The sequence below is a fragment of the Bacillus sp. MAG717A genome (assembly GCF_036884855.1).
In the GTDB taxonomy this organism is placed as follows: Bacteria; Bacillota; Bacilli; order Bacillales; family Bacillaceae; genus Bacillus; species Bacillus safensis.
Genome location: NZ_CP145733.1, coordinates 1033178 through 1090848, shown reverse-complemented (window position 1 = coordinate 1090848; position 57671 = coordinate 1033178). Strand labels below are relative to the sequence as shown.

Annotated in this window: 22 protein-coding genes and 1 riboswitch (1 of these 23 cut by a window edge); of the genes, 16 read left to right on the top strand and 6 right to left on the bottom strand. The window is 44.6% G+C overall.

The window, feature by feature from the left end; translation table 11 throughout:
- Window positions 1-70: 70 nt before the first annotated feature.
- Entirely contained in the window at window positions 71-1303 is a 1233-nt protein-coding gene (locus V6Z54_RS05525) for a helix-turn-helix domain-containing protein (protein ID WP_058837294.1), read from the top strand.
- A 131-nt stretch (window positions 1304-1434) separates the two neighbouring features.
- Window positions 1435-2733 (top strand): arsenic transporter, encoded by a 1299-nt coding sequence (locus tag V6Z54_RS05520; RefSeq protein ID WP_039176390.1) that lies wholly within the window; start codon window positions 1435-1437, stop codon window positions 2731-2733.
- 117 nt (window positions 2734-2850) lie between these two features.
- Here V6Z54_RS05520 and V6Z54_RS05515 read toward each other — a convergent pair whose 3' ends face one another.
- Window positions 2851-3528 (bottom strand): amino acid ABC transporter permease, encoded by a 678-nt coding sequence (locus V6Z54_RS05515; protein ID WP_041088991.1) that lies wholly within the window; start codon window positions 3526-3528, stop codon window positions 2851-2853.
- A gap of 12 nt (window positions 3529-3540) precedes the next feature.
- Complete coding sequence (locus tag V6Z54_RS05510) at window positions 3541-4413, bottom strand: transporter substrate-binding domain-containing protein (protein WP_268473175.1); 873 nt, start codon at window positions 4411-4413, stop codon at window positions 3541-3543.
- A 181-nt stretch (window positions 4414-4594) separates the two neighbouring features.
- Here V6Z54_RS05510 and V6Z54_RS05505 point away from each other — a divergent pair, with 181 nt between their 5' ends.
- Window positions 4595-4924, top strand: coding sequence for a YckD family protein (locus V6Z54_RS05505; protein WP_338527961.1), 330 nt, complete (start codon window positions 4595-4597; stop codon window positions 4922-4924).
- A 42-nt stretch (window positions 4925-4966) separates the two neighbouring features.
- Here the strand turns inward: V6Z54_RS05505 and V6Z54_RS05500 are convergent, their stop codons facing one another.
- Window positions 4967-5731, bottom strand: a complete 765-nt coding sequence (locus V6Z54_RS05500; protein ID WP_338527794.1) for an MBL fold metallo-hydrolase — start codon at window positions 5729-5731, stop codon at window positions 4967-4969.
- 115 nt (window positions 5732-5846) lie between these two features.
- Here V6Z54_RS05500 and V6Z54_RS05495 point away from each other — a divergent pair, with 115 nt between their 5' ends.
- Both V6Z54_RS05495 and V6Z54_RS05490 read left to right on the top strand, forming a co-directional pair.
- Window positions 5847-6263: an Lrp/AsnC family transcriptional regulator gene (locus tag V6Z54_RS05495; RefSeq protein WP_039176401.1), complete on the top strand. Its 417-nt coding sequence runs from the start codon at window positions 5847-5849 to the stop codon at window positions 6261-6263.
- Window positions 6264-6291: 28 nt separating this feature from the next.
- Window positions 6292-7098, top strand: coding sequence for an AAC(3) family N-acetyltransferase (locus V6Z54_RS05490; RefSeq protein ID WP_041088997.1), 807 nt, complete (start codon window positions 6292-6294; stop codon window positions 7096-7098).
- A 1-nt stretch (window position 7099) separates the two neighbouring features.
- Here the strand turns inward: V6Z54_RS05490 and V6Z54_RS05485 are convergent, their stop codons facing one another.
- The 3 genes from V6Z54_RS05485 to V6Z54_RS05475 form a co-directional block, all read right to left on the bottom strand.
- Entirely contained in the window at window positions 7100-7486 is a 387-nt protein-coding gene (locus tag V6Z54_RS05485) for a competence protein ComJ (protein ID WP_075612349.1), read from the bottom strand.
- A gap of 120 nt (window positions 7487-7606) precedes the next feature.
- Window positions 7607-9304, bottom strand: coding sequence for a methyl-accepting chemotaxis protein (locus V6Z54_RS05480; RefSeq protein WP_041089002.1), 1698 nt, complete (start codon window positions 9302-9304; stop codon window positions 7607-7609).
- A 128-nt stretch (window positions 9305-9432) separates the two neighbouring features.
- Entirely contained in the window at window positions 9433-9861 is a 429-nt protein-coding gene (locus tag V6Z54_RS05475) for a NucA/NucB deoxyribonuclease domain-containing protein (protein ID WP_041089004.1), read from the bottom strand.
- 366 nt (window positions 9862-10227) lie between these two features.
- On the opposite strand from V6Z54_RS05475, the gene V6Z54_RS05470 reads away from it, so the two are divergent.
- The 11 genes from V6Z54_RS05470 to V6Z54_RS05420 form a co-directional block, all read left to right on the top strand.
- Window positions 10228-12297 carry a hydantoinase/oxoprolinase family protein gene (locus V6Z54_RS05470; protein WP_269103838.1) on the top strand — a complete coding sequence of 690 codons (2070 nt, stop codon included), beginning with the start codon at window positions 10228-10230 and terminating at the stop codon, window positions 12295-12297.
- Window positions 12287-14275 (top strand): hydantoinase B/oxoprolinase family protein, encoded by a 1989-nt coding sequence (locus V6Z54_RS05465; RefSeq protein ID WP_269103837.1) that lies wholly within the window; start codon window positions 12287-12289, stop codon window positions 14273-14275. Before V6Z54_RS05470 ends, V6Z54_RS05465 begins: the two co-directional genes overlap by 11 nt.
- Window positions 14272-15357 carry an ABC transporter substrate-binding protein gene (locus tag V6Z54_RS05460; RefSeq protein ID WP_041089010.1) on the top strand — a complete coding sequence of 362 codons (1086 nt, stop codon included), beginning with the start codon at window positions 14272-14274 and terminating at the stop codon, window positions 15355-15357. The genes V6Z54_RS05465 and V6Z54_RS05460 overlap by 4 nt, the downstream gene beginning before the upstream one ends.
- An 8-nt stretch (window positions 15358-15365) precedes the next feature.
- Window positions 15366-16457, top strand: coding sequence for an ABC transporter ATP-binding protein (locus V6Z54_RS05455; protein WP_073979739.1), 1092 nt, complete (start codon window positions 15366-15368; stop codon window positions 16455-16457).
- Window positions 16457-17326, top strand: a complete 870-nt coding sequence (locus tag V6Z54_RS05450; protein ID WP_041089014.1) for an ABC transporter permease — start codon at window positions 16457-16459, stop codon at window positions 17324-17326. Before V6Z54_RS05455 ends, V6Z54_RS05450 begins: the two co-directional genes overlap by 1 nt.
- The gene (locus tag V6Z54_RS05445) at window positions 17319-18122 is read left to right on the top strand and encodes an ABC transporter permease (protein WP_041089016.1); all 804 of its coding nucleotides are present in this window, start codon (window positions 17319-17321) and stop codon (window positions 18120-18122) included. The genes V6Z54_RS05450 and V6Z54_RS05445 overlap by 8 nt, the downstream gene beginning before the upstream one ends.
- Window positions 18123-18489: 367 nt before the next feature.
- Window positions 18490-18583: riboswitch (cyclic di-GMP riboswitch) on the top strand.
- Window positions 18584-18727: 144 nt separating this feature from the next.
- The gene (locus V6Z54_RS05440) at window positions 18728-29434 is read left to right on the top strand and encodes an amino acid adenylation domain-containing protein (protein WP_338527793.1); all 10707 of its coding nucleotides are present in this window, start codon (window positions 18728-18730) and stop codon (window positions 29432-29434) included.
- A 21-nt stretch (window positions 29435-29455) separates the two neighbouring features.
- Window positions 29456-40156 carry an amino acid adenylation domain-containing protein gene (locus V6Z54_RS05435; RefSeq protein ID WP_338527792.1) on the top strand — a complete coding sequence of 3567 codons (10701 nt, stop codon included), beginning with the start codon at window positions 29456-29458 and terminating at the stop codon, window positions 40154-40156.
- Window positions 40157-40202: 46 nt separating this feature from the next.
- Window positions 40203-44036, top strand: a complete 3834-nt coding sequence (locus tag V6Z54_RS05430; protein WP_338527791.1) for an amino acid adenylation domain-containing protein — start codon at window positions 40203-40205, stop codon at window positions 44034-44036.
- A gap of 63 nt (window positions 44037-44099) precedes the next feature.
- On the top strand, window positions 44100-54233 hold the full coding sequence (locus tag V6Z54_RS05425) for an amino acid adenylation domain-containing protein (protein WP_338527790.1): 10134 nt from the start codon (window positions 44100-44102) through the stop codon (window positions 54231-54233).
- Window positions 54234-54246: 13 nt separating this feature from the next.
- Window positions 54247-57671, top strand: partial view of an amino acid adenylation domain-containing protein gene (locus V6Z54_RS05420; protein ID WP_338527789.1) — the 5' end (the start) only. Its footprint extends 4771 nt past the window's final position; the window shows 3425 of its 8196 coding nt (coding positions 1-3425); its start codon is at window positions 54247-54249; its stop codon lies beyond the right edge, outside the window.

Below are 57671 nucleotides of genomic sequence, written 5' to 3'. Positions count from 1 at the left end.
ACTTGTTTCTATACAAATCTGACTGGAAAGAAGTATGATAAATGTATCACTTAATCAGGGAGCAATCGGGATGGAAGAGATATTAGAAAAGCTTCATACATTTTTTGATGTCGATAAATTAATTGCATTTATTAGCGGCTATTTAAAAAAACCAGTCATTTTAGAAAGCACAGAGTGTCAGCTCCTTGCTTATAATTCTTACAGCATTCAGCAGTTTGACCCAGTCAATCAGCAAACGATTTTCTCCAAGGAATGTCCGGGGTCTGTGGTCGATTGGTTAAAGAAAACAGGGGTAATTGAGCGGCTTTTCGCGGAATCAAAGCCTTTTTATGTGAGCGGTCATGACGAGCTCGGATTTAATCGGCGGGTGGCTGTGAGCGCCAAGCATAAACAAGAGGTAGTAGGCTTTATTTGGGTGCAGGACATTGAGGACTCCCTCACTCAGGAGGAGCTGCAATTTTTACACGAAGCTTCCTTTCAGGTTGGAAAAGTGATTTATAAGAATAAGAAACAGCTTGAGAAAAAGGAAGGCAAGATTGAAGAGTTTTTCAAAAAGGTCATGGATGATCATTTTTATACAGAAGAAGAGCTGAAATGGGAGGCTGAGAACTTAAGCATTCCACTGCCAGCCGTATTTACCGTTATGGTCGTGCACGCTGCCGATAACAAAAGTGAGACGGCAGAAGATGTGAAGGATGTCATTCGAACGTATTTGCAGCTAGAGGATAAAGTAAATCACGTCTACTCGGTTCAAGCAGATATCGTTGTCATATTAGGCAGCCTGTCAGACCGGCACTCACCGAAAGCGACTGCCGCTGATGTCATCGCACATCTGCAATCGAAAACGCATGCACATCCTTCCCCTTTGTATATCGGAATGGGAAGAGAGTATCGTGATGTCATGAAAATGAGTACAAGTCGATTTGAAGCGATAGAGGTCGTCAAGGCAGTAAAAATTGTTGGAGGACAAGAACTGATTCCATATGATTATGAGAATTTAGGGGTCTTCCGGTTTTTAGACTCCATTTACAGCCATCAAAAAAAGAAAAACGACTTCAATCCAGATTTGTTACGTTTGAAGGAAAAAGACCGCGAAAGTCAAACTTCGTTTTTAAAAACGCTTGAAGTCTACTTATTAAATAACTGCAAGCTAAAGCCAGCGGCGGAGCAGTTGTTTATTCATCAAAATACATTAAACTATCGAATGAAACAAATTTTTGACATGACTTCGATCGACTTAAGTCATTTTAGCCAGCGATGTGAGTTATTTATTGAATTGATGCTGATGAAAAAAGATCAATAATAATGATGGAATCCGCAGGTGCACGGATCACCTGCGGATTTTCATGTGAAATGCGAAAATGGCATACAACTGATGTATTTCGTTGTATGATAGATAAAGATTTTATGAGAAAAATGAAAGGGGGGCCACCTTTGGGTTCAGTCACCTTAGCCATTTTGATATTCATCATGACCCTCGTCCTTGTCATTTGGCAGCCAGGACGTGTCACCATAGGATGGTCAGCATGTGGGGGCGCCATTCTTGCGCTTGCGTTTGGCGTCGTTCATCTGGGCGATGTGTGGGAAGTCACGCAAATTGTATGGAACGCCACCTTTGCTTTTATTGGTATTATTATCATTTCGTTAATTTTAGATGAGATCGGTTTTTTTGAGTGGGCTGCACTGCATATGGCAAAAGCCGCAAGAGGCAACGGTGTCCGCATGTTTATTTATTTAACATTGCTCGGCGCTGTTGTGGCTGCTTTTTTTGCCAACGATGGAGCGGCACTGATTTTGACCCCAATCGTCTTATCTGTGGTGAGAGCGTTGAAGCTGGATGAGCGCATGGTGCTACCTTTTGTGATGGCAAGCGGCTTTATTGCAGATACAACCTCCTTGCCATTTGTCATTAGTAACCTGGTCAATATCGTATCAGCCGACTATTTTCATATTGGTTTTCTAGAATATACAGCGAATATGTTCGTGCCAAACCTTGTGTCGCTTGGGGCGAGCATGCTGGTTCTGTATGTGTTTTACCGAAAGCTTATCCCAAAAACCTACGATCTGTCACAGGCGAAAGAGCCGGCATCAGCTATTCGAGATATCCGTATGTTCCGTTTGTCTTGGTATGTGCTCGGCTGTCTGCTTGTTGGTTATTTTGCGGGCGAGCTGATCGGTGTTCCAGTGTCCATTATTGTAGGCGGGATTGCCCTTGCTTTCTTGTGGCTGGCGAGAAGAAGTCCGCAAGTGGCGACAAAGCGAGTGATCAAAGAAGCACCGTGGTCCATTGTGTTTTTCTCGATCGGCATGTATGTCGTCGTATATGGACTGAAAAATGTTGGCCTTACTGAAATATTGGCGGCATGGATCGAGCAAGGGGCATCACATGGTTTGCTTGCAGGAACGATGTTTATGGGTGTACTTGCCGCAGTGCTGTCCTCTGTGATGAACAATCTGCCGACCGTTTTAATTGATGCGATTGCCATTGGACATACAGATACAGCAGGTGTCATGAGAGACGGGCTGATTTATGCCAATGTCATCGGCTCCAACCTTGGACCGAAAATGACCCCAATCGGTTCATTGGCGACATTGCTGTGGCTTCATGTCTTAAAGAAAAAAGGCGTCCACATCTCTTGGGGGGCTTACATGAAAGCCGGAATCATCCTGACCATCCCAACCTTGATCCTCACTTTACTCGGATTATATGTGTGGTTATGGCTTATTCATTAATCATCGTGTAGACAAACCCTCGCATTCGCCCGCAGGTCTGCGCTCCGGTGCTTAGGGCTGCAAAGGTTTTCTATCATGCTGAAAAAGAGCAGATCCATGAGATCTGCTCTTTTTTTGCTACAGATATTTCGCATAGCGTTTTTCTAAAAAGTCCTGAAGCAATGAGACGACACTGCAAATGCCCCAGTAAATGAGTGCGACCAAAATATACATGGTCATATAATCAAATTCTCGTCCGCCTACAATTTTTGCTTGCTGGAAGAGCTCTGGTACAGTAATCATCGCTGCCAGTGAGGAAGCTTTGATTAAATCAAGCATGACATTGGTCAATGGCGGCAAGGCGATGCGGACGGATTGAGGCAAAATGACACCGCGCATCGTTTGCCAATAGCTGAGACCTAATGATTTAGCGGCTTCCACCTGTCCATTTGGAACAGAGGAGAGGGCCGCCCGATTAATTTCTGCAATATAGGCAGCACTATTGAAGCTGAACCCAATAATGGCGGCAGTGACTGCTGTAAACTCAATGCCGATATAAGGGAACCCAAAATAAAGAATAAACAAAATCACCAGAATGGGCACGCCTCGCATGAATGAGATATACAGCCGTGCAGGCAGCTTAAGAATCCATGAATTCGCCATCCTGGCAAGAGCGATAAAAAAACCAAGAATGGTACCAAAAAACATGCTCACAAAGGAAATGAGCAGCGTCAGCCAGATGCCTTTCATGACAAACGGAAATGACGCCTTTGCCAGTGCAGGATTAAATATATATTCTAAATGAATATCTCCCACGGTTGCGGCTCCTTATTTGGAAATGTCGACATCTTCGACATCAGCATCAATTTTCTTTGAGACGTCTGCATGATTAAAGAATTTCTCAGAAATCTTTTTCATTGTTCCGTCTTTTTTCATGTCGCTTAATACACGATTCAATTCTTTTTGAAGCTCTTTGTTGTCTTTCTTCATGACAAAACCTTGTTCATTCGGCATGTATTTCAAGTCAGGATGAATCGTAATATTTAATTTAGGAAATGCAGCAAGAGCTAGTGTCTGCAAGTAATAATCATTTAAAATGACATCTGTTCGGCCGTTTGCAACATCCTTTAAGTATTGCTCGTTTGTCGCATTATCATAAATGACTTCCTTTGCACCGTACTTACGAGCGACATCCATGTAAATCGTCGTGGCAGCACCTGCTGCTTTCTTTCCTTTTAGGTCTTTTAAAGTTTTAATGCCAGATAAATCATCTTTCCGTACGATAGCCGTTCCGTAGGAATATTTATAAGGGGTTGAAAAGGCAAACTTGTCTTTTCTATCATCTGTGATGTCGATATCATTTGCAGCGGCATCAACTTGACCAGAATTAATGGCGCTCAGCATCCCGTCATAACCCATTTCTTTAAATTCTACTTTCACATCAAGACGTTTAAACGCTTCTTTGACAACTTCTACTTCATAGCCAGTTAATCGATCCTTGCCATTAGAAGTATCATGATAAGAAGTTGGATAAAGGGTGCCTGAAGTTGCAACCACGATTTTTCCCTTCTTTTTAATCTCATCCCACTTTGTGTCTCCAGATTGAGATGAGCCTGATTGACTGCAAGCAGACATGATAAGGATGCAAGCAGATACAACTAGCATGATCCATATAGGTTTTTTATGATAAAAACGACTCATTTAAGAATCCTCCTCTATTTTTGATACAAAACAAAACATAGCATGCTTTTTCTGTAAGGACAACGTTTTCAGAAGAAAAGTGAAAAAGTAAGAATATTATAAGCAATTCGCGTGTTGAAATAATGTATAAAAAAGGAAAGTGAGCGCAAAATAAAGGCGAATAAAGGAGGGAACAACAATGATGAAAAAAATAAGTGGTTTGATCATCTTGTCGATGTTGCTGTTATTTGGTTTTCAGATAGAAACGGCTCATGGAGAAACACCTCAAATGGAAAAGCGCCCGGTGACACATCAAGTGAAATTAACAGCAGAACAACAAAAACAAATTGAAATGCTTGAGCAGCAAATTCTTTCTAAGCGAAAAGAAGTCATTGAGAAATATGTACAGTATGGCGTGTTAACAAAGGAACAAGGCACACACATCACGAAACGAATGGATGAGCATTACACTCATTTGAAAAAGAACGGATTTGTTCCATTGCTGAAAAAACCACAGCACCATCGCCCATAATAATGATAAAACCGGCAGCGAGGTGCCGGTTTTTTATTGTGATCAGAAGGTGAGACTTTCCCCATCTTGAGGGACAAAAATGGCTTGATCTGCATGATGCTCTTGAATGTAAGCTTCTAAAGCAGCTCTTGTTAACAAGCAATGATTCACAGCTTCAAGATGACAGGCGACTATTTGAGCTTTTGGCTGAGAACGGTGAATGTCTAAAATTTCTTCCTTAGTCATGGTAATCGGATCGCCTTTTAAAAATTGAGCAGCTCCGCTATTGACCACAATGACGTCTGGCTTGCATGTATTCACAACCTCTTTCGGTTCATCACACCAAATGGTATCACCTGCAATATAAAGGGTAGGTTCATCAGGGTGAGAGAAAACAAAACCGCTCACCTGCCCCATCCGCTTCGCCGTGTCTCCCGTTCCGTGCTGTCCACCTGTACGTTTAATATGAACGCCGCAAATGTCCATTTCATCTTCAATGCATGTGACATGCTGAAATCCAGCTTCTTCAACTTCTTTTCGATCCTTCTCCGATTGAGTATAAATTGGCCCATCTTGAGCTAATTTCCTTTTGGCCTCATCGTCAAAATGGTCCACATGTAAATGAGTGAGTAAGACAGCATCTGGATGTAATAGACTGTCTAAATCAATGTTTACAGGTAGCTCCACAATAGGGTTGTTCAAATGTTGATTTGCTGTATGAGGGAACGGTGGATATGTTCCTTTTGCTGCCAAAAAGGGATCGATTAAAAAAGTTGAATGACCATAGTGAAGGTATAAAGTAGCATTGCGAATGAGCGTAATTTTCATAAAAAGGCCTCCTTTTTTTCTGATTAAGTTTACAGTATATTAAAAGAGTTCTATGTGACAGAGGATCATGAAAGTCTTTTATCGGAAGGGCTTGATTTTTGAAAGAGGTGAGCCAATGCTAGACCAAACAGATATGAATATTTTAAAAGAACTATCAAAGAATAGCCGATTAACGATGAAAGCTCTAGGTGAAAAAGTTCATTTAACCGGCCAAGCTGTTGCAAATCGGGTGTTAAAGCTAGAAGAAGAAGGCGTGATCGAAGCATATACCATTTCAATTGATTGGCAGACGCAAAAGACGATTCAAACATTTTTGCAGCTCTATACCCGTAGTCATCATCATGAACCACTTCTGTCGTTTCTCTATGAAAAGGAAGAAATCAAGAATTTGTTCAAAATAAGTGGTGAGGGCTGTTATATGGCTGAAGGACATTTCTCGAGTCATGATGAGCTTGATCAGTTTTTAACGGAGCTGACAAATTACGCAAATTACAAACTGTCTATTGCGGTTAAACGTCTCATTCATCAATAATCGAAGAGACGCAGGAGGAAAAAGAACGATGCAAAAATTAATAGAAAATCAAGCTGAACCGATGACAAAGGAAAGAATCAAAGCAGACTTGGAACAACTTGGTGTGAAAAAGGGCATGATTTTATGTGTTCACTCATCTTTATCATCCATCGGCTGGGTAAACGGAGGTGCTGTAGCCGTCATACAAGCATTGATGGAAACCTTAACAGAAGAGGGGACACTGATTATGCCGGCACAAACGTTAGAGCTTTCTGATCCTGCCGATTGGATTGATCCGCCTGTTCCTTATTCATGGTGGAAATCGATCAAAGAAACAATGCCTGCATTTGATCCAGCTTACACGACGCCAACAGCAATGGGAAAGGTAGCGGAAACATTTTGGAAATACCCAGGCGTGGCGAGAAGCAATCATCCTCATTTTTCATTCACAGCCTGGGGGAAAAGAAAACATGAAATTCTGAAACACCATGCACTTTCCTTCGGATTAGGAGAGCATTCACCTCTTGGCCGTATGTATGATCTTCATGCTCAAGTGCTGCTGCTTGGTACAACATTTGAGAGCATGACAGCTTTTCATCTAGCTGAATACCGAATCCCTCAGCAGGACCTCATGACAAGAGGAGCCCCTATTTTAGAAAATGGGTGGAGGGTATGGAAAGAGTACCAAGATATCATCACAAGAGAAGAACTATTTGAACAGATTGGCCGTGATTTTCTGCAATCAGGAGGCCTCCATCAGCACAATCAAATCGGACTTGCCAGTTCATATTTATTGCCAGTGAGAGAATCGGTAGACTATGCGGAAAAGTGGCTTGATTTATACGATCAGTCGTAATCTACACTGTTTGGAAATTTACATAATAAACGTCTTGATCAGGCTGCTGTGAGGTATAGCAGGTAAGCTGATAGTCTCCTTTTGGAATGGAGAAAGACAGTACATGAGCCATGACGCTTGTGATATAAACTTGATCACTTGTATGCGTAAAGGGCACTGTTATGGCTCTATCAATAGAGACTTGGGGCTCATCGCTATTTAATGTCACAATAATAGACGCCTTTCCATTATTGATTCCTTCAAAGGAAACTCCTTGATCTCCAGTTGCAAATCCTTGAAGAATGTCCTCATCTGTCCAATCAATGACAGGTGGTGTTTCGCTTCCGGTGTATACCGTGATTTGGTGGTAGGAGATAGATAGAGAATAGGCTTGATTTAAGTGATTCATATAAAAAACTCCTTTATTCATGGATTTTCGATGAAACGTAAATGGTTGAAAGAGTCATTCTTGAGGAGAAAGTTAGGCAGCAAGACGATTGTCGCCGTCTTGCGCTATTTGTTGTGGGATCTAGATGTGAAATTGTGAGACCATTGCTTTTAAATCTCCTGCTAAATGGGCAAGCGCTTCTGATGAAGCTGTTACTTCTTCCATTGCAGCAAATTGTTCTTCTGTTAAACCGGCTACTTGCTGTGAATGTTCACTCGTTCGTTTAACGTCTTCTGTAATAGACGCAAAAGATTGTTTCGCATCGTTTGTATAAGCTGCGATTTTTTGTGATGCACTCGATAAATGCTTAATGCCATCTGCCATTTCTCTCATGGACTGCTGGATATCATGAAATGATTCCTCTGTATGAGAGATAAGGACAGCCCCTTGAGCCGCTTCTTCTCTTACTCGTTTGATGGCATTCGTCGAATGAGTCATCTCTTTTTGTATTTCAGAAATGAGATGGGAAATCATGTTTGATGATGCTTGAGATTCTTCAGCGAGCTTTCTCACTTCGTCTGCGACAACAGCAAAGCCTTTTCCATGCTCACCTGCCCGTGCTGCTTCGATTGCTGCATTAAGAGCAAGCAGGTTTGTCTGGTTGGCGATATCAGTAATGACTTTGGAAATATGATCAATTTCAGCTGAACGTGTTTCCAATGCTTGAATTGCTGTACCGTTTTCTTCAATTGATTTTGCAATAGACGTCATTTGTGAATGAACTTCACCGATATCGTGTACACCTTTTTGGGCCATTTCTTGTGCGGAGTGACTTCTTGAAGCCATTTGTCCTGCATTTTCAGTAATGTTTGCCAGCTCGTTTGATACTTGAATCATCGTGTGTTCACTAGTTGTCATTTGAGCTGACTGTTCTTCTGAAGATTGTGCTACTTCTTGGATCGTGTGGGTGATTTTTTCTGATGCTGCACTCGTTTCTTCTGCGCTAGCTGACAGCTGCTCAGAGGATGTGGCCACTGCTTCAGACGTGTTCATGACATTTAGAATGGTTTGATTTAGTTTTTCACGCATCTTATTGAAATGACCAGCAAGGTCAGACAATTCATCACCGGCAGTATCTGTCACATTGATGGTTAAATGACCTTCGCCTGCACTCTTAATGGCAGAAGCGATATGCTTGAGACGTGCCTGAATCCGTTTAGTGAAAATAGAAATAATGATGGCCGAAACGATCAGACTTAACAAAAGGACGATGACAAATTGTATATAGAATGACTGAAGCATTTGTGAAATCATGCTTTGATTGGCGCCAGTATAAAAAATACCAATTGTTTCGCCTGCTTCATTTTTGATCGGCATATAAGCCGTTTGATAATCTTTCCCGGCAACATTTGCTGTGCCGTAATAGTGTTCTCCTTTATCTAAAACAGTGGTTTTCACTTCAGGAGAGACTTCTGTACCTACAGCTCGTTTCCCGTTTAACATGACATTCGTAGCAACACGGGTATTTCCTTGAAAAATCGTGATGGTATCACCGGTATATTCAGCTAATTGGTCAACCAATGTGTCATCATCATTGATTTGCGTATTTCCTTTGAACAGCTTGTCCTCTTTAATCTGCCACGAGCCTTCTACTTTTTCATTCAGGTAGGCGTAGCCTAGTTTTAAATCACCTTTTGCTTTTTCAGTTGCCATTTGCTTGATGTTTTCCGTCATTTCGCGATTCACCACATAACCAACAACTGCGGAAAAGATGATGAGGACACTTAAAAAGATCAGCAAAATTTTGGCACCAAGCCTCAGTTTTCCCTTTTTCTTCATGCTTTTTGACTCCTTTAGGTATAAGGTAGGATATCCCTCCTTAAGGATTATCGGCATGAAAAAAGTGTTTAAAATACTTGCAAGCAGTCATGTGAAAATTTTTTTAATATAGAAAAGGGAAAGGCGGGCTAATCGATGATAAATTGAATTCTTGTGCCGTCAGGATCATCCGATAATTGATGACTTACCCACGAGCCTGCGCCTCTATTATCAGAAGGGCGTACATATTTGACAGAAGCTCCACTGCCTCCTTCTTTGCACATCGCCATTGGCCATTCGTCTCGGTCATACCCGTGCTTTGTTGGAATGCCATGTAGTGATCGATCTCTCTGCTCATCACTATGTTTACGGTCAATTGTACAAATGGAAGAATGACCTTCATCAATGGCTTCTTCTATGTGCTTGGCTGTTTCGGGATAGCGGTCTGATGGAAAATGAATCGTTTTGTCATAAGATGAATTCGCTGTCTCTTGTTTCCCTTGCTCCAGCTGGATATAGCCTGTTGCTACACCAATAACAATCAATAAAAGCAAGAGAATCATTTTAAGAAGTTTCATAGATGCTGGCTCTCTTTCTTGTTTGTGTATTTTGTAAACAGAAGTATAGCAGAATTACTTACCAATTTCTCCTGGTTTTGAAAAAACGTCTTTTAAAATTCAAAAAACGGATTTTACTTAATTTCTTGCTTTTCACTTTTGTAGAAAATCATAAAATTTTAATTTTGTGAGTCAGAAAACGAATATGCTCATTCAAAATGGCTTTATCAGTGCTTTTTTGGCTAATTTCAAGAATTTAACACACAGAAATTTCAAAAAAATAAAATTGACTAGACCGATATGCTTTAATAATATGGAGTCAAATATCAAAAAATGTCGTAATTTATCAAAATATGATTCTAATTACATTGTAGGAGGGGAGTACAAATGGCGGATGTCTCATACCGGCTCGGAATAGACATAGGCGGAACATTTACTGATTTATCGCTGATAAATGAAGCAACAGGGGAGCTGACTGAACTCAAGACACCCACAGTGACTGATGACCCTGCTCAAGGAATTATCAATGGGTTAAATCTTCTAAAAAAAAGAGGTGTTGATTTATCCAACATCCAATACCTCGTTCACGGAATGACAATCGGTCTTAATACATTATTGCAGCGAAAAGGAGCAGATTTAGCCCTTTTTGTGACAGAAGGATTTCAAGATATATTGTCACTTCAACGTTTACGACTACCCATTCCTTATGACTTCAATTCTCGTTTGCCAGAACCATTGATACCACGGAAGCATGTTTATCCAATCTCTGAAAGGTTGATACACGATGGTACGATCAAAAAACCTCTCCATCTGCAGCAATTAGATGATGCAGTCCAGCATGTTATATCTAAAAAGCTAGCAGGTATCGTCATTTCTTTTTTACATAGCTATCAAAACCCAGTTCATGAATTACAGGCAAAAGCTTATATCAATCATCATTATCCACAGTTAGAAGTCCTTCCCTCATCTGAATTATGGCCTCAAATGAGGGAATACGAGCGTACAGTGATGTCTGTTGTTAATTTGTACATTCAACCTAAGGTGAAACAGTATTTGCAAACATTGAAAAGCCGTTTAAAGGAAGAAGGCGTACCAATTTCTCCATACATTACACAATCAAATGGTGGTTTAATGGATGCAGAAAGTGCGGCAACCTCGCCTGTTAAGACTCTCTTTTCTGGTCCGGCAGCTGGTGTCATCGGTGCGGCAAGAATTGCAGCATCAGCGAGTGAACCTAACCTGATCACTTTTGATGTCGGGGGGACGAGTGCAGATATATCGATTATTCAAAATGGACAGCCTACAATGGCTCAATCGAATCAGCTTTCAGGTTTCCCAATTATTCTTCCATCTGTTGCGATGTATTCAATAGGAGCAGGAGGAGGTTCGGTAGCATGGATTGATCAAGGCGGACTTCTAAAAGCAGGACCAGAATCAGTTGGGTCAAACCCGGGACCAGCTTCGTATGGAAAGGGAGAAAAAGCAGCTTTAACTGATGCGTTTCTCATATGCGGTTATCTCAATCAAGAACGTTTTGCCGGAGGACATTTACAATTACAACTGTCTGCGGCGAAAAAGGCCTTTCAGCCAATTGCTGATCAGCTCAACAAAACGGTTGAAGAGGCGGCTGATCAGCTCATTCAAGTAGCCGTAGCCAATATGTACACAGAATTAAGCAATGTGATGGAGCAGCAAGGATTTGACCCTAGAGATTTTAGTTTGTTGGCATTTGGCGGAGCAGGGCCGGTTGTGGCGAATTTCCTTGCGAGAGAAATTCATGCGAAAAATGTAGTTGTTCCTCCAAGTCCTGGAACATTATGTGCGTTAGGTGCTTTAACAGCTGATTTTATCCATGATGCGGTGCTGTCGAAGAAAATATGTTTACAAGACTATTCGATCAACCAACTAAAACAAGATTATGAGAAGCTGTCACGAAAAGCGACTGATTGGGTCAGCCAGCAGAACATTCAGCATATCAATCAGACATCCATTCTCTTATTAGCAGATGCACGTTATCAAGGGCAGGCATTTGAGATTGAATTGCCATTATCGATTAATTGGCTAAAGCAAGAACAAGACATCCACCAACTCATTGAAGCCTTTCACAAATTGCATCAGCGTCAATATGGTCATAGGGATGATCAGGCAAGAATCGAGTTTACTCATTTACGCGTTCGAGTCATAGGCGAGACGCCTACGCTGCCTTTTTCACCTGTTCATGAAAGCAGCGGACAGTCTTTGAAACCAAATGAATATAGACGAATTTTTATAGAAGAAAAAGAATACAAAGCATCGGTTTATAATCGGGATACGCTGTCAGTAGGCTCTATTATCAATGGGCCTGCCGTTATTGAGCAGGATGATACAACAACATTGATTTTGCCAAACTGGACAGGCAGCATTGATCCATCAGGTAACTTAGTGATTTCAAAGGAGGCGGCTTTACATGAGAACTGACCCAGCAAAGCTTGAGATGATGCGCAGTTATTTTAATGCGATTGCATCAGGTATGGGGCATGTCATTGAACGGACGTCATTTACGACCTTCGTCAAAGAATCTGCTGACTTTGCGACAGCATTAGCCACGCCTTCTGGAGATTTCTTTGTTTATCCGAAGACAGTGGGTGTGACGATCTTTTTAGGGCTGAGTCTAAAAAAAGCGATTGAAGAAATTGGGCCGATGCAGCAGGGAGACATTATCATCACTAATGATCCTTATACGACAGATGGTTTGGCGACTCACCTGCCAGATGTCCATATCATTAAGCCGATTTTTGTAGATGGTGAAATCGTAAGCTATGCTTGGTCTTTTGTTCATGTCAGTGATGTGGGTGGCCTTGTGCCTTCGAGTATTTCACCGACAGCAACGGATGTTCATCAAGAAGGATTAAGAATTCCGCCAGTAAAAATTTATGAGGGCGGGAAAGAGAATCAGGTCGTACGTACTTTTTTGAGAGCTAACAGCCGCGCTAGTCATCTAAACGATGGTGATATCAATGCGATGATTGCTGCAGTGAATACAGCAGATATTCGGTTAAAAGAAATGATTGAGAAATTTGGAAAAAACGAAGTGAAACAAGGAATGATAGACTTGCTGAAGCAAGCCGAGGATCGTGCTGGAAAGGTCATTGAAGCTATACCGGATGGAACGAGTGAATTTGCTGATTATTTAGATGATGATATGATTTCAGACGTCCCTATTCGGTTGAAAATCAAGCTAACGATCAAAGGCAAACGGCTGACGCTCGATTTTTCTGAGTGTGACCCGCAAGTAAAAACAGCCTTTAACCTTGTTACCAATGGTCAGAAGCATTCCTTTCTTTATCAAGGGTTGATTAATTACATCATTAGTAAGGATCCTTTTATACCGATTAATGGTGGAATAACGTATCCAATCGATGTGATCTCTCCTAAAGGAACGCTGGTGCATCCAGAATATCCAGCCTCTGTCGGGATTCGTCATTCGATTACGATGAGGCTGTACAATGTCGTGCTAGGTGCGATTGGTAAGCTGCTGCCTGAAGCAGTACCGGCAGCAGGTGCAGGTCAATCTGCCATTGTGGTTCTCTCTGTACCTGATGATCAAACGGGTGGCAGGAAAATGTCCGTTGTCGAACCATTAGGCGGAGGCGGCGGTGCTCAAAATGGTACTGATGGAGTGGACGGTATTGATCATTCGTCAGGCTTTTTGAAGAATACCCCAATTGAGAGTTTGGAACAGCATATTGATATTCATGTTCACCGATATGAGCTTCTGCCGAATACAGGTGGAGCTGGTGAAAATCGAGGCGGACATGCGATTGGTTTGGAATTTGAAATGATGAAGCCTGAATCGATGGTGACAGCACGAGGAATGGAACGGATGAAGTTTCAGCCTTGGGGTTTAATGGGCGGCCGAGCAGGAGCGGTTGGTGAGGTCAAGCTGATCACAGCTAATGGTGAGAAACAAGACCAGCCCAAAATAGATGTTCTGCGACTTGAAAAAGGCGATATCGTTCAATTGATTTCACCAAGTGGAGGCGGCTGGGGGGATCCATTTGCCAGAAAGAAAGAAAAAGTCCTTCAGGAAGTGGAAGCAGGTCTATTAAGTGAAGAAAGAGCGCTGCAGCAATATGGTGTTCAAGTGTATTTAGACGAAAATGAATGGAAGATTGATGAGGAGCAGACGAGCAGGGTGCGTGAAAAGGCTGATGATCCTGCATCTACTGATGTGTGGGATTTCGGAGAGCAAAGAGCAGCTTATGAGAAAGTATGGACGGACGAAGCCAGCAGTGAGCTAGCCGTTCAGCTGCGTTCCTATCCGGCTAATGAACGTACGCACTATAAACATGCAGTTCATCAACATTTCAGTCATAGAAACGAGCCGTTAACAAAGGAAGATATTACTCTAGCTCTTCGTCAAATGAATGGACAAAAAGGGGGAAATGGATCATGAAAAGAAAATTAACCGCTATTTTTGCAGGCATCCTATCCATCGTTGTACTGCTGACCGCTTGTGGTGGAAATGGAAAGGATCAAGGCAAACAGCAGCAGACTGTGATTGTTGGCGTATATGGAGGCGATTGGGAAAAGAATATCAAACCAATCCTTGAAAAGTTTGAAAAAGATACCGGAATTAAAGTGCAGACCGTCTCTGGAGCGGATTCTGAATGGTTTACAAAATTAAAAGCGTCAAATGGGAAAAATCCACCATATGACTTACTTATCTTGCAGCCTGATACGATTCAAAGAGGAATTGCAGCAAACGTTCTTGCGCCAATCGATGAAGATCAAGCGCCGAATGTCAAAAAGCTTTACCGTTCTGTCCAAAAGAAGCTGACTGTGAATGGAAAACAATATGCAGCAGGCTTTAGTATGGGGCAGCTTGGAATTGCTTATAGAAAAGACCTCGTCAAGCAGGAACCAAACAGCTGGACTGATCTATGGAGCAGTCAGCTGAAAGGGAAGGTAGCCATTTCATCTCCGACTTATTCAGCTGGTTTGCAATTTTTCTCTGCACTTGTTCATGCACAAGGGGGAACAGAATCAAATCCTAAGGATATTGATAAAGCATTTAAAAGTCTCGCGCAACTAAAAGGTCATGTCGCTGCTTTTCCGGATAACCCAGGATCGATTCAAACCTTGTTAGAACGTGGGGATGTCGCAGCTGTTCCGTATTGGGACGGGCGAGTATTTGCACTTGAAGAAGAAGGAATGGATATTGGTTTCTCATATCCGAAAGAAGGCGCTGTTGCAGCTGTAGCGAGCTGGGCTTTAACGAAAGGAAGTCAGCACGAAGAAGCGGCATACAAACTATTAAACTACTTGAGTGGAAAAGAAGCTCAGGAGGCTTTCTCGGAAAAATCTTATTATGGCATGTCGAATTCTGATGTGAAATACGATGACAAGATTAAGGGGAAAGTGAAAGTTGGAGAAAATTATTACAGCAAGCTGACTTGGGTAGATTATGAAACAGCAACCTCTGAGCTTGGCAATTGGACAAATCGATGGAACGAAGTATTAGGCGGAGGAAAATAGGTGATCGCATGAGTGGAATTCATTTAGAACACATCAGTCAGCACTTCGGTGAGCAGATTGCTCTCAACGATGTCAGTCTTACTGTGAATGAGGGAGAGTTTTTCTCCCTTCTTGGTCCTAGCGGCTGCGGGAAATCAACGTTATTAAACATCATTGGCGGTTTTTTAGAACCAACAAAAGGCGTCGTCTATATTGGTGATCAGGATGTGACAGCTTTGCCGCCTTACCAAAGAAAAACAGGTATGGTCTTTCAAAGCTATGCACTCTTTCCGCATCTGACTGTATTTGATAATGTGGCGTACGGGCTTAAGGTTCAAAAGAAAAAGAAGGCGGAAATCAAAGAGAAAGTGATGGAAAGCTTGTCTCTTGTTCAATTAGAGGCATTTGCGAAACGGATGCCCCACCAATTAAGCGGTGGTCAGCAGCAGCGGGTAGCGATAGCAAGAGCGCTGGCGATTCAGCCGTCTGTTCTCCTTCTTGATGAACCGCTCAGCAACCTAGATGCCAAACTAAGAAAAAACATGCAGACAGAGCTGCGAAATATTCAAAGAAATGTCGGGATTACAACCATTCTTGTGACACATGATCAAGAGGAGGCCTTAAGCCTTTCTGATCGAGTTGGAATTTTAGGAGAGGGTAGAATTCAGCAGATTGGGACGCCTTTAGAGGTGTACCGCCAGCCAAACAATCGATTTGTAGCTGAATTTATCGGACAGGTGAATATCTTTGAGGCCGTGTACAATGAAGCTGATGCTGCATTTACGGTTCCGCATGTAACCCATTCAAACGGTCAGCATCTTCAGCTGCAGGCTGCGGCACATCAAGAGAAAAGGGAAAAGCAACTGCTTATGCTGCGTCCTGAAAGAATCAGCATCTCTTCTGAGAAAGAGAAAGTTCAGCCAAACCATGTATCAGGCGCGCTGTCAGATGTGAGTTATATTGGACATTCATTACGTTTGGTTGTGGGGCTTGATAATGGTGAAATCATTGTCCATGCTTCTGATGCTGCATTTCCCGAGCTGCCTGAAGTTGGAGAAACCGTCCATATCCATTGGCAGCCTGAAGATATTGTTTTCTTAGATTCGAAGGTGCATACGTGATGCGAATCAAGAAAATGAATCAACGATTTCATTGGTTTATGCTGCTGCCAGCCTGTTTGTTTCTTGTTGTATTTTTACTAGCTCCGCTTGTGATGATGCTCGTTCTCAGTTTTCGCGATGTCGATTCGATGATGAATACATTACAAACGTATAGCTTTTCTCAATATATTCATGTGTTCACGACAGATGCTTATGTAAAGGCGATTGGAAGTACTGTGTGGGTGGCTTTACAGACAACGGTGATTTGTTTATTGATGGCATACCCAGCAGCATATGTGCTCGTTAAGGCACCTAATCCGCGTCTTCGGGCATTTTTCTATATCTTACTTGTGTCGCCGCTTTTGACAAGTGTTGTGATTCGGACGTTTGCATGGATTGTTCTTCTTTCGCAAAATGGTCTGATCAATGGTATGTTACTAGATTTACATGTGATTGAGAAGCCGCTCTCGATGCTGTGGAATATGAATGCGGTCATTATTGCCTATGTCCAGGTCATGCTGCCATTTGCAGTACTGCCGATCGCAACAAGCTTAACCGATATGGATCGTCACTTAAAACCGGCTTCTATGAGTCTTGGAGCTGGCCGGATTCGAACCTTTTTTCATGTCACCTTACCACTGACCATTCCAGGTATGGTGACTGGCGCGATTATTGTCTTCTCACTGGCAGCAGGAAGTTATATCACTCCGCTGTTAGTCGGCGGACGGATGCAGCCGCTGCTGCCGCTGTCAATTTATCAGCAGGTGATGCAGGTGTATAACCTGCCTCTTGCTGCAGCTATGTCCTTTACATTATTGGTTTGTGTGCTTGTGGTGGTCAGTCTATTAAGCTATTTATTGAAGCGTTGGGAGGCGAGGATGCATGCGTAAAAAGTCAATAGGTGATCGCTTGATTTCTATTCTGATTTGGACTGCTGGGTCATTGGTTTATCTTTTTTTAACCATTCCTGTTCTTGTGATCGTTCTATCTGCTTTTAGTCCAAATGCCTTTCCTGAATTTCCACCGACTTCGTTCTCTGTTCGTTGGTTTCATGAGGTCGTGTCAAATCCAGAATGGATGGAATCGCTTCGGATCAGTGTGATTCTGTTATTCATCGTGACGCCTCTCACGGTTCTTTTAGGGACAATGGCTTCGTATGCTTTAGCAAGGCTTTCCTTTAAGGGAAAGGAGGCTGTCCAAGCTTTCATTCTGTCACCTCTCATGATTCCTCAGGTGGTATTAGGGATTGCGATGCTTTACTTGTTTACGGCTATGGGCTTTACAGGGTCTTTGTGGGCGCTCGTCATTGGTCATGTCATCATTGGTTTTCCCTATGTGGTTCGTACGGTAGGCGTGAGTGTTTCGAATTTAGATCCGCGGCTTGAGCTAGCTTCAATGAATCTTGGTGCAGGACCCATTCGCACGTTTTTTCGAGTCACATTGCCTTTGATTAAGCCGGGAATCATTGCAGGCGGGGTGTTTTCAGCTGTGACGTCATTTGGAGAAATATCGATCAGTTTGTTCGTTTCCTCTCCTCAAACCATCACAATTCCCGTCAGGACCTTTAATTACATTGAGCAGACCTTTGATCCAAGTGTCAATGCGATATCTGTCATATTTATTATCATTTCTATCATTGCGCTGCTCATTATTGAAAAAACGATTGGTCTGTCTAAGGTGATGTAAATATAATGAAGAAACAAGGAGTTGTCATTTGAAATGACAGCTCTTTTTTTGTTGTTTTTACAGTAAAAAAATTCATTTTTTTAGGGAATGTAGTTCTTAAGATTTAAGAATTTGCGGGGAACGAAAGGAGACCTCTATCCTACATTTTCGGTCATATTTTCAAAATTTAAGGGAAAATATGAAATTTTTGCGGTATTTAGTCGATTATTTTCGGTTGAACGCAACTATTATTAGTTATTTTCGGTAAATATCGTCAATTATCATGGCGTCCCTTCGGTATAACGCATGAATCTTTACACCCATTTTTCGGTGAAAAAAACAATATTTTCATATAAAGTGGACGTAAATAGAAAATATCTAAAAGAAAAGAAGAAAAAGGCAAATCTATGGAAACATAGAGACGCAAAGCCATGTCCTAAGGTAAATGTTTCTTTTTTTGCTAAGGTCGGCAGGCTACCGAATGAAAATGGGAGTCCCTCCGTTTTATTCGGGGTGGGCTCCTTTTCTGTAAAGCGTCTATTTTAATGAAATAGACTTGGTTCTTTTGATATAGAGGGTGCAGGGTGAAATTGGTGGAGAAATCATAGAAGAGGCGGAGGATGAGAATGAATACAGTTTATTACCCCTTAACACATGCGCAAAAGCGAGTATTCTACACGGAAAGATTTTATCCAGGTACAAGTATTTCTAATTTGGGTGGATTCGCCAGGTTGAGATCAGCTTCAGGTCTCGATCCTTCTTTGGTCGTCGATGTGCTTCAAGCGTATATTCGACAAACTGACTCTCTTAGGCTTAGGCTCGTGTATCGAGATGAACAGGAGGAGCCTGTTCAATATATCAAATCATATGAAAAACAGCCGATTCGCATGGAGAAGGGCTGGAGTGAAGAGGAAGTAAGGGCTTGGGCAAACGAGCAAATTCGTGAGCCGATGCCGTTGATTGACAGCCCCTTGATTGAATTTACGGTATTTCAAATCAGTGATCAAGAGTGCTGGCTGTTCTGTAAAGCACATCATATTGTCGCGGATGGGATTTCTATCATTTTAATGGGAAATCGCATTATTGATTTATATCATGACATGCTACAAGGAGTAGACATCTCGCCAGTTGAGGAGATTTCCTTCGTTGATCACATTATGAGTGAGCAGACCTATGAATCTTCTAAACGTTTTCAAAAAGACCAGGCTTTTTGGAATGAGCAATTTGCTCATATTCCAGACTTCGCATCTTTAAAACCGCATAAGGGATATGAGATGAGTTTACATGCGGAGCGATTTTCAGGAGATGTTCCAGATTCTTTAAAAGAAAAGCTTCGTGTCTTTTGTGAAGAACAGAAAGTCAGTATGCTTTCGATGTTTATGTCCACTGTCTATATTTACTTACATCGTTTTAGCGGTATGGAGGATGTCGTTCTTGGAACCTTTATGGGCAACCGGACGAATGCCAAAGAAAAAAAGATGATTGGGATGTTTGTATCCACGATTCCAATGCGTGCATCTGTTCAAGGGTCGCAATCGTTTCTTGATTTCGTAAAGCAGGTCATGGCGGATCAAATGAAGATATTGCGACACCAAAAATACCCTTACAATCTGCTCATGAATGATTTGCGGGAAAGAGAAGGGTTTACAGGACGCCTTTTTGATATTTCTTTAGAATATCAGGTCATGCAGTGGCAGAAAAAAGAGAACCTGTCGTTCATTACTGAACCGATTTTTAGCGGGAGCGGAATGAATGATATTTCAATACATGTGAAAGACCGCTGGGATACTGATACATTGACCATTGATTTGGATTACCGTACAGATGTATTCACAGAAGAAGAAATGAGTAAGATGTTTGATCGATTCTTGATTTTACTAGAAGCGGCGGTCACTCAGCCTGATCAACTGATCGGGACACTGCCTTTACTTTCAGCAGGTGAACAAAAGGAACTGCTGCAATTATCTGAGGGAGAATCTTTTGAAAAACCGGCAGCAAAACCGGTCCATCACATGTTTGATGAGACAGCCAACAAATATGCAGATCGGACAGCCGTTGTAGCAGAAAATGGAACAATCACTTATGGAGAGCTGCAACAACAGGCAGAAAAGCTGGCATGTTTTTTACAAATGAAAGGTATCTCACGTGATGTGCCTGTTGCTGTTTTGATGGAGCGGAAGGTAGATGCCATGGTAGCAGTCTTCGGCATACTAAAGGCTGGCGGGGCATATGTACCAATTGATCCGGCATTACCTGAGGAGCGCATTCAATTTATTGTGGAGGATTCAGGTGCTTCTATTGTGTTAACAGAGGAATCGTTCATTCAAGAGTACCCAGCCCTCTCGGAAAAATTGATCGTTCAGCAGCAAATATTACTAGATGATGGATGGCTGCCTGAGCTTGTCGATCAGACGGCGCCCGAAGATTTAGCCTACATGATTTATACATCGGGTACGACTGGAAAGCCGAAGGGCGTCATGATTGAGCATCTTCAGCTTCATCATTTGGTCCATGCTTTGCATCATGAGATGTATCAAGGGGCGAATGAGCTTCAAATGGCGCTTCTAGCCCCATTCCATTTCGATGCATCGGTGAAACAAATCTTTGCTGCCCTTTTATTTGGACATACGCTTCATATCATCCCGCGAGAAACGACGAGAAATGGCATGCAGCTAGCGGCTTATTACAGAAAACATCACATTGAAGCGGCAGATGGAACTCCGGCGCATGTGCAGCTTTTACTTGCAGCGGATTTGGACGGTCTGTCATTGACGCACATGCTGATTGGGGGAGAAGCGCTGCCTGCGAAAGCAGCACGTTCACTTATCGAAGCGGTTCGTATGAGTCAGCCTGATTTTACTCTATGGAATGTGTATGGTCCAACTGAGACGTGTGTGGATGCGGCGGTTCATCGTCTGAATCTCAGTGAGCTGAGCGAATCAACTGAACAGCGCTATGTATCAATTGGAAAACCACTTGGTCATCATCGTATTTATATTTTAAATGAACATGATCAATTACAAGTGCCTGGGGCTGCAGGAGAACTTTGCATTGCCGGTATAGGTGTTGGGCGAGGCTATGTGAATCAGCCTGAATTGACGAAGAAGGTATTCACGGCAGATCCGTTTTCTCCGCATGAGCGGATGTATCGAACAGGGGATCTAGTCAGATGGCTTCCAGATGGCACGATTGATTATCTTGGCAGAATGGACGATCAAGTGAAAATAAGGGGTTACCGCATAGAAACAGGCGAGATTGAAGCGGTGATGGAGCAGGTAGATGGAGTTGATAAGGCTGTCGTGCTAGTAGTTGATGAAGCGGATGGGGAAAAGGCGTTAAGTGCTTACTATCAAGCTCGTCATGATGGTGTGTCTGTTGACATGCTGCAAGCGGCTATCAAACATCAGCTCCCAGCTTACATGATGCCTCTTTATTTCAAAGAGCTCGATGCTTTTCCACTCACAGTCAGCGGCAAAGTCGACCGTCGTGCACTTGCTGCCTTAAAAGGTGATAGAGCGGTTCATGCTGTTTATACGGCACCTAGAAACGATATAGAAACGAAGCTTGTTCATTTGTGGGAAGACATTCTTGATCAAGAGCAAATCGGTGTATATGATTCTTTCTTCGATCGAGGCGGGCATTCGCTCAAAGCGATGACCGTACTTACAAAGGTTCAGCGAGACTTTCAAGTGGAGGTGCCACTCTCTGTTTTATTTGAACAGCAGACGATTGCTGCTCTTGCTGCTTATATTGAGCAAGCAGAAAAGTCTTCTGAAACGGAGATACCAAAAGCGCCGGCTGCAGATCATTATCCGTTATCGCCTCCACAGCAGCGCGTCTATATGGTGAGTCAATTGGAGCAAAGCACTGCCTATCATATGCCTGCTGTTGTGAGGTTAAAAGGAGCTCTGCAGCTTGAGAAGCTGACTGAAGCCTTTGACAGACTGATCTCACGTCATGATATGCTGCGTACTTCTTTTCATACGATAAAAGGTGTCCCTCGTCAGCGGATCGCTTCATCCGTTTTCTTTGAAATAGAACAACTGACAGGCGGTACGATGGAAGAAAACATGCAGCACTTTGTCAGACCTTTTGATCTTGAGTGTGCGCCACTTCTTCGAATTGGATTGAAGTCATTGCATGATCAGGAGCATTTGCTCTTTTTCGATATGCATCATCTGATTTCAGATGGTCTTTCGATCGATTTAATACTGCGTGAGCTGTCAGATGCTTACGAGGGATCGGTGAAAGAACCATTGAAGCTTCAATATCAAGATTATGCTGTTTGGCAACAGCACCAAGACTTTCAAAAAGAAGAGGCATTCTGGCTGCAAGAATTTTCGGGGGATATCCCTGCTTTACAGCTGCTGACCGATTATCAGCGTCCAGCTGTCCAGTCTTTCGCAGGTGATCGTGTCATCAAAGAAATCGATGAGACGTTAAAGAATCAATTACAGGAGCTTGCAGCAAACCATCACACGACACTGTATACGGTGCTGCTTTCTGCTTACTACACATTGCTTGCGAAATATACGGGTCAAAAGGAATTTGTGGTCGGAACACCGGCAGCAGGGCGTGTGCATACAGATTTGAATGACATGATCGGTATGTTTGTCCAGACACTTGCTTTGCGGTCAGAGGTAGATCCGAATGGAACCATGTCTCAGTTGATTGAGCAAGTAAAGGAAAAGACGATGCAGGCATTTGAGCATCAGCAATATCCATTTGAGCGGCTGCTTGAAAAGCTGAATGTGCCAAGAGATTTTAGCCGTCATCCATTGTTTGATACCGTCTTTACACTCGCACCGGATCATTCAACAGCACAGCATATTGGAGACATGCTGGTCGAAGTCGAAGAAACCAATTTCCATATTGCAAAGTTTGATTTAACACTGCAAGCGATGGAGTCAGATCAAGGTTTATCCTTTGTACTCGATTACAGTACGGCGCTATTTAAACGAAGTACAGCAGAGCAGATGCTCAAACATTATGTTTATCTGCTGGAACAGATGGTTCAAACGCCGCAGGAAGCTATCCAATCCTATCGATTATTGTCTGAACAAGAAGCAGAAGCTCAGCTAAATAGGTGGAATCCGTTACCTGCGCCTTATCCAGCAGAAGAAACCATTGTGACGCAGTTTGAAGCACAGGTGCAGCAGCATGGTCATCAGCCTGCATTGCAATGTGAAGATGTGGTTCTTTCTTATCAAGAGCTGAATGACCGAGTGAATCAGCTGGCACATTATTTGCGTGAAAATGGTTTTGAAAAAGGAATGAAAGCAGCCTTATTCTTTGAACGATCCAATGAAATGGTGCTCTCTGTTCTAGCTGTGCTTAAGGCGGGGGGCGTCTATGTACCAATTGACCCCGATTTCCCTGATGAGCGCGTGAAGCACTTTTTAACAGACAGCGGTGCACAATTCTTATTGACACATCAAGTGCTGCGCCATCGCTCGGTGCTCACTGCATTTGAGGGAATCATCATAGAAACAGAAAATCAAGCGATTGCTCAGCAGTCAGACAGCCCAATAGATGCTCATATTTTACCTGAGGACTTGGCGAATTTGACCTATACATCTGGTACAACCGGTAAACCTAAAGGAAATATGGTGACACACCGGAACATTTTGAGAACGGTGAAGCAATCGAATTATCTCACCATTCATCATGAAGATACGGTGATGAGCATCTCAAACTATGTATTTGATGCCTTTATGTTTGATGTGTTTGGTGCTTTATTGAACGGAGCAAAACTCATTGTTCTGCCAAAGGACCATATTTTAAACATGAATGAGCTTTCTGGAGCGATTGAGAAGGAAAAAGTCAGTATTTTAATGATCACGACAGCTCTTTTTCACTTACTCATCGATATGAAAAAAGACAGTCTGAAGAACGTAAGAAAAGTGCTGTTTGGCGGAGAACGTGCTTCCGTGCCTCATGTGGTGACTGCACTTGAGACAGTGGGGAAAGACAAGCTTGTTCATATGTACGGCCCTTCTGAGAGCACAATTTTCACCACATATTATCCTGTGAACCACATTGAGAAGCAGGCGTTATCCATCCCAATCGGAAAGCCAGTGAGTCAAACGGCTGTTTATATTGTAGATGAGTTTGGACATGTACAGCCGCCGGGCGTTGCAGGAGAGCTTTGTGTCGCTGGTGATGGACTGGTGAAAGGATATTATAAGAAGCCAGAACTAACGAGCGAAAAGTTTGTCAAAAATCCTTTCCGCCCTGGAGAGACCATGTATAAAACGGGCGATCTTGCACGCTGGCTGTCAAATGGAGATATCGAATTCATTGGACGGATCGATCATCAAGTGAAGATTCGCGGACAGCGTATCGAGCTTGGGGAAATTGAACATCAGCTGCTGCGGCATCCTCAGGTGAAGGAAGCTGTCGTGATTGCTGCTCCAAATGACACGTTATGTGCGTATTTCACAGCAGAAGGATCTGTCTCATTAACTGATTTGCGCGAGCAAGCAGGACGTGAACTGCCTGTATATATGATGCCGGCATTTTTCATGCAATTAGACGAGCTTCCTTTGACGAATAATGGCAAGGTCGATAGGCGGGCGCTGCCGGCACCTGATCTCAGTGAGCAATGGGCAAATGAATACACCTCTCCTCAAACAGAAACAGAGCGTCTTCTGGCGAACATTTGGGAGGAAGTTCTTGAAGTGCCGCGAATCGGCAGGCACGATCATTTCTTTGAATGCGGGGGCCATTCGCTGCGCGGCATGAAAATGCTGAACAGGCTATATGAAGAGATGCAGGTGGAGCTCACTTTGAAGTCTTTATTTGAATCCGCAACATTAGAAGCGTTCGCGCTTGCGGTAGATCAAGCGGATCAAACGGAGATCAAGCGAGTGGAAGTTGCCAAAGAGGCGGCCTATTATCCAGTGACATCTGCTCAGAAAAGACTGTTTGTTTTGGAGAAAATGACTGATGCGGAGCAAAGCTACCATATGCCGGCTGCCTTAAAGCTAGAAGGCGTCTTTGATGAAAGACGATTTGAAAAGGCAATTGATCAGCTAGTCCAACGTCATGAAGCTTTCCGAACAAGCTTTGATTTTATTCAGAATGAACCTGTTCAACGGATTGAAACAAATGTCTCAATAGACATTGAAAAAATTGAACAGAACGGCCGAGACATACAGCAATTGATGAATGACTTTATCAGGCCATTTGATGTAGAAAAAGCGCCTTTGCTCAGAATAGGTCTAGTTTCCGTCTCCGTAAATGTCCATTATTTACTGATTGATATGCATCATATCATTTCAGATGGGGCGTCTGTTGGCATTTTAATTGAGGAGCTTTCAGCCCTGTATCGAGGAGACAAACTAGAGGAATTGCCTGTTCAATATAAGGATTATGCAGTTTGGTCAAAAAGTGAGGCATCTGCTGCGCAAAAAGCAGCTGAAGAGGCATTCTGGCTGGATCAATTACAAGGAGAGCTGCCTGTACTGGCACTGCCGGAAGACCTGCCAAGGCCAAAAGTTCAAACATTCGCTGGAGATCGTGTCTCATTTACAATTGGAGGTTCGCTTAAAGCGAAATTGGACGAACTCGTTAGAGCGCTGAACAGTACGACCTATACAGTCCTGCTTGCTGGCTACAGTATTCTTCTAAGCAAGCTTTCAAGACAAGAGGATATCATCATTGGTTCTCCGGTTGTGGGTAGAACCCATCCTGATATTCAATCTGTGATCGGCATGTTTGTGAACACGCTGGCACTTAGAACAAGACCAGCAGGACATCAGACAGCTGCTGAATTTGCGTCAATTGTCCATCAGCTTGTGTTAGAGGCAAACGAGCATCAGCTGTACCCATTTGAAGAATTGGTAGATCAGGTGCAAACGGTTCGAGACACAAGCCGTCATCCAATTTTTGATGTGGTCTTCTCAATGGAAAATGCGGATATTCGTGATTTATCAATGGATGGGCTTCACATTGTTCCACAGCCATTCGAGGAGAATATCGCCAAATTTGATTTGATCTTAACTGGAAACGAATCCGCAGATCAAATTGAGCTCGTGTTTGATTTTAATTGTTCTATCTTTCAAAAGACGTCAATTGAAAAATGGAAAGAATATTTCCTTCATTTGCTGGAACAAATGGTGTCAGCACCAGATCAATCGTTAGATCAAATGAAATTATTGTCACCGCAGCAGCAGCAAAAACAGCTGAACGAATGGTCAGGACCTATCCTAGACGTCCCGTCAAATCAAACCGTTCATGCCCTGATTGAGGCGAAGGCACAAGAAGCACCGCATCAAAAAGCGGCGACCTTCTGCGGAACGAGCTGGACGTATAAAGAGTTGAACAGCCGGGCGAATGTAGTCGCTTCAAGACTCATCGCCAGCGGCACAAAACCAGGAGACCGCGTCGGCATTCTCACCCGCCCATCTCTTGACATGACAGCCGCTGTCCTCGGCGTTCTCAAGGCAGGTGCGGCATTCGTTCCCATTGATGCAGATTATCCAGCGCAGCGTATCGCGTACATGCTGGAAGACTGCGGGGCAGAGGTGCTTCTGATGCAGAAAGGACTCACTGTACCACCTTCATTCACAGGTCATGTCCTGTTCATAGAAGATGCGGTAGAGGGAGAAGCTCACGAGATTCAGAGTCAGATCAAACCAACGGATCTTGCCTACATGATTTACACGTCTGGGACGACGGGACAGCCGAAGGGTGTCATGGTCGAGCACCAGTCCCTTGTGAATCTTGCATTCTGGCACAATGATGCGTTCCAAGTGACGAACAAGGATCGAACTGCGAAATATGCCGGCTTTGGCTTTGATGCCTCCATTTGGGAGATGTTCCCGACGTGGATCGCCGGCGCAGAGCTGCACATTATTGACGAAGCAATTCGCCTCGATATGATCAAGCTTAATGCGTATTTCAATGAAGAAGGGATCACCATTGCCTTCCTGCCAACGCAGCTATGTGAGCAGTTTATGTCAATGGACAACCATTCTCTGCGTTATTTACTAACAGGTGGAGACAAGCTGAAACAGGTGAAGCCAGTTCCATATCAACTCGTCAATAACTACGGTCCAACAGAAAATACGGTTGTAGCGACAAGTGGAGTCATCGACCCAGAACAAAGCACGCTTCCGATTGGAACAGCGATTGCCAATACTCGTTTTTACATTATGGGTTCGTTATATGACCTATCGCCGGCAGGCGTACCGGGCGAGCTCGTAATTGCAGGAAAAGGACTGGCAAGAGGCTACTGGAATCTTCCAGAGGAAACAGATAAACGATTTGTCCCAGATCCATTTTATCCAGGCGAGCGCATGTACCGCACAGGCGATTTAGTGAAATGGACAGAGGATGGCGAGCTGATCTATCTCGGCAGAATAGACCATCAGGTCAACATTCGTGGCTTCCGTATTGAGCTGTCAGAAATTGAAGCCCAGCTTCTGACGCTGGATTCGGTGAAAGAAGCCGTCGTGACAACAGTCAAAGATGCGAGTGATCAAGATGCACTTATCGCTTATGTCATCACGGCTGAAGAAACAACAGCCCTGAAAGAAAGCCTAAAACGAACGCTGCCTGAATACATGGTGCCATCATGGATCATCAAGCTAGACCAATTTCCAATGACGGCAAATGGAAAAGTTGATCTGAAAGCATTGCCAGCTCCTGATATCGAAGCGAACCAAACGGTATACGAAGCACCAAGAGATGAAGTTGAAACGCTGCTTTGCGGCATTTGGGAAGATGTCCTTGGCGTCAGCCAAGTCGGTATTCACGATCACTTCTTCTTCCTTGGAGGAGATTCGATTAAAGGCATCCAAATGGCAAGCAGACTCACGCAAGCAGGCTGGAAGCTCGATATGAAACTTCTATTCCAGTACCCAACGATTGCGGAGCTCCGCCCATATATCGAGGAAGCCGATCTTCTCACAGCCGACCAATCACCTGTCGAAGGAGAAGTCATTTTAACACCGATTCAACGCTGGTTCTTTGAACGAAACTTTACGAATCAGCATCATTGGAACCAATCGGTTATGCTCCAAGCACCAAATGGTTTGGATGAGGAAGTCGTTCAGCAAGTACTGGAACAGCTCATGATTCATCATGATGCCTTGCGAATGGTGTATCCGCTCGAAGAAGGGCGCGTCATCCAGCGTCATCGAGGAATCGAGGAAAACAATATGGCAATTGACGTGGTGGAAGTAAAAGGAGAGCTGTCGCAGCAAATCAGGCAGGTAGAAAAGCTGGCAAATGAAGTGCAGGCGAGTATATCGCTAGCAGACGGGCCATTAGTGAGATCTGCTATTTTCCGAACGGATCAAGGGGATCATTTATTGCTTGCTATACACCATCTTGTCATTGATGGGGTGTCATGGCGCATTTTCCTTGAAGATTTCATGGCTCTTTATGAACAGTCGAAGCGCGGGGAAACTCTTACCCTCCCTGAAAAAACACACTCCTTCCAAGAATATGCCCAGAAGCTGACTGAATACGCTGTGTCAGATGAGCTGCTATCGGAAAGAGAGTATTGGAAAAAGGTACTTGCGCATTCCGTTCCTCCGCTTCAAAAGGATCATGTCACGGAGGATCAACGAATGCTTCATACAGAAACCATTCGTTTTACATTGTCTGAAGAGGAAACGCACAGGCTGCTGACGGATGTACATGAAGCCTACCAAACAGAAATCAATGATATTTTGCTGACTGCATTAGGATTGTCCATGAAAGAGTGGACAGGTGAAGACAGGCACTTTATTCATCTTGAAGGGCACGGGAGAGAGGACATCCTCCCTGAGGTTAATGTATCACGGACCATCGGCTGGTTTACTAGCATGTATCCTGTGTTACTGGATATGTCGCATGCAGACGATCTTTCTTATCAAATCAAGCATTTAAAAGAGGAACTCAGACACATTCCGAACAAGGGGATCGGCTATGGCGTTTTAAAATACTTAACGCCTGACAAGATGAAGGACGATATTGATTTTCAAGTCACACCAGATATCAGCTTTAACTATCTTGGCCAGTTTGATGAACAGATCGGCGGCGGTGAAATGAGACGCTCTGCATGGCATGCAGGACAATCGCTGAGCCCTGAATCCGAGAAACCTCATGCGCTAGATATTGTTGGTTTCGTAGAACAAGCAATGCTCCATGTGACGATTTCCTATCATCACCTTGAATTGGAAGAACGTACGATGGAACAGTTCAAGGAGCTCTTAGAAAAGAATGTGAAGACACTGATCTCACATTGTCTATCACAGGATGAGAGTCAAATCACACCTAGTGATGTGGGGGATGAGGATCTTACCATGGATGAACTTGAAAAGCTAATGGATCTATTTTAAGCAAAATGAAGAGGTGGACTTATGAGCAAGCAGAAAATTCAAAAGGTATATCCTTTAACACCAATGCAAGAGGGCATGCTGTATCATGCCATGCTAGACCCTGATTCCTCCTCTTATTTCACACAGCTTGAGCTTGGAATAAGCGGAGATTTTGATCTCGATCTTTTTGAAAAGAGCCTCAATGAACTCGTACGGACATATGACATTCTGCGTACAGCCTTTGTCTATCAGCAATTACAAAAGCCTCGTCAGGTTGTACTGGCTGAACGTCATTTAGATGTGTATAGAGAGGATCTATCTCATCTGAATGATCAAGAGCAGAAAAAGGTATTGGATCAATATAAAAAGCAAGTGAGAAAGCAAGGGTTTCACTTAACGAATGATCTGTTGTTGAAAGTCGCTGTTTTTCAATTAAATGAAACAAACTGGCACCTGATTTGGAGCAACCATCACATCATCATGGATGGTTGGTCCATGGGTGTTTTGATGAAAAAACTGTTTCATTACTATGAATCTTATCGGAACGGCCGAACCCCGGATCGCTCACAAGGTAAGCCTTATGCGGACTATATCCAGTGGCTTGGAAAGCAAAACAAACAAGAAGCGGAAGACTATTGGAAGGAGCGGCTGGATGGTGCCGTTCAGCACCAAGGGCTGCTGCAGCAAAAAGAGGCGAACGGACAATATGACCATCAGGAATGGACGTTTACATGGGATGCACAAACGGTACAAGCCATTCAAGATGCGGCAAGACAATGCCAAGTGACAGCACCGAACCTTTTTCAGGCTGTCTGGTCCGTTCTTTTAAGCACCTATCATGCAGCAGATGATGTCACATTCGGAACAGTCGTATCGGGCAGACCTCCAAGTGTGTCTGGAATTGAGCGAATGGCAGGGCTGTTTATCAATACGATACCTGTTCGGGTGACATTGGATCAGGAACAGACCTTCAAACAGCTGTTTCAAAAGGTTCAACAGCATGCACTGGAAGCGGAAAACTATGATTTTATGCCGCTTTATGACATTCAGCAGAAAACAGCTGCTGGAGGAAAGCTCTTTGATCATTTGGTTGGGTTTGAAAACTATCCTTTAGATCAGGAGCTGTCTGGTGACACCATGTCTGCACGTCTCGGTTTTGCCATTGATGTAAAGGACGGATTTGAACAAACGAATTTCGATCTGAATCTTCTTGTCTATCCGGGTGAAACGTGGACATTGAAAATCAAATACAATGCGGTGGCGTTTGAAGAAAAAGTCATTGAAAATATATCGAAACATCTGACCAATCTCATAAAGCAAATCATTCAAAATCCTGACATGTATCTTCATGAAGTGACATGTATCACAGAAGAAGAAAAGCAGCAGATTGCAGCGTGGAATCAGACGGAGCGAGATTATCCGAAGCACCTGTCCATTCCCGAGCTGCTCAATGAACGTATCAAAGCGCAGCCAAACCACCTGGCATTAGTCGAAGGCGAGCGAACATTCACATACGAAGAGCTTGGACAAGAAATCCGTCGTTTAGCCAGCAGCCTTGTAGAAAACGGCGTTCAGCCGGGGGATGCAGTCGCGGTGTATATGAACCGATCAGCGGATGCGGTGATCGCCATTTTAGCCATTTTACACGCAGGGGCTGCCTATGTGCCGATTGATCCAGCTCAGCCTGAGGAGAGAATCCGTTGGATGCTTGAAGACAGCGGCGTAGCCATTTTGCTCTATGCTGACAGCCAGCCGCCGGTTGATGAAAGCATCAAAGCAATACATGTGACCGGCATGACTCATCACTCACAAGCGGAGTTATCAGTCGAGACGTCTCCATCTCAATTGGCATATATCATGTTCACATCGGGATCAACTGGACGGCCTAAAGGAGTGCAAATTGAGCATCAGCATATTGTGAGGTTAGCATGCTCTCAGGAGAAATTGGGCTTGAACACGTCGGATCGTATGGCGCATACAGGAGCTGTCAGCTTTGATGCGATTACTCTTGAAATCTTCACTACGCTTCTGAATGGGGCGACGCTTTATCCTGTTGACCGTGATACTTTATTGGATATAAACCGATTCGATCAATTTATCCAAACAAATCAGATCACAGCGCTCTTTTTAACGACTGGTTTATTTAATCAGCTCGCTCAGCAGCGGCCCCAAATGTTCAAAGGGTTAAAAACATTATTCACCGGCGGTGATGTGATCAATGAGAAAAGTGCAGAGCTTGTGAAAAAGCATCATCCATCACTTACCTTGCTGAATGTCTATGGCCCAACAGAAAATACAACCATCTCGACCATTTACGAAGTAAGAGGAGATGAAACGGGTCCGATCCCAATTGGTCAGCCGATCAATCATACGTCAGCTTATATTTTAGATGACTATCAAAGACTTCAGCCAATTGGAGCGCCAGGAGAGCTGTATGTAGGCGGGGACGGTGTTTCAAGAGGGTACATCAAACGTCCAGATTTGACTGATCAAGTATTCATGGCAGATCCTTTTAAGCCATCAGGACGGATGTATCGAACAGGTGACTTGGCTAGATATGGTGCGGATGGTCAGATCGAATTCCTTGGCCGTGCAGATGATCAGGTGAAAATTCGAGGCTTCCGTATTGAGCTTGGTGAAATTGAAACGGTGCTTCGCCAAGAAACGGGTATCGATGATGCGGTTGTACTTGTTCAGCAGCTTTCTTCAGAAGAAAAGGAAATCATCGCCTACTTCACAGGGAGACTCACAGAAGAAGAGGTGCGAGATGTATTCAATCAAAAGCTGCCAGCTTATATGGTGCCGCACTATGTGATGAAGCTGGATACCTTTGCACTGACAACGAACGGGAAGGTAGATCGAAAAGCTTTACCAAAGCCGAACGAAGTGCATCGCGAAGAGATCAAAATCATGCCGCCTGAGACCGAGACAGAAAAGGTACTAGCTGACATTTGGGAGGAGCTTCTTGGAAAAACGATTGGGATAGACGAGCATTTCTTCATGGCTGGCGGGCACTCGCTCAAGGCGATGATGATGTCTGCGAAGGTTCAAGAAGCGCTTCAAAAGGAAGTGCCGATTCAAATGATTTTTGAGAAGCCGACGATTCGCTCATTAGCGGCTTACATCGATCAGGAAGGTCAAGAAGATGCTGGACATCCTATTTTACCAGCAGAGCAGGCGGGCGAATATCCGGTATCACCAGCTCAGCGCCGTTTATACATTTTGCAGACACTTGAACCTGACAGCACGAATTATCACATTCCGATCGTCTTAACGCTTGAAGGAACACTCGAATATGAGCGTCTCAAATCAGCATTTAATCAGTTAATCCAAACGCATGAAATCTTAAGAACGAGTTTTCATATGAATGGGGAAGACATTGTCCAAAGGGTGCATGAATGGTCAGCATTTGACCTTCCTGTTCATGACATCAAGGAAGAAGAGGCTGAGGCATTTCTTGCTGAACGTCAATCGCCATTTGATTTAACAGCGGCACCCCTTTTACGAGCTCAGCTGCTAAAGGTCAGTGAGAATCGTCATCTTCTCGTTTTGGAAGCACATCATCTCATTACAGATGGCAGCTCCATGAAGACGTTCATTCAAGATTTGGCGAAGGCTTATGATGGAGAAGCTCTTGCTGAAAGAGCCATTCATTATAAAGATTACGCTGTCTGGCAGCTAAGTGAAGAAGAAACGGAGAAACTGAAGGAGCATGAAGCATATTGGCTGAAGCAATTTGAAGGAGATTTACCGGTTTTAGAGCTGCCAACTGATTATCCGCGTCCAGCAGAACGTGATTTTTCTGGAGAACGATTCATGTTTGGCTGTGATCAAGCAACGACTCAGCGCATTTATGAACTGCTTCAGAAAACCGATACGACCATGTATATGTTCTTGTTATCCGCCTTTCAAGTGCTGCTTGCCTCCTATAGCGGTCAGGAAGATATCATTGTGGGTTCGCCTGTTGCTGGACGGACACACCCTGATATCCAGGACATGCCGGGGATGTTTATTAACACCATTGCATTGCGCGGAAAACCAGAACAAACCAAAACATTTTTGCAGCTGCTTGAAGAAATAAAAGAAACAAGTGTTGACGCTTTTGCACATCAAAGTTATCCACTCGAAGAGTTAATTGCACATCTTCCGTTAGACCGTGATACAACTCGGAGCCCGCTTTTTAGCGTGTCATTTAACATGCAGAACATGGAGGTTCCAGCGTTAAAGCTCGGCGATCTGAACATTTCGCCTTATGCCATTCAGCATCACTCGGTCAAATTTGATTTATCTTTAGAAGCATTTGAACGCGAGGGAGCATTAAAACTGAGCTTTGACTATGCAGCGGCGTTATTTAAAGAAGAGACCGTCCGCCGGTTCGGAACTCACCTCCTAGCGATTATTCGTGAGGCGGTTCGTCATCCAGAGGAACAGATCGGCTTGCTCTGTATACTGGATCAGCATGAACAAATAGAGCGTCTGGAGAAAAAAGCCGAAGGGCCAACGAATCGTCATGAGCCATTCCATGTCCAATTTTCACGTCAGGCTAAGGAAACACCGGATGCTATTGCCGTCATGGATGATCAAAGAAAACTCACCTACCGCGAGCTGGAAGACATGTCACATGCACTTAGCTGTGAACTTAAGAAACGAGGCGTCGAGAAAGAAAAAACTGTGGCACTGATTCTTGACCGCTCTGTCTATGTGATCGTCTCCATGCTTGGTGTGATGAAAGCAGGAGGAGCGTTTGTCCCGATTGATCCAGCTTTTCCGGCTGAACGAATCCGCTACACATTAGAGGATTCAGGTGCACAAGTCATCGTGACAAATGAGTCTCTTGCTGATTCCTATCAAAATCGCAAGTCGATTCAAGTGGTTCAGGTTGAACAAGCAGTGCATCAAAGCCATCCGTTAGAATTGCCGGAAGTATCAGTTGATCAGCTCGCTTATGTGATTTACACATCTGGGACAACAGGGAAGCCGAAGGGAGTACAGCTCACGCATCGTAATCTATCACACTATGTCAACTGGCTGACAAATGAGGTGACATTGCAAGAATGTGATCGGACAGCACTGCTTTCTTCTTATGCATATGATCTTGGTTACACAAGCATTTTCCCTGTTTTAAAAGCAGGGGGGACACTCTATGTTCCTCGTGAAGAGGTGTATACAGACCCTGTACGTCTGATGCGTTTGATTGATGAACAAGAGCTGACTTATATCAAAATGACACCATCTTTATTTCATATGATGGCAGATTCTAAGGAACATTCATTTAACGCTTTACGCCTAGTGGTACTTGGAGGAGAACCGATCATTCCTGAGGATGTTGAAACATTTATGAAGCAGCATCCATGCGTGGCAGTAATGAACCATTACGGTCCGACTGAGACAACCATTGGTACAGTGACCAAGCTGATCACACCGCAAGAGCTGGACGCTCTGAAGGAACGATCTTTGATCGGGCAGCCAATTGCACACACTAGAGCACTCGTATGCAATCAGCAGCAGCGTCTTGTCCCTTACGGCGCGCCGGGAGAGCTTTATATATCTGGGGAAGGCGTGTCGAGAGGATATTTGAATCAGCCTGAGTTAACAGCGGAACGTTTTCTTGAAAATCCATATGACCCTCAAGAGCGAATGTATCGAACAGGGGATTTGGTCAGACAGCATGCAAATGGAGATATTGAGTTTCTTGGAAGAGTCGATGATCAAGTGAAAATCCGCGGCTATCGCATTGAGAAACAGGAAATTGAGCATGCCGCACGTGCTCTGGCATCTATTCAAGAAGTCTATGTGAAAGTTCTGCACCTGTCCGGTTTGCCGGAGCTTGCACTCTATTACACAGCGCCTGAACACATTGGAACATTGACGTTTAGAGAAAATCTTGCGGAGACACTGCCGGATTATATGATTCCAACGTACTTTGTGAAAGTCGATCACATTCCACTTACCCAAAATGGAAAGGTGGATGCGAAGTCTTTGCCGCTTCCGCATGAAGTGCATATGAACCGTACGGCGCATGTGGCACCAGAAACGGAACTTGAGCGGACGCTGTGTGACATTTGGTCAGAAGTTCTTGGGGTGGAACAAATGGGTGTTCTTGACCACTTCTTTGAATTAGGAGGTCATTCCCTCAAGGGCATGGTGCTCATTTCGAAGGTGCAAGCAAAGCTGAACAAGCATGTGCCGCTCAAAGTCCTTTTTGAAAAACCAACCATACGAGCGATGGCTGCCTACTTGGACGAAACGGATTCTTCGGTGGTTACATCCATTGAGCCGGCGGAAAAGCAAGATTTCTATCCCGTCTCTTCTGCTCAAAAGCGGATGTATGTACTGCAGCAGCTGCATCCAGAAGCAGTCACTTATCATATGCCAGCCGTTTTAATGATGGAAGGCAGCCTTGATGTGAAGCAGCTAGAAGCAGCGCTTCAAGCCTTGATCGACAGACATGAATCGTTGCGGACAGCGTTTGTAGAAATTGACGGCGTACCCGTTCAAAAAGTCTATCGCCAAGTGCCGTTTACATTAGAGGTTGATGAAATCGAGGGCGATCAGGAGCAGTCTGTCATCGAGTCATTCATTACACCATTCTCACTACATCAAGCACCATTAATGAGAGCAAAAGTGGCGAAGCTTTCTGATGAGAAATATGTATTCATGATGGATATGCACCATATCATTGCAGACGGTGTCACACGTAGCCTGCTTATTCAAGAACTGGCAGAGCTTTATGAGAAAAAGACGTTACCGCCAGTTCAGCTGCATTACAAGGATTTTGCGGTATGGCAGCAGGAAGAAAATCAGCAGGCGCTCCTTGAGAAGCAGCGGCAGTATTGGCTGGAGCAATATGCACAGCCGCCAGAAGACTTAGCGCTGCCCCTTGATTTTCCGCGTCCTCAAGTTCAGTCATTTGAAGGAGGGCGAGTCGATAGATGGTTGTCTGCTGAAAAGGTGCAATCTATCAAAACGCTCATGGCGGAAAAAGGTGTGAGCTTGAACATGGTGATGCAAACAGCATTTGCCATTTTCCTTTCGAAATTAACTGGGCAGACAGATATCGTCATAGGCGCTGTAACCGCAGGACGTACGCATGCTTCAATCGAACGAGTTCCAGGCATGTTTGTCAATACGCTTGCTCTTCGAAACGAAGTGCAGCCAGAAGACACGACAGCACAGCTGCTTGAAAAAATGAAAGATCGCAGCCTATCAGCCTATGAACATCAAGAATTTCCGTTTGAGGAATTGGTGGCTCAGTTAGATCTTTCGAAAGACACGAGCCGCAATCCATTGTTTAGTGTCATGCTGACTACAGATGACCGTGACCTGACGTTACCGGATTTGAATGGACTCAAGCTGTCACAAAAGCAGCAAGATACCGTTCATGCAAAATTTGATATAACGCTTGGTGTATTTGAAGAAAATGATCAAGTGGGCTTGCGCTTTGAGTATGCAGCGGCTCTGTTTAAAAAGAGCACCATTCAGCGCTGGAGCCGATATATTGAAAAAATCATAGACGATATGGTGACTAAGCTGAATCAGCCGATTTCAGCGCTATCTCTCATAACTGAAGAGGAAAAACGAGAGCTGATCAATGAATGGTCAGGACCTGTCCTAGACGTCCCGTCAGATCAAACCGTTCATGCCCTGATTGAGGCGAAGGCACAAGGAGCACCGCATCAAAAAGCGGCGACCTTCTGCGGAACGAGCTGGACGTATAAAGAGCTGAACAGCCGGGCGAATGTAGTCGCTTCAAGGCTCATCGCAAGCGGCACAAAACCAGGAGACCGCGTCGGCATTCTCACCCGCCCATCTCTTGACATGACAGCTGCTGTCCTTGGCGTTCTCAAGTCAGGTGCGGCATTTGTTCCGATTGATGCAGATTATCCAGCGCAGCGTATTGCATACATGCTGGAAGACTGCGGGGCAGAGGTACTTCTGATGCAGAAAGGACTTACTGCACCACCTTCATTCACAGGTCATATCCTGTTCATAGAAGATGCGGTAGAGGGAGAAGCTCACGAGATTCAGGTTCAGATCAAACCAACGGATCTTGCCTACATGATTTACACGTCTGGGACGACGGGACAGCCGAAGGGTGTCATGGTCGAGCACCAGTCTCTTGTGAATCTTGCATTCTGGCACAATGATGCGTTCCAAGTGACGAACAAGGATCGAACTGCGAAATATGCAGGCTTTGGCTTTGACGCCTCCATTTGGGAGATGTTCCCGACGTGGATCGCTGGCGCAGAGCTGCATATCATCGACGAAGCAATTCGCCTCGATATGATCAAGCTTAATGCGTATTTCAATGAAGAAGGGATCACCATTGCCTTCCTGCCAACGCAGTTATGTGAGCAGTTTATGTCAATGGACAACCATTCTCTGTGTTATTTACTAACAGGTGGAGACAAGCTGAAACAGGTGAAGCCAGTTCCATATGAACTCGTCAATAACTACGGTCCAACTGAAAATACAGTCGTAGCGACAAGTGGAGTCATCGACCCAGATCAAAGCACGATTCCGATTGGAACAGCGATTGCCAATACTCGTTTCTACATCATGGGTTCGTTATATGACCTATCGCCGCCAGGCGTACCGGGTGAGCTCGTGATTGCAGGAAAAGGACTGGCAAGGGGCTACTGGAATCTTCCGGAGGAAACAGATAAACGATTTGTCCCAGATCCATTTTATCCAGGCGAGCGCATGTACCGCACAGGCGATTTAGTGAAATGGACAGAGGGTGGCGAGCTGATCTATCTCGGTAGAATAGACCATCAGGTCAACATCCGCGGCTTCCGTATTGAGCTGTCAGAAATTGAAGCCCAGCTTCTGACGCTGGATTCGGTGAAAGAAGCCGTCGTGACAACGGTCAAAGATGCGAGTGATCAGGACGCCCTTGCCGCTTACGTGATCACGGAGAACGATACTGATGCAGAAGACTTAAAAGAAAGCCTAAAACGAACGTTGCCAGAATACATGGTGCCATCATGGATCATCAAGCTAGACCAATTTCCAATGACGGCCAATGGAAAAGTTGATCTGAAAGCCTTGCCAGCTCCTGATATCGAAGCGAACCAAACGATATACGAAGCACCAAGAGATGAAGTTGAAACACTGCTTTGCGGCATTTGGGAAGATGTCCTTGGCGTCAGCCAAGTCGGTATTCACGATCACTTCTTTTTCCTTGGCGGAGATTCGATTAAAGGTATCCAAATGGCAAGCCGACTCACGCAAGCAGGCTGGAAGCTCGATATGAAACTTCTATTCCAGTACCCAACGATTGCAGAGCTGCGACCATATATCGAGGAAGCCGATCTTCTCACAGCCGACCAATCACCTGTCGAAGGAGAAGTCATTTTAACACCGATTCAACGCTGGTTCTTTGAACGAGCATTCAGCGATCAGCACCATTGGAATCTCTCGATGATGCTTCATGCGCCAAATGGATTTGACCTTTCCATTACAGAACAAGTCATGCAAAAACTACTTTCACATCATGATGCACTGCGTATGGTATACAAGCAGGAACATAGCGGCATCCTGCAATACAACCAGCGGGAGCTACCGGAACCGATAGCGATTATTTCTCATGATGTCTCAAAAGAGCACGATGTGAAAAAGGCAATTTCCACAATTGCCAATGAGTATCAGCGTCAGCTGAACCTCGAAACAGGTCCATTGATGAAAGTGATTTGTTTCCATGCAGAAGATGGCGATCATTTACTCATTGTGACACACCATTTAGTTATTGACGGTGTCTCATGCCGAATTTTACTAGAGGACTTTATGTCTCTATATCAGCAGGCATCTCAGGGACAAGCCCTTGTCCTGCCGCTGAAAACTCATTCCTTTAAAGAATGGGCAGAGGCCATTGAACGTTATGCACAGTCACAGCCATTAAAAAGTCAGCGGGAGTATTGGGCAGAAATTGAAAGCAAACCATTAACCGCATTACCTGTTGATCATGAAGTGACGAAAAGAAGAGTTGCCGAAACCAAATCGGTTCAAATGCAGCTGACAGAAACAGAAACTGAGCATCTTTTGACCGATATTCATCTGCCGTACACAACGGAAATGAACGATATTCTTTTATGTGCTCTCGGTCTTGCTGTTCAAGAGTGGACAGGTGAGTCCCATGTACATGTGCAGCTTGAAGGTCATGGAAGAGAGGATATTTTATCAGGGCTGGATGTCTCTCGCACAATTGGCTGGTTTACGAGTATGTATCCAGTTGTTCTTGAGGCGAAGCCGGATCAGACCATAGCTGATGCTATTAAAGGAACGAAAGAAATGCTGCGCCGTGTGCCAAATAAAGGGATTGGCTACGGGATTTTAAAATACATGACAGCCACTGAACCGTCAGGACACCACGTACATCCTGAAATCAGCTTGAACTATCTTGGACAGATTGATCAGGAAGTGACGACAGAACTCTTTGGGCCGTCGACTTATGATATGGGACGACAAGCAAGCCCTGATTCGGAAGCTGTTTATAAGCTGAACCTTAGTGGTCTTGTTCAACACACTCGATTCATTTTGTCTTGTTCCTATTGTGCAAGTGAATATGAAGAACAGACGATACAGCAGTTCATGGCATTGTTGAAGGAAAAAATCCAATCCATCATCACCCATTGCTTAGCGCAGCAAGAACGGGAATTTACGCCAAGTGATTTCTCTGCGGCTGACCTTGAAATGGATGAAATGGACGACATTTTTGACATGCTTGAGGAGAAATTGACTTAACAACACACGAGATCAGTCATAAAAATAGGAAGGGAGGATGAAATAGATGAGTCAATTTAAAAGGGATCAAGTTCAAGACATGTATTATCTGTCACCGATGCAAGAAGGAATGCTGTTTCATACCCTCCATCATCAAGAAAAGGGCTTCTATGTAGAGCAAATGGATATGAACGTTAAGGGCACACTGCGTCATGACTTACTTGAGAAAAGCATGAATATCATCGTGGAGCGGTACGATATTTTTCGTACCGTGTTTCTCCACGAAAAAGTAAAGCGCCCTGTCCAAGTTGTGCTAAAGGAGCGTCCTTTTACACTTGATGTTGTGGACTTGCAAGATCTTTCTGAAGACGAACAGCTTGAACGTATCGAGAAATTCAAACAACAGGATCAGCTGAGAGGATTTGACCTCTCGAAGGATTCTCTCATGCGGGCATCTGTTTTCCAAACGGGTTCTGCCAGCTATCGCTGGATATGGAGCTATCATCATATCCTTCTGGATGGCTGGTGCTTTGGACTTGTGGTGCAGGAGTTGTTTGCGATTTACCATGCACTTTTACATGACGTCCCTTATAAGCTAGAACCGGTCAAACCATATAAAGAATATATAAAGTGGCTGGAAAAACAAGATAAACAAGCATCACTTCAATATTGGCAGCAATCATTAGCAGGGTTTGATGGACAATCAACCTTTAAAGAACAGCGAAAACAAACGAATGAACATGAATTAGGCGAAATTGAATGGTCTATGAGCAAAGAAGAAACGGCCGCTTTATCAGAGTTAGCGCTGCAGCAAAATGCGACGTTAAGCAGTGCGCTTCAATCCGTTTGGTCAGTTCTGCTGAGCAGGTATCAGCGGTCAAATGATGTGTTGTTTGGAACAGTTGTGTCAGGACGCCCGGCAGACTTGGCTGGCGTTGACAGGATGGTTGGATTGTTCATCAATGTCATCCCAAGAAGAATTCAGCTGACGGATCATATGACATTTCGTGCACTCCTGTCAGAAACACAGCAGCAGTCTCTTGCAGCCGAGCCGCACCAATATATTCCGATTTATGATATTCAGGCAAAGACAGGTCAGCAGCAGCTCATTGATCATATTGTCGTGTTTGAAAATGTCCCAGCCGCAAAGAAGGACGAGCAAGAGGCACGGTTAGGGTTCACGGTGGAGAACATGAATGTCTATGAAAAATCAAACTATGATCTCAATTTGCTCGCATCGCCTGGAGAAGAATTACTATTGAAGCTGGCCTTTAACAAAAGAGCGTTTGATCCTCAATTTGTTCACAAGTTAAAGGAACAGCTCAGTCTATTGATAAATGAGGCGGTCAAGCATCCCGATCAATCGGTTCATACACTCCCACTCGTCACGAAACAGGAAAAACAGCTGATTCTTGAGGAATGGAATGCACCTGAGCTTGAGCATGACCAATTGTATTTGTCAAAATGGTTTGAGCATAATGTCCGCAAACAGCCAAATGCAGTGGCACTATCAGCAGAAGAGCAAACGATGACATATGCCGAGCTGAATGAACAGGCCAATCGATTGGCAAGGCATTTGCAAAAAAATGGGGCCGAACATCAAACGGTCATCGGCATTTTAGCCGATCGAACGCCTGAACTCATTGTCAGTCTGCTTGCTGTCTTAAAAGCAGGCGCAGTCTATGTGCCAATTGATCCCGATTATCCTGAAAGTCGCATTCAATATATGCTCAAAGACAGCGGAGCGACGCATCTTCTGACTCACTCATCCTTTATTGGTCAAGCAAAGGGACTTGCGTTTGCTGGCACGTATCTGTTTGCAGATGATCAGGAAATTTCACTGATGAGCTCAGATAATCTGCCGCAAGAAGCGGGTTTACACGATACGGCTTATATCATGTATACATCAGGCACAACGGGTCAGCCAAAAGGCATCATGACAACCCATTCCAATATTGCCCGCGTGGTCAAAAATACGAACTACTTAACCATTTCAGACACAGATACATTGCTGTCGCTATCCAACAGCGTATTTGATGGCTTTACCTTTGATGTATATGGTGCGCTTTTAAACGGGGCGAAGCTTGTCCTGCCGAAAAAAGACACCATTTTAGATATGCACGAGTTGACGGAGCTGATTAAAAGAGAAAGCATTTCTGTCATGTTTGTTCCAACTGCTTTATTTAATCTTCTCGTTGATGAAGAAACCGATTGGATGCGCAGTGTGCGCAAGGTGCTGTTCGGAGGGGAGCGTGCATCTGTACAGCATGTGAGAAAAGCCTTTGATGTCATGGGAAAAGGCAGACTAATCAATGTCTACGGCCCAACCGAATCAACCGTTTTCGCCACCTATTATCCTGTAGATGAAGCTCCGCCGATAGAAGCGCATTCTATTCCAATAGGAAAGCCGATAAACCAAACGGGTGCTTATATATTGAGCCAGCAAGGACAGCTTCAGCCGATTGGAATGGTTGGAGAACTTTGTCTCAGCGGCAAAGGACTTGCGAAGGGGTATTTGAATCGTCCTGATCTGACAAAAGAAGTCTTTCTCACGCATCCATTTGCTGCGGGAGAAAGGCTGTATCGTACGGGAGATTTGGCTTATTTTCGAGCAGACGGTCTGATTGAGTATGCAGGCAGAGTGGATGATCAGGTGAAAATTCGCGGCCACCGAATTGAGCTGACAGAAATTGAAGCCCACCTTCTCATGCATCCGGGCGTAAAGCAAGCTGCCCTTATAACTGATCAGCATGGCTCGCAGCATACAAGACTGCTCGCCTATATGACGTGTGAGGAGGAGTGGAAGGACAAAGTTGATGTGATTAAGTCAGGGCTGAAGGAGAAACTTCCTGCTTACATGCAGCCTCATGAGCTGATCAGACTTGAGAAAATGCCGCTGACACCAAATGGAAAAGTTGATAAACGTCAGCTGCCAAAGCCAGAAACGCCTCAAGGAAACCGCCATGTGAAGCTTCCGGCAAATGAGGTAGAACAAAAGCTGCTTGTCATGTGGCGTGAAGTGCTTGAACGAGATGATATCAGTACAGATGACCATTTCTTTGAGCTTGGAGGTCATTCTTTAAAAGCGATGTCGCTTTTATCAAAGGTGTCGAAGGAATTCGATGTTCAGGTGCCTATTCACTTGCTGTTTGAGACGCCTACAATCGAAGCCATCAGCCGTTATATTCAACAGCAGGATCATGAAGCTGCCGGCTATCTTGTATTCAATGAGTCTCAAACGCCAACAGTCTTTGCTCTTCCGCCATTACCGGGCTATGGCTTTATCTATCAGGAAGCTGCCAAAACGCTTGATAGCGTTCGTTTGATCGCCTTTGATTTTATTGAAGATGATCACCGCATGACGCAATACGTTCAGCATATTCAGCACCTTCAGCCTGAAGGGCCGCTGACTTTGATGGGTTACTCTGGCGGGTGCTATCTGGCCTTTGATCTCGTTCAATCGCTTGAACAAGCAGGACGGACGGTGGAAAAGGTCATCATGATCGATTCCTATAAGAAAATTGGAGAAAGTGATTTAGAAGGACGATCCATCGAGGACGATATCGCAGCGATTGTTCATCAATCAAAGCAAAGTGAACTTGCCCAAGAAGAGCTCGTTCAAGAAGCGCTTGCTCAAAAAACGCGTGCTTATTATGAAACATTTGTTAAGGGGGTGAATCAAGGAAAGATACAAGCAGATATTGATTTCATCCAATCAGAAGAGCAAATTGAGATTCCAGACTGGATGGATCATTGGGAAAACGCGACGACCGGTGCTTATCGCTATTATCAAGGCTACGGTCAACACGCTGACATGTTTAAAAACAAAGAGTGTGCAGCCCAAAATGCTCAGCTGATCCAAAAGATCGTGAATCAAAAAAATAGAGAAGCCGTTTTGTAAACTTTAGTTCAGGCAGGGGTGCATATTGGCAGCCCTGCCTGTCAAAAAAGGAAAGGAACTCATATGAAACCATCAATTATAAATAAATCAAATGTACATGAATCAATGGATACGATTTTACAAGATGTACAGAGAACGATTTTACAAACCAACGAAATCGAACGCTTCGCTGTTTTTTCTCGTGAAAAAACCATTCGACCGCGGCCATATCACCTCTCTCATTTATTTCTCGACAATCACATGGAGCAGGAGGCCGCAGCTGAATCGATACAGACGCAAACGGCTTCCCCTGCTTTAGCGGACATGCCGCCCGCCCTTTCCTATGGAGGGGATCTAGATGTTAAGGCAGGAGCCCAAACCTTGCAGGACGCCTTAACAGAGGCGGCAAAAACGAAAAATGGTCTGACTTATATCGTCAATAGTGAAAATGAACTCACACAATCCTACGCGCAGTTAAAGGAGGACGCCGAGCGGGTTCTGACAGGTTTGAGGGCTTTAGGACTTGAACCGGGTGATCCTGTATTCTTTCAGTTTTCATCCAATCATGCGATGGTAACAGCCTTTTGGGCGTGTGTGTTGGGAGGATTTGTTCCAACACTAGTGTCCGCTGCACCGACCTATCGGGAAATGAATGCCTCTGTGAAGAAGCTTCATCATGCGTGGAACCTGCTGGAGCATCCGCTCATTTTAACAGATGACTCGCTGGTTGATGAGGTGCAAGGCTTAGCTTTATTGTGGCATACAGACAAGTTACGTGTCGCAGCCGTTGAGCCGATGCTTTCTTTAGAAAGAGATATAGAAGCTTATCCAGCGTCACCGGATGATTCAGTCTTTTTTATCTTAACGTCTGGAAGCACAGGGATGCCCAAATGCGTAGAACATTCTCATCGAAGCGTACTGGCGAATGTCAAAGGAACAGTGGCAGCCAACGGGTTTACACAAAAGGATGTGTCGTTAGACTGGATGCCCTTAGATCATATTGGCGGTATTGTGATGTTTCACCTTGTCAATGTGTACACGGGCTGTGAGCAGGTTCGGGCAAGAACAGATGATTTTATCGCTCAGCCGCTGCGCTGGCTTGACTGGATGGACCGCTACCGTGCAACGAAGACATGGGCGCCTAACTTCGCATTTGCGATGATCAATGATTATGAGAAAGACATCTCGTCAGGATCTTGGGATCTTTCTGCTATGACCTGTATGATCAATGGGGCAGAAGCGGTCGTACCGAAGACGATTCACCGATTTTTACACTTGCTGGCTCCGCACGGCTTAAAGGGAGACGTCATTAGACCGGCATTCGGCATGTCTGAAATCTCTTCAGCCGTTGTCTTCTCTTTTGCGATAGAGCGGGGAGATGAAAGCAGCGGGGTTCTAACCTTTGAGGAAACATCACTCACAGAGCAGCTAAGACCAGCGGAGGCACGGGAGACAGGAACCGTCAGCTTTACAGAGCTGGGAAGACCAATTCCGGGTATTACGATTCGTATCGTTAACCATCAGCATGAGCTTCTTCCCGAAGATCATATTGGCAGTGTGCAAATTAAAGGGCCGACGACAATGAAGGGCTATTACAAGAATGACGAAGCGAATCAAGAAGTTTTTCAAACAGACGGCTGGTTCCACACGGGGGATTTAGGTTTCCTGCACGAAGGAAGGCTGACATTAACCGGTAGAGAAAAAGACATGATCATCATCAACGGGAAAAATTATCACAACTATGAAATTGAAGTCATTACAGAGGAAGTACCCGGCGTCGAAACGAGCTTTGTCGCCGCTTGTTCCGCTCGGATGGAAGCATCTGCATCCGACGAGCTGATTCTCTTTTTTACACCGAAGCTGTATGAACCTTCTTATATCATGAGGGCAAGTCAAAATATCAAATCCCATATTGCAACAAAAATGGGGCTATCTGCATCGCGCGTGATCCCTGTCCAGAAGCATGCCTTTCCGAAAACAAGCTCTGGAAAAATAGAGAGGGCACAGCTCAAGAAGCGATGGCAGGAAGGCGAATTCGATGAAATCATCAAGGAGCTGGACATCAGACTTGAAAATGAACACACCTTGCCTGATTGGAGTTTACAAAAGAAGTGGATACCTGCTCCGCTCCATGAAGCTCAAAAACAAACATTAGGGAACACGGTGATCTTTGCAGATACATTAGGACTGGCAGATCAATTGAGATCCCTTTCAAGCAATGAACAAACCTTTATTACGGTTGAACCGGGTCAAGCATTCACACAACTCACACATACACACTTCATCATCCACCCGAATCGGCCGTCTGATTACGAACAACTCTTTGAGACGCTCCGTTCGTATGGCGTTTCGGTGAAACAAATCATTCACCTTTGGAACTACACAACTCAAGAAGACACACTTCATGCAGCGTTGGCAAAAGAAGCGCAGAAAACTGGCAGCATGAGTGCATTATATGTAACAAAAGCGATCGCTGCCTATGAGGAGCCAGTAGAGATCACCTTTGTCTCTGCTCATGCGATGAATTTGCCGGAAGATCAATCACATGATGTGGAGAAAGCAACGACAGCAGGATTGATGACTGCTGTTCAGCATGAATGGCCGTTTATCAAGGTGCGGTGTCTTGATTTTTCTCTGGCAGAATCAGATGCAGTCCGTTCTCATGCATCATCGATCATGACAGAGCTTACACATGACACAAGCCATCATATCGCCGCTTATCGCGAAGGTGTTCGTTATACTCCTCTTTTAACGCCGCTTCATCTGGAAAAAGAACAAAGGAGGAAGAAGCCGCCATTTGAATCATTCGGGCTTTACATGATGACAGGCGGGCTTGGCGGCATTGGACGGTTGCTGAGTGAGCACCTGCTGACATCCTATCAAGCGCAACTTGTGCTGGTTGGAAGAAAGGCGAGAGAGGCTTTATCTGTGGAGCAGCAAGACGTATTGATTTCACTTGAGAAACTAGCGGAAAAGCGCGGCGGTATAGTTCTTTATGAAAAGGTGGACATCACTGACGCAAAAGCCATTGAAGCCTTGATCTCAAAACAGGAGGCGGCTTTAGGCAAAAGGCTGCATGGCGTTATTCATTTCGCTGGCATCATTCAAGAAGAACTGCTTCGTGACATGACGTCTGTGTCATTACATGCGATGTACGAAGCGAAGGTATATGGCACGATTGCGCTACATGAAGCAGCTTCTAAACGGCAGAATGTCTTATTCCTTTCTAGCTCCTCAGCTCGAACGTTAAAGGGCGGGATGACCGTTGGCGCTTATTGCGCGGCCAATGAGTTCGTTGAACAATTTGCTCATTATCAGAGGCTGACCTCTACAGTAAAGCCGTATTGCTTTAGCTTTAGCATGTGGGATGAGACGGGAATGAGTGAAGGCTCAATGATCAAAGGCATGCTAAAAGAAAGAGGCTATCTCCCGATTCCAAGGCGGGCAGGCATTCAAACAATGCTGGCATGCTTGATGACAGATGCTCCTCTCATTTATATCGGGTTGGATCGGTCGAAGCAGGAAATTCAAGAAATGATACAGGGGAAGATCCAAACAGAGCAGGCCGTATATGTCTTTTTCAAGACCGATCAAACAAAAGCTATTGAAGAAAGGCTGTATCAGTCCATTTATACGTGTATACAGTCTCGTCTATCTGGGGAATGTTCCGTACATCTCTATCCTGAAGAATACTGGAAAGAAACAGAGGATGGGATGCCGGACGAAGTGCATTTCAATGAATTAATAGAGGAAAATGGACAGGGTTCAGAGGACAGAGCACCTCAAACTGAGACGGAAAAACTATTGGCGCACATTTGGTCCGAACTGCTTGATGTTTCAAACATCAGCTGTGGTGATCACTTCTTTTTACTCGGAGGTCATTCGCTCAAGGCAACGCAAATGCTGTCAGCTGTTAGGCAGAAAACGGGATTTGACGTGCCGCTCGCCGTTCTTTTTGAGCATACGAGACTTGGAGAGTTAGCGGACTGGATTGATTTAAATGCCGAAGCGGATGAAGCGATTCCGATACGGAAAATAGAAAAGGGGCAGGAGCCTCCGATGTCCTATGCTCAGCAAAGACAGTGGTTTCTCTATCAATTACAGCCCGATCTGCCATTATACAATAATACGATTTCCTTTCGGATGAATGGACCTTTAGATGTGAAGGTGCTTCAGCACAGCCTACAGCAAATGGTGCAAAGGCATGAATCGCTCAGAACATCCTTTGCGATGAACGGCGATGAACCGGTACAGATCATACATGAGCATATGACTCTTCCAGCGCTTGAGGTGGTGGATATATCAGAGCTGGCATCACAGGAAGAAAAAGAACAAAAAGCGGCTGAATGGGCGAAAAAAGAAGCGGGCACACCTTTCCGCTTAGAGCAAGATGCACTTTTTCGCGCGAAATTAATTCGGCTGTCAGAAACAGATCATTTGCTGCTCATGTCCATTCACCACATCGTGTCAGATGGCTGGTCGATTGGCATTGCTGCAAGGGAGCTATCCGAATGGTATACAGCGATGATCGAGGGGAGGGAGCCTGATCTCTCACCACTGCCAATTCAATATGCAGATTACGCACTATGGCAGAAGGAGTATTTGACGGGAGAAATACTTCAGAAGCAGCTTTCCTATTGGAAGGAGCAATTTGCGGTACCTGTGGAAGAGTTGATGCTGCCGTATGACTACACGCGTCCAGCCGTTCAATCCTATAGGGGAAAAACGAAAAAATTCCGCTTGTCGAAGCCGTTATCTGAACAGCTGGCGGTTCTTTCTAAGAAAACAGACAGCACCCTTTATATGACATTACTTTCGGCTTTCTCTACCTTGCTGCATCGATTGTCTTCACAGGATGAGTTTGTCATTGGATCCGTCATTGCCGGGAGAAATCGGACGGAGATGGAGCAGCTCATCGGATTTTTCGTGAATACGCTGGCACTTCGGATCGATCATAGCGGGAATCCGGCTTTCACAGAGCTATTAGAGCGAGTGAAGGAAACAACAATGGGTGCCTATGCGCATCAGGATGTGCCGTTTGAGATGGTCGTAGATGAACTGAATATTGTACGTGAGGCTGGGAAGCAGCCGCTGTTTCAGGTCATGTTCGTTCTGCAAAACCTGCCCCTTGAAGCTTCTCCGATGGGTGAGGCGACATCCGTTTTAGCCATTGAAGATAATGATACGGCCAAATTCGATCTATCCCTGTTTGTTTTTGAAGGGGCGGAAGGTCTTCAATTAAAACTAGAGTATGATGCAGACTTATTTTCTGACGACACAATGGAACGGTTCCTTCTTTACTACGAGAAGCTGCTTGCATGTATTTGTGAAAATCCAGCACAGCCAATCAGACAAATGAATTACCTGCCAGAGAAAGAGAAGCATCAGCTGCTCTATGAATGGAGCGGCAACACAGAACAACCAGCAGGCCCGCTTCTCATCACAGAACGATTTGAAGCGCAGGTGAAAAAGACACCTCATGCAATCGCCCTCGAATCTGGGGAAGAGCAGTGGACGTATCAGGAGTTACAAGAGAAAGTTGATCGGCTTGCCGCTTATCTGCAACAGCGAGGAGTGAAGCCGCATGAACCAGTAGGGCTGCTGATCGACAGGTCGCCTGAAATGATTTTTGGGGTGCTGGCGATTGTGAAAGCAGGCGGGGCCTACGTCCCAATTGATCCTGAATATCCAGATGCACGCATTGATTATATGCTGAGGGATACAGGTATTCAGCTGTTACTAACAAAAAATGAATGGCTGAAACAAGTCTCGATCAGTCAAACTGAGCTCATTTGTCTTGATCAGGGATATGAGGAGTTTTTATCAGAGGCAGAACTCAGACCTGCTGCTTTAAAACCTGATGGACTCGCTTATATCAATTACACATCAGGATCAACCGGTCAGCCAAAAGGGGTTTTAATTCCGCATCAAGCGGTCATCCGGCTTGTATGTGAAACAGATTATGTCACCCTTGATGAACATACGCGTATTTTACAAATCGCTAGCTTTTCCTTTGATGCCTTTACGTATGAAATATGGGGAGCCCTGCTCAACGGAGGAAGGCTGATACTGACCGATCGAAATACGATTTTATCAATGGATACGCTGGCTGACACGCTGACATCTTACAAGATCACAACAGGATTTCTGACAGTGCCGCTGTTTAACCGATTAACAGAGGAACATCCAGAAGCTTTATCTGGATTCGATGCCTTATTGGTCGGTGGTGATGCTTTGTCAGCTGCTCATATCCGTAAAGCGCTGCCGTATTTACCTGAAGGCCTTTTAAACGGCTATGGACCAACTGAGAATACGACGTTCTCCTGTGTGCATCACATTCGGGCAGTGGATGAAGGGCAGGTGGCGGTTCCTATCGGTCAGCCAATTGCGTATTCACAGGCCTATGTACTAGACGACCAGCTGCAGCCGGTTCCGCAAGGTGTCATTGGAGAGATCTATGTAGGCGGTACAGGGCTTGCACTCGGTTACCTTGGAGATGAAGAAAAAACATCACAATCATTTATCCAGCATCCTTTCCAAGAAGGAGCGCGTTTATATAAAACTGGCGATATGGGCCGCTGGCTGCCAAACGGCATCATCGACTGCCTAGGAAGAATCGATCATCAGGTGAAAATTCGCGGACACCGCGTCGAATGCGGGGAAATTGAAGCCGCTATGCTGCGCTTTGAAGACATCATAGAATGTGCAGTCATTCCGCACCAGCATGAGAGTGGCCACAAGCGGTTGATCGGTTATTTTGTCCAAAAGGGCAGCGTGACCACGCAAGACATTCGCCATCAATTAAAAGAAATACTGCCAGATTATATGGTGCCAAGCCTATTAATAGAGCTGGAGGAACTCCCGCTCACGGCAAATGGCAAGGTAGACCAAAAACGTCTCCCGCCGCCAGAGTGGAGACAGGAAGAAGTGGACAAACCGGCTGACAGGGCACTCAGTGAGGAAGAACGTGTACTGGAAAAAGTGTGGACTCAGCTGCTCGGCACTCCTTCGATTGGCGTACATGATAACTACTTTGAGCTTGGCGGAGATTCGATTATTGTCATACAAATGGTGGCGCGCTTAGCACAGGAAGGCTACGTCATTCAGCCGAGAGATGTATTTGAAAAACAGACGATTTCACAACTGGCACTCGCTATGAAAAAGTCAGATGCTGCTGCGTTCTATGATCAGTCGCCTGTCACAGGAGCTGTTCGTCTGCTTCCGATCCAATCATGGTTCTTTGAGCAATCATTGATAAACCAAGATTACTGGAATTTATCTGCCCATATGGAATTCAAGCAATCCATACAGCTCAAGCAGCTGACACAGGTTCTCTCAAACATTGTCGATCATCACGATATGCTGAGAGCGATTTATACAAAAGCAGCAGATGGCTCGTGGATTCAAACCATTCGTGCGCCTGGCATCACCCCTTGTGTCACCTTCTTTGATCTGACGAGTGTTTCTCAGGAGGAAGCGCTGGAACAAATCCGTATGGAGACCGCCGCTTGTCAAGGAACGCTGTCATTAGAGCGAGGAGAAGTCATCAAAGCCGTTCTTTTTCACACAAGTGATGGTACGTCAGAACTCTTTATCGCTGCCCATCATCTTGTGATGGATGGAATCTCATGGCGCATCATACAGGAAGACCTATTAAATGGACTGAAGCAGCTTGCGGCAGGGCAGGAAATCGCGCTTGCGAAGAAAACTGCGTCCTATCAGCAGTGGGCAGAGGCTCTTTATGAATATGCACAAACCGATCAATTACAAGAGCAGGTTCCTTTTTGGCAAAAGATCACGAGCCTAGAGGAAGAGGGTTCTCCTTTTCAAACACCTGCGCTTTTCAATATAGAAGAACATGCAGAAATCCTGTCTATTCAATTGACGAAGGATCAAACAGATATTTTATTAAGACAGGCATCTCAAGCGTACCGAACAGAGGTAAACGATTTACTTTTATCAGGACTCACGCAAGCCGTTGGAAAGCCACTACTTATTACGTTAGAAGGGCACGGACGCGAGGATTTATTTGAACAAATGGATTTGTCACGAACAGTCGGATGGTTTACAAGCTCTTATCCTATTTTTATTCCTTTTATTCAAACCGATGTTGAGAGACAAATCAAAGATGTCAAAGAAACCTTAAGAGCTGTGCCGCAAAAGGGAATCGGCTATGGCTTGCTTCAATACATGACAGCAACTCGTTTACTCAAAAAGGCAGCGCCGCAGATGAGCTTTAATTACCTTGGACAGTTAGATCAAATAGACGGTGAGACACACCTTTATATAGCTGATGAACGAAATGGACATGTACATGATCCAAAAGCAGAAAGACAGCATTTGATCGATGTGTACGGATATGTTGTGAACGGTCAGCTTCAGATGAATTTTATGATCAATCGTGAACTGCTTCAGTATGAAGAGGTGCGCCTGTTACCTGAACGGTTCAAAGAAAAAATGGAGGATATTCTGACGCATTGTGTAGAGACAGAAGGCGGTTTTACGCCATCTGATTTTCCAATGGTTCAGCTGACACAAAAGCAAATCGATGATCTCACAGACAATGTAGTGGATGTGTATCCACTATCTCCAATGCAGCAAGGGATGCTGTTTCATGCTTTATTAGATCAAGCGTCACAGGCGTATTTTGGTCAAGTGCATATGACGCTCGAAGGCTTAACGGACGGCACAGCCTATGAAAAAGCCTGGAATCTGCTTGTGGAGCGTCATTCGATTTTGCGGACAACATTTGCTTGGGAAGGGCTAAAGGAGCCTGTTCAGTTGATTCAATCAGAAGGAAGCATTCACCTCACTCAGCACGATGTGCGCCACCTGAGTGAAACGGATCAGAAGGAAGCCATCGAGCAATATTTGCAAACAGATCGTTTAAAGGATTTCAAACTAGAAGATACGGATGAACCGCTGATTCGTATTGCTTTATTCCATCGTGATGAAAACACATGCACGTTTGTTTTTAGCTTTCATCATATTTTAATCGATGGTTGGAGCTTGTTCAGCTTTATTGAAGAATCCTTTTCTTTGTACCGCTCTCTTGTGGATGAACGGGAGGTGGATCTTCCTGCTGTCCGTCCATATAAAGATTTTATCGAGTGGCTGCAAAAGCAGGATCAAGAGAAGGCGCTAGCGTTCTGGAAACATTATATGTCAGGAGTAGAGGAGGCCACGCCGCTTCCAGGAGACGACGGGCATGCTTCGGATGAAGATGCAGGTGTTGATCAGCTAAGTATCAGACTAACGCCCGAGATGCAGGAGAAACTCGAAAAGATGACAGGCAAGCAGAAGGTGACAATGAGCACCCTGATTCAGACAGCATGGGGGCTGCTTTTGCATCTTCATTCAGGATCTGATGATGTCGTGTTCGGAGTGACGGTATCAGGACGGCCGGCGGATTTACCACAGGTTGAAAGCATGACAGGGCTCTTTATTAACACATTGCCGCTCCGTTTGCCGATCACGCCAGAGTGGACTATTTCCAAGCTGCTGGCACATACGCAGGACACAGTTTTTCAGATGCGGGAATTCGAATATACCGTACTGCCAGATATTCAGCAGCTGACCCACATCCCGAATGGAGATTCATTGTTTAACAGCATTGTCGTGTTTGAAAACTATCCGATTGAATCTATCGAGCCATACGGAGTGCGCATTTTAGACATTGCGAGTCATGAAGAAACGAACTATGACCTGACCCTTGTGGCAGTTCCGGGAGATACGCTGGAGCTTCGGGTCACATATCGCTTGAATCAATATACAGAAAAGCAAATACAAGCGCTGATGCAGCAGCTGATCCACACACTTGAAGCTATGACAGAACAAATGGAGACACCCCTTTCTTCCTTCACAATCGTCACGAATGAAGAAAAAGAGCGGATGATTACCGATTGGGCGAAAAACGCACAAGTCAGTGTGCTGTACCCAGATCAAGAAGAGGTCTATTCAGGTGTACATGATCCTTCCTGTGAGACGGAAATATATGTCCTGAGCGAAGAGCATCAGCTCATGCCTATAGGATTCCCTGGAGATATTTTTATCGGCGCAAAGGATATCAAAGCACTTTGCGGGGAGCTTGCTGATTGGATGGAGACGCATAAAATTCCACATCCATTCAAACATCAAACTGGCGAATACCTCTATCCGACAGGGGATGTCGGCGTTTGGACTGAAAAAAACAAGATTCAGATTTTGGATTGGATGTAGGAGGAGAAGAACGATGTTAGTGAGTAGACGAAAAGGACATGCAGCAAATCATATCGTCAGAATCAACGGAAAACGGATGGATCTCAAAGCATTAGAGCAAGTCATGATGCTTCATTTTCCGCTTAAGGAATGTGCAATCATTCCAAAGAAAAATCAAGAAGGCAGTCTATCGCTTGTGCTATTTGCACAGGCGAAGGACCCTTCGCTGACAAGGGAGGATCTGATGAAAGGTCCACTTCATCCTCATGAAGTGCCAGCCGCTCTTGTCTTATTACCTTCTTTGCCAAAGACAGAAAGTGGAGCAGTCGACATAGAGGCACTGCTTTCAATTGAAATCATAGATCAAGAGGAATTAAGAAAGATAGAAGAGCGCACCAAAGCTATAGATGGAGTAGAGGCAGCGGCCGCTTTCATTGAAAGTCAGTCAGAAAAACGAACGCCCTATCACTTAGATGATTTGTTTCCTAATCGACAGCGTACTCAAGGAAACGGACCGCTTTCGAAAAATGAAGCGAGCGTGTCAAAGCAATCATCTGTACATGAGAAGCCGCCCGCACTTGTGTATGGCGGAGATGTGATCAAAAAGCCAGGCACACCTGTCACACTGACAGAGGTGCTGATTCGATCAGCTTTTATGTCACCAGACCGCGGGGTGACTTATTTGAAAGAAGGCGGACGTACGTTGACCCAAACCTATCCTGAATTACTAACAAGCGCTGAACGGGTTCTGTCCGGTTTAAGGGCAGCAGGACTGACAAACGGTGATCAAGTGTTACTTCAATTGAAAGATCATCAAGATTTTATCACGGTATTCTGGGGCTGTATTCTCGGAGGAATCATTCCGACCCCGGTCTCTGTGCCGCCTGTTTATGATGAAATGAATCAAGGTGTAAATAAGCTGAAGGGCGTGTTTCAGCTGCAAAATGAACCTTTCATTATTACGAATGAAGCAAGTGCTGAGGACATTGCGGGGCTGCGTGAGACATTTGAAGCAAAGACCATGCCTATCTTAACAATTGAAACATTGCTGGCGTATGAACCAGATGAACAGCATTATGAGCCGGAGCCGGATGAGCCTGTGCTGCAGCTGCTGTCTTCAGGAAGTACGGGTGTACCAAAGTGTATCCGTCATCATCATCAAAGCATTTTATCTAGAATTATTGCTTTTGAGCAGGTAAACGGCTTTACACATGAGGATGTGTCGCTTAACTGGATGCCGCTTGATCATGTTGGTGGAATTGTTATGTTTCATGTACATGACGTCTACCTTGGATGCCAGCAGATTAGTCCATCCATCGATCAATTTATCGAGCGGCCGATGGTGTGGCTCGATTGGGTAGAAACATACGGTGTGACAAGAACATGGGCGCCAAACTTTGCTTTTGCGATGATGAATGAATATGAGGAGGACATTCGTAAAGGGAGCTGGGACCTGTCCACTCTGACTTATATCATGAATGCAGCTGAAGCAGTTGTTCCGAAAGTCACGCAGCGCTTCATGCACATTATGGGGCAGCACGGATTAAGCCGTCATGCGATGGTACCTGCTTACGGTATGTCAGAAACATCCTCAGCCATTGTTCAGTCAAAGAAATTTATGCGGAACAGTGAACAGGATGGACAGCTGACGATTGATCAAAATTCATTAACAAGTGAGATCGAATATGTGACGCACGATCATCCGAACAAGATGACGTTTACAGAAGTCGGCACGCCGATTCCGTCTGTATGGATTCGAATTGTAGATGAGCATCACGAGGTGCTGCCAGAAGATCAGGTTGGGCGCTTGCAGGTGAAGAGTCCAACAATTATGATGGGCTACTATCAAAATGAAGAAGCGAATCAAGAAGTATTTGCAGAAAACGGCTGGTTTCACACGGGGGATTTAGGCTTTATTCACGAAGGGCGTCTCGTTCTGACAGGTCGAGAAAAAGACATCATTGTCATCAACGGCGCTAACTATTTAAATTACGAAATTGAAGCGGTTGTAGAAGAGGTGGACGGGGTTGAAGTCACCTTTGCCGCTGCGTACGGCATTTATAATCCCGAATCAAGCAACGACACGCTTGCTGTCTTTTTTGTCTCACAAAGGGATTCATTAGAGGAACAAATCACGATGATTCAACAGATTAGAGAGGCCATCATTCGAAAAATCGGCATAGAGCCTGATCACATCATTCCGGTGAAAAAAGATCAATTTCCGAAGACGGAGAGTGGGAAAATCCAGCGTGCTCAGCTTGGTGCAGCACTAAAAGATGGAGCCTTCCGTGACATAGAACAGGCACTGGATCTTGCTTCTGAAAATGAACAAACACTCCCAGATTGGTTTTTTAAACGCATTTGGGCTAAGGAGAAAATCGGTCCAGCTCAGCCTTTTGCTGACCATGTACTCGTTTTCGAGGATGAAAAAGGACTTTATCAATCGCTTTACGCCCAATTTGAGCAAAAGAATCAGCCATATATTTCTGTGAGAAAAGGGCATGAATTTTTGCGTCTGTCTAAAGGGATGTATCAGATAAACCCGAGAATCAAGGGGGATTACGTCAGGCTCATTGCAGCACTTGAAGCAGATGAATTAAAGACCGGGCGCATGCTCCATCTGTGGAATGTGTCAGACAAGGAAGACATCGTTGATCCTGCGCATTTCAAAGAGCTACATGCCAGCACCAATCAATCCATTTTGTACTTGTATCAAGCATTGAGACAAGCAAATAAAGAGCCCATCCGTTTTGTCGTTGTGACAAAAGGTGGTCAATTTGTGCAGCCTGAAGACGATCTTCATGTGGAGAAAACGCCGCTTGTAGGCCTGCTAAAAACCATTCCGCAAGAATGGGAAGGAGCAGAGGTGTCTCATCTTGATATTGAAGCGGAGAATGTAGAACAGGATGCCAAGCATATTGCGGAGGAATTGTCTGCGATTCATATAAAAACAGAGGTGTCTTACCGAAATGGGGACAGGTTCGTACCAAAGCTGGAAAAAGTCAATATGATGGAAGCACCTCAAACAGAAGGGTTTTTAGAATATGAAGGTCTTTATTTATTGACTGGAGGACTTGGCGGGATTGGGTTTGAGCTGTCTAAGCAGATGCTCCAATTTGGCTTAAAGCTCGTCTTGATTGGACGAACATCTCTGGAAGACAGTTTGGAAAAGAAAGAAGCCTTCTCACAGTTAAAAGGTTTTGGTGACGTCATTTATGTCCAAGCGGATGTGACAAACTTATGTGACATCGAACAGGCGATTTATGAAGCAGAAAAGCATTTTGGACAATCGATCCGAGGTGTGCTGCATTTGGCCGGTGCTGGCAATGTGTCTGAGCATTTTCAGCAGGCGGACAAGTATACACTGGCTCATACGACAGAAGAGGATTTCACAAAAGAAATGTCAGGGAAAGCAGACGGAGCATGGGTGCTGCAGGAAGCCTTTAAGTATGATCCGAC

What these genes read in the sequence shown, in the direction of transcription:
- V6Z54_RS05450 (WP_041089014.1), top strand. Translation starts at nt 16,457, where the DNA reads ATGCGAATCAAGAAAATGAATCAACGATTTCATTGGTTTATGCTGCTG.
- V6Z54_RS05505 (WP_338527961.1), top strand. Translation starts at nt 4,595, where the DNA reads ATGAAAAAAATAAGTGGTTTGATCATCTTGTCGATGTTGCTGTTATTT.
- V6Z54_RS05525 (WP_058837294.1), top strand. Translation starts at nt 71, where the DNA reads ATGGAAGAGATATTAGAAAAGCTTCATACATTTTTTGATGTCGATAAA.
- V6Z54_RS05500 (WP_338527794.1), bottom strand. Translation starts at nt 5,731, where the DNA reads ATGAAAATTACGCTCATTCGCAATGCTACTTTATACCTTCACTATGGT.
- V6Z54_RS05445 (WP_041089016.1), top strand. Translation starts at nt 17,319, where the DNA reads ATGCGTAAAAAGTCAATAGGTGATCGCTTGATTTCTATTCTGATTTGG.
- V6Z54_RS05495 (WP_039176401.1), top strand. Translation starts at nt 5,847, where the DNA reads ATGCTAGACCAAACAGATATGAATATTTTAAAAGAACTATCAAAGAAT.
- V6Z54_RS05430 (WP_338527791.1), top strand. Translation starts at nt 40,203, where the DNA reads ATGAGTCAATTTAAAAGGGATCAAGTTCAAGACATGTATTATCTGTCA.
- V6Z54_RS05460 (WP_041089010.1), top strand. Translation starts at nt 14,272, where the DNA reads ATGAAAAGAAAATTAACCGCTATTTTTGCAGGCATCCTATCCATCGTT.
- V6Z54_RS05475 (WP_041089004.1), bottom strand. Translation starts at nt 9,861, where the DNA reads ATGAAACTTCTTAAAATGATTCTCTTGCTTTTATTGATTGTTATTGGT.
- V6Z54_RS05470 (WP_269103838.1), top strand. Translation starts at nt 10,228, where the DNA reads ATGGCGGATGTCTCATACCGGCTCGGAATAGACATAGGCGGAACATTT.
- V6Z54_RS05435 (WP_338527792.1), top strand. Translation starts at nt 29,456, where the DNA reads ATGAGCAAGCAGAAAATTCAAAAGGTATATCCTTTAACACCAATGCAA.
- V6Z54_RS05510 (WP_268473175.1), bottom strand. Translation starts at nt 4,413, where the DNA reads ATGAGTCGTTTTTATCATAAAAAACCTATATGGATCATGCTAGTTGTA.
- V6Z54_RS05485 (WP_075612349.1), bottom strand. Translation starts at nt 7,486, where the DNA reads ATGAATCACTTAAATCAAGCCTATTCTCTATCTATCTCCTACCACCAA.
- V6Z54_RS05490 (WP_041088997.1), top strand. Translation starts at nt 6,292, where the DNA reads ATGCAAAAATTAATAGAAAATCAAGCTGAACCGATGACAAAGGAAAGA.
- V6Z54_RS05455 (WP_073979739.1), top strand. Translation starts at nt 15,366, where the DNA reads ATGAGTGGAATTCATTTAGAACACATCAGTCAGCACTTCGGTGAGCAG.
- V6Z54_RS05440 (WP_338527793.1), top strand. Translation starts at nt 18,728, where the DNA reads ATGAATACAGTTTATTACCCCTTAACACATGCGCAAAAGCGAGTATTC.
- V6Z54_RS05465 (WP_269103837.1), top strand. Translation starts at nt 12,287, where the DNA reads ATGAGAACTGACCCAGCAAAGCTTGAGATGATGCGCAGTTATTTTAAT.
- V6Z54_RS05425 (WP_338527790.1), top strand. Translation starts at nt 44,100, where the DNA reads ATGAAACCATCAATTATAAATAAATCAAATGTACATGAATCAATGGAT.
- V6Z54_RS05480 (WP_041089002.1), bottom strand. Translation starts at nt 9,304, where the DNA reads ATGAAGAAAAAGGGAAAACTGAGGCTTGGTGCCAAAATTTTGCTGATC.